Source organism: Micromonospora sp. NPDC051141 (assembly GCF_044455765.1).
Lineage (GTDB): Bacteria > Actinomycetota > Actinomycetes > Mycobacteriales > Micromonosporaceae > Micromonospora.
On record NZ_JBITFD010000020.1, the window covers coordinates 81,331 to 139,001 of the forward strand.

Annotated in this window: 30 protein-coding genes and 1 pseudogene (1 of these 31 running past the window's edge); 22 read left to right on the forward strand and 9 right to left on the reverse strand. The window is 76.3% G+C overall.

All coding sequences use genetic code 11. From position 1 onward, the window contains the following. Window positions 1-116: 116 nt before the first annotated feature. The 3 genes and pseudogenes from ACIA6B_RS29520 to ACIA6B_RS29530 all read right to left on the reverse strand — a co-directional run bounded on the left by ACIA6B_RS29520 (window position 117) and on the right by ACIA6B_RS29530 (window position 3,974). On the reverse strand, window positions 117-920 hold the full coding sequence (locus ACIA6B_RS29520; protein WP_396778327.1) for a DUF1206 domain-containing protein: 804 nt from the start codon (window positions 918-920) through the stop codon (window positions 117-119). A 136-nt stretch (window positions 921-1,056) separates the two neighbouring features. Beyond that, window positions 1,057-3,141, reverse strand: a pseudogene (locus ACIA6B_RS29525) (KGGVGR-motif variant AAA ATPase); the annotation flags it as partial. Further along, window positions 3,138-3,974, reverse strand: a complete 837-nt coding sequence (locus tag ACIA6B_RS29530) for an aminoglycoside N(3)-acetyltransferase (RefSeq protein ID WP_396778329.1) — start codon at window positions 3,972-3,974, stop codon at window positions 3,138-3,140. The pseudogene ACIA6B_RS29525 and the gene ACIA6B_RS29530, both read right to left, overlap by 4 nt. Before the next feature lie 193 nt (window positions 3,975-4,167). On the opposite strand from ACIA6B_RS29530, the gene ACIA6B_RS29535 reads away from it, so the two are divergent. Then, complete coding sequence (locus ACIA6B_RS29535) at window positions 4,168-6,441, forward strand: tetratricopeptide repeat protein (protein WP_396778331.1); 2,274 nt, start codon at window positions 4,168-4,170, stop codon at window positions 6,439-6,441. Window positions 6,442-6,560: 119 nt separating this feature from the next. Here ACIA6B_RS29535 and ACIA6B_RS29540 read toward each other — a convergent pair whose 3' ends face one another. After that, a complete protein-coding gene (locus tag ACIA6B_RS29540) occupies window positions 6,561-8,927 on the reverse strand; it encodes an FxsB family cyclophane-forming radical SAM/SPASM peptide maturase (RefSeq protein ID WP_396778392.1) in 2,367 nt (788 codons plus the stop codon). A 29-nt stretch (window positions 8,928-8,956) separates the two neighbouring features. Further along, window positions 8,957-9,175: an FXSXX-COOH protein gene (locus ACIA6B_RS29545; protein WP_396778394.1), complete on the reverse strand. Its 219-nt coding sequence runs from the start codon at window positions 9,173-9,175 to the stop codon at window positions 8,957-8,959. 112 nt (window positions 9,176-9,287) lie between these two features. On the opposite strand from ACIA6B_RS29545, the gene ACIA6B_RS29550 reads away from it, so the two are divergent. The 11 genes from ACIA6B_RS29550 (at window position 9,288) to ACIA6B_RS29600 (ending at window position 35,915) form a co-directional block, all read left to right on the forward strand. Then, window positions 9,288-10,079: a thioesterase II family protein gene (locus tag ACIA6B_RS29550; protein ID WP_396778333.1), complete on the forward strand. Its 792-nt coding sequence runs from the start codon at window positions 9,288-9,290 to the stop codon at window positions 10,077-10,079. Window positions 10,080-10,219: 140 nt separating this feature from the next. Then, window positions 10,220-11,227 (forward strand): class I SAM-dependent methyltransferase, encoded by a 1,008-nt coding sequence (locus tag ACIA6B_RS29555; RefSeq protein ID WP_396778335.1) that lies wholly within the window; start codon window positions 10,220-10,222, stop codon window positions 11,225-11,227. A 5-nt stretch (window positions 11,228-11,232) separates the two neighbouring features. Next, the gene (locus ACIA6B_RS29560; RefSeq protein ID WP_396778395.1) at window positions 11,233-13,860 is read left to right on the forward strand and encodes an amino acid adenylation domain-containing protein; all 2,628 of its coding nucleotides are present in this window, start codon (window positions 11,233-11,235) and stop codon (window positions 13,858-13,860) included. After that, a complete protein-coding gene (locus tag ACIA6B_RS29565; protein WP_396778337.1) occupies window positions 13,841-15,010 on the forward strand; it encodes a potassium transporter TrkA in 1,170 nt (389 codons plus the stop codon). The genes ACIA6B_RS29560 and ACIA6B_RS29565 overlap by 20 nt, the downstream gene beginning before the upstream one ends. Then, window positions 15,001-16,362, forward strand: coding sequence for a DUF6002 family protein (locus tag ACIA6B_RS29570; RefSeq protein WP_396778339.1), 1,362 nt, complete (start codon window positions 15,001-15,003; stop codon window positions 16,360-16,362). Before ACIA6B_RS29565 ends, ACIA6B_RS29570 begins: the two co-directional genes overlap by 10 nt. Further along, a complete protein-coding gene (locus ACIA6B_RS29575) occupies window positions 16,359-18,713 on the forward strand; it encodes an amino acid adenylation domain-containing protein (protein ID WP_396778341.1) in 2,355 nt (784 codons plus the stop codon). Before ACIA6B_RS29570 ends, ACIA6B_RS29575 begins: the two co-directional genes overlap by 4 nt. A gap of 55 nt (window positions 18,714-18,768) precedes the next feature. Beyond that, entirely contained in the window at window positions 18,769-20,427 is a 1,659-nt protein-coding gene (locus tag ACIA6B_RS29580; protein ID WP_396778343.1) for a beta-ketoacyl synthase N-terminal-like domain-containing protein, read from the forward strand. Continuing rightward, complete coding sequence (locus ACIA6B_RS29585; RefSeq protein ID WP_396778345.1) at window positions 20,424-23,927, forward strand: amino acid adenylation domain-containing protein; 3,504 nt, start codon at window positions 20,424-20,426, stop codon at window positions 23,925-23,927. Before ACIA6B_RS29580 ends, ACIA6B_RS29585 begins: the two co-directional genes overlap by 4 nt. Beyond that, a complete protein-coding gene (locus tag ACIA6B_RS29590) occupies window positions 23,924-26,227 on the forward strand; it encodes a lantibiotic dehydratase (RefSeq protein WP_396778347.1) in 2,304 nt (767 codons plus the stop codon). Before ACIA6B_RS29585 ends, ACIA6B_RS29590 begins: the two co-directional genes overlap by 4 nt. Continuing rightward, entirely contained in the window at window positions 26,224-30,585 is a 4,362-nt protein-coding gene (locus ACIA6B_RS29595) for an SDR family NAD(P)-dependent oxidoreductase (protein WP_396778349.1), read from the forward strand. The genes ACIA6B_RS29590 and ACIA6B_RS29595 overlap by 4 nt, the downstream gene beginning before the upstream one ends. Further along, complete coding sequence (locus ACIA6B_RS29600) at window positions 30,582-35,915, forward strand: amino acid adenylation domain-containing protein (RefSeq protein WP_396778351.1); 5,334 nt, start codon at window positions 30,582-30,584, stop codon at window positions 35,913-35,915. Before ACIA6B_RS29595 ends, ACIA6B_RS29600 begins: the two co-directional genes overlap by 4 nt. On the opposite strand, the gene ACIA6B_RS29605 is transcribed toward ACIA6B_RS29600, so the two are convergent. Next, window positions 35,883-38,198 carry a lantibiotic dehydratase gene (locus tag ACIA6B_RS29605; RefSeq protein ID WP_396778353.1) on the reverse strand — a complete coding sequence of 772 codons (2,316 nt, stop codon included), beginning with the start codon at window positions 38,196-38,198 and terminating at the stop codon, window positions 35,883-35,885. The genes ACIA6B_RS29600 and ACIA6B_RS29605 overlap by 33 nt on opposite strands. A gap of 46 nt (window positions 38,199-38,244) precedes the next feature. On the opposite strand from ACIA6B_RS29605, the gene ACIA6B_RS29610 reads away from it, so the two are divergent. The 6 genes from ACIA6B_RS29610 to ACIA6B_RS29635 all read left to right on the forward strand — a co-directional run bounded on the left by ACIA6B_RS29610 (window position 38,245) and on the right by ACIA6B_RS29635 (window position 46,766). Next, window positions 38,245-39,255, forward strand: coding sequence for a 3-oxoacyl-[acyl-carrier-protein] synthase III C-terminal domain-containing protein (locus tag ACIA6B_RS29610; RefSeq protein WP_396778354.1), 1,011 nt, complete (start codon window positions 38,245-38,247; stop codon window positions 39,253-39,255). Window positions 39,256-39,331: 76 nt separating this feature from the next. Continuing rightward, a complete protein-coding gene (locus ACIA6B_RS29615; RefSeq protein WP_281939165.1) occupies window positions 39,332-39,565 on the forward strand; it encodes an acyl carrier protein in 234 nt (77 codons plus the stop codon). Further along, on the forward strand, window positions 39,562-40,467 hold the full coding sequence (locus tag ACIA6B_RS29620) for a thiamine pyrophosphate-dependent dehydrogenase E1 component subunit alpha (protein ID WP_396778356.1): 906 nt from the start codon (window positions 39,562-39,564) through the stop codon (window positions 40,465-40,467). Before ACIA6B_RS29615 ends, ACIA6B_RS29620 begins: the two co-directional genes overlap by 4 nt. Then, on the forward strand, window positions 40,464-42,599 hold the full coding sequence (locus tag ACIA6B_RS29625) for a 2-oxo acid dehydrogenase subunit E2 (protein ID WP_396778358.1): 2,136 nt from the start codon (window positions 40,464-40,466) through the stop codon (window positions 42,597-42,599). Before ACIA6B_RS29620 ends, ACIA6B_RS29625 begins: the two co-directional genes overlap by 4 nt. Before the next feature lie 95 nt (window positions 42,600-42,694). Beyond that, complete coding sequence (locus ACIA6B_RS29630; RefSeq protein ID WP_396778360.1) at window positions 42,695-45,613, forward strand: AfsR/SARP family transcriptional regulator; 2,919 nt, start codon at window positions 42,695-42,697, stop codon at window positions 45,611-45,613. Window positions 45,614-45,791: 178 nt separating this feature from the next. Beyond that, window positions 45,792-46,766 (forward strand): hypothetical protein, encoded by a 975-nt coding sequence (locus ACIA6B_RS29635; protein WP_396778361.1) that lies wholly within the window; start codon window positions 45,792-45,794, stop codon window positions 46,764-46,766. 112 nt (window positions 46,767-46,878) lie between these two features. Here ACIA6B_RS29635 and ACIA6B_RS29640 read toward each other — a convergent pair whose 3' ends face one another. Beyond that, window positions 46,879-47,733: a hypothetical protein gene (locus tag ACIA6B_RS29640; protein WP_396778362.1), complete on the reverse strand. Its 855-nt coding sequence runs from the start codon at window positions 47,731-47,733 to the stop codon at window positions 46,879-46,881. A 185-nt stretch (window positions 47,734-47,918) separates the two neighbouring features. On the opposite strand from ACIA6B_RS29640, the gene ACIA6B_RS29645 reads away from it, so the two are divergent. Further along, a complete protein-coding gene (locus tag ACIA6B_RS29645) occupies window positions 47,919-50,834 on the forward strand; it encodes an AfsR/SARP family transcriptional regulator (protein ID WP_396778364.1) in 2,916 nt (971 codons plus the stop codon). Window positions 50,835-50,999: 165 nt separating this feature from the next. Here ACIA6B_RS29645 and ACIA6B_RS29650 read toward each other — a convergent pair whose 3' ends face one another. Then, window positions 51,000-52,175: a hypothetical protein gene (locus ACIA6B_RS29650; protein ID WP_396778366.1), complete on the reverse strand. Its 1,176-nt coding sequence runs from the start codon at window positions 52,173-52,175 to the stop codon at window positions 51,000-51,002. 7 nt (window positions 52,176-52,182) lie between these two features. On the opposite strand from ACIA6B_RS29650, the gene ACIA6B_RS29655 reads away from it, so the two are divergent. The 3 genes from ACIA6B_RS29655 to asd all read left to right on the forward strand — a co-directional run bounded on the left by ACIA6B_RS29655 (window position 52,183) and on the right by asd (window position 57,146). Then, entirely contained in the window at window positions 52,183-52,614 is a 432-nt protein-coding gene (locus tag ACIA6B_RS29655) for a hypothetical protein (RefSeq protein WP_396778367.1), read from the forward strand. A 525-nt stretch (window positions 52,615-53,139) separates the two neighbouring features. Further along, on the forward strand, window positions 53,140-56,196 hold the full coding sequence (locus ACIA6B_RS29660) for a BTAD domain-containing putative transcriptional regulator (RefSeq protein WP_396778369.1): 3,057 nt from the start codon (window positions 53,140-53,142) through the stop codon (window positions 56,194-56,196). Between the two features lie 86 nt (window positions 56,197-56,282). Next, window positions 56,283-57,146 carry an archaetidylserine decarboxylase gene (gene asd, locus ACIA6B_RS29665; RefSeq protein ID WP_396778371.1) on the forward strand — a complete coding sequence of 288 codons (864 nt, stop codon included), beginning with the start codon at window positions 56,283-56,285 and terminating at the stop codon, window positions 57,144-57,146. A gap of 63 nt (window positions 57,147-57,209) precedes the next feature. On the opposite strand, the gene ACIA6B_RS29670 is transcribed toward asd, so the two are convergent. Continuing rightward, window positions 57,210-57,671: the end of an ATP-binding protein gene (locus ACIA6B_RS29670; RefSeq protein WP_396778372.1), read on the reverse strand. Its footprint extends 912 nt past the window's final position; 462 of the gene's 1,374 nt are visible here — the last part of the coding sequence; its start codon lies beyond the right edge, outside the window; it ends in the stop codon at window positions 57,210-57,212.

Sequence of the window (57,671 nt, forward strand, 5' to 3'; positions counted from 1 at the left end):
ACCCCCGGGGCCCTCGTCCCGAAAAGCGCACCACCCCCCCGGGGGGGGGGCCCCGCGGCGGCGCCCCCCCGGGGGGGGGGCCGCCCCCCCCCCCGGGGGCCGCCCCCCGCCCCGGCTCACACCTTGCGGAAGCGCGCCTCGGTCACCGCGAACAGCCCGTACGCCGCGAACCCGGCCGCGACCACGAGCAGCAGCGCGGTGCCGTAGGGCTCGCCGGCCAGCGTCCGCAGCGCCGCGTCGAGCCCGCGCGCCCGGTCCGGCTCGTACCGCCACGCCGCCAGGACGAACAGCACCCCGGCGATCCCGTACGCCAGCCCCTTGGCCACGAACCCCGCCGTGCCGAGCCGGCGCACCAGCCGCCGGGTCGCCGCCGCCATCTCGCCGACCCGCAGGTGCTTCTCGAAGCGCCCGGTGACTCCGACGAACGCCAGCCATCCCCCGAGCCCGGCCAGGACCAGTCCCGCCACGAGGACGGTGAGCCGTCCGCCGCTCGACGCGAGCAGGCCCTCGGCGGTGTCCTGCTGGGTGTCGGCGCTTGACGACTTCTTGCCGCGCGCCACCTTCACCCCGCTGAACGCGAGGTAGAGGTAGAACGCGGCCCGGCCGGCCGACGCCAGCCGCTCGGTCGGCCGGCGCTCCCGGAGCATCTCCAGCACCTGCCAGACCGCCATGGCCACCAGCCCGACGACGATCGCCACGACGAGCACCAGGCCGAACGGCTCGTCGGCGATCTCCTGCATGGCGCCCGACTGGTCGCCGTCGGCGGCCGGGCCGCCCGAGGCCACCCGGACGACCACCCAGGCGAAGAGCAGGTGCAGAACGCCGTAGCCGACGAAGCCGGCCCGGGTGAGACGCTCCAGCGTGGGATTGTCGGCGGCGCGGGAAACGGTGCCGCGAGCCCGCGAGGACAGCGATGACATGCGCCGACATTCACCCGTAGCGGCCCCGGCGAAACGTGGCCGAGGCACGCGGGCCCGGGTGGGACGCCGGGCCGCCGCGCGGGGCCGAAGCCGCGAGGCGTCGTCCGTCACCGGCCGGCGGCACGCGCGTCGGCTACCACCGGCCCGGCTCCGGCGACTCCGACCGGTGCGAGAGGCGGGACATCACCGACGCCGCCGGGGCGCCGGTCTCGGCCAGCCACGCGCCGGCCATCGCCACGAGGCTCGGCACGTTCTCGACCGCGTCGGCGATCTGCTCGGCCTCGGCGGTCGACAGGCCGCTGACCCGGCCCCGCAGGTGCGCCACACTCTCGGCCCGCTCGAACGCCGCCACGTCCAGCGTCCGGCCCGGGTGCGCCCCGGCCGGGTCGCGACCGGTGATCAGCACGTGCCCGGCGCCCCGCGGCAGGTGGTCGCGGACGTGCGCGACGTCGTCGACGCCGTCGAACACCAGCAGCCACCGTTCCGGTGGCCCGCCGTCGGGCCGGCCGAGCCGCTGCCGTACCGCCCGGGTCATCTCCGGGACGGTGGGCTGCCGGGGAAGCCCCAGCGCGTCGCCGAGGTCGGCCAGCCGCACGTCGACGAACCGGGGCGGGTCCGCCGGGATCCACCAGACGACGTCGTACGCGCCGCGGAAGCGGTGCGCGTACTCGATGGCGAGCTGTGTCTTGCCGATGCCCGGGCCGCCGCGCAGCACCACCGGGAGACCGGCGCCGGCCGCGGCCCTCAGCTCCTCCCGCAGCCGGCGCAGCAGCTCCGTCCGGCCGGTGAACCGCAGGTTGCGGCTGGGCGGGTTGAACACCACGGCCGGGCTGGCCGGGTAGCGGACGGTCGACACGTCGGGACGCTCGTGCCCGGCCGGCCGGGCCACCCCGAGCAGCCACAGCAGCCGCTCGGCCGCCTCGTCGGCGGTCAGCCCGTGCAGCGAGACCCCGCTGCCGGGCGGCGCCTGCGGCGACGGCGTGCCGTCGTCCACGTGCACGGTCAACCCGACGCCGGCCGTGCGCTGGGCCCGGGAGACCAGGGTGACCTCGCGGGTCACGACATCGGACCGTACCGGCGTCGGCTCGGCCACCTCCGCGACGACCACCGGCAGGCCGACGTCGGCCAGGACGGCCCGCACCCACTCCGCCCAGGCGGTGTCCTCCGGGTCGTGCCGCAGCACGACGAGCTGGTCGGCGACGGCGGACCCCGGTGTGAACCGGGCCAGCGTGCGGCGGCGCAGCGCCTCGTCGATCGGGGGCAACGCCCTGATCCGCCCGTCGGTGAGGTAGCTGGTCAGCGTCTCGTACGCGGCCAGCAGCGTGGTTCCGCCGCCCGCACGGTCGCCGAAGGTGGCCAGCGTCTCCTCGTACGCGTAGGAGGCCCGGTAGGGGACCCCGACGGTGTGCCAGTACGTCCGCCGCTCGGCGTCGGTCATCCCGCCCGGCAGGCCGGCGAAGCGCCGCATCGCCAGCGCCCGGCGGACTTCCGTCCGGCCGGTCCCCTCCTCCACCCGCATCGGCACCGGCAGCACCCGCCGGGTCCGCCGCCCATCGAAGCCGCGGATCCGGGCGGCGACGAACGCGGCTCCGTCGATGCCTCTCTCGCTCAGGGTGAAACAGTCGACCAGCACGTCCGGCAGATGGATGGTGCAGATGTCGGCGACGTCGCTGACGCCGGTGCGGCTGTCGAGCAACGTCCAGTCGTAGTGCCGTTTCATGTCCTCGCGCAGGGCGTCGAAGAAGAGCGCCCCGCCCCGGCGGGCGTAGAAGTCGTCCCAGTCCAGACCGCTGACGCCGCTGCTGTAGTCCGGGTTGTGCCGGCCCGCGAGCAGCAGGTCCAGGCTGCCGCCGCCGGGGAACTCCCAGCCGACCGGGAAGGCGTGCTTCCGCACCCTCGCCATCTGCCGGTGCCAATTGTCGGGCCGGTAGGCCGCCGGGGAGCGCCCCGCGTGCTCGGCCTCCGTGGACCTCCTCGAACTCTCCCACTCGCATTCGAGGATCAGGTCCAGCACGCCGCCGGTGGAGGCGACCTGCTCGGCGTCGAGGAACGGGGCGTAGAACCGGTGCAGGCCCGGCGATTCCAGGTCCCAGTCGGCGACGAGCACCCGCTGGCCGTTGGCGGCGAGGATCCAGGCGGTGTTGGCCAGCGCCATCGTCCGCCCGGTGCCGCCCTGGTACGAGTAGAAGGTGACGATCTGGCCGTCGCGCTCGTCGGTCATCGGTCTTCCCCCCGTCGCTGCTCCGGTGGGTGGTCGCTCATCCGTGGGTGGTCGCCCATCCACCGTCCGGCGAAATCGACAGCCGCCCGGATTCCGAACAGCCGCCCGGTGCCGGCGCCCACCGGCGCGCGTCGGACGGCCGGCAGGGCGTCCATCGCCGCGCCGATCCGCGGGAAGTCCGCGTCGTCCAGGGCGAGGCCGTGGAAGTCGCGCCGGACCCGCCGGCCCGCGTCGTCGAGGACGTAGCAGCGGTACGGGCGCCTCGGCGGGCGCCGGGCGAGCCGGTACTCGGCGAGGTGGAACGCCGTGCAGGCCGCGTAGCCGACGCCGAGCAACAGGACCAGGGCGTCGGCGGCGTACAGGGCGCCGAGCGGGGACCGCTCGCCGAGGTGGCACTCCAGGTCGTGGACACCGGTCACCGTCGCGGCGTCCGGACCGAGTGCGGCGAACGACGTCTGAGGATGCCCGCTGCGCCGCGCGCCGGGTTGCCGGCGGACGTGCTCCGCCAACGCGCCCATGCCCTCCGACGGGCTGTGTCCGGGGCGGAACGGCGCGATGGACGCCTCGACCGCGGTCACCTCCCGCGCGCTCAGGCCGGCGGTACGGGCCCGAAAGGCCGGCGAGGTGATCGAGTTGCCGGCGGTCTGCGCCGGCACCACGACCGTTCCGGCCTCCCCGAGCGTGTCGCGCAGCGCGGCGAGCACCGTGGCCGGTCCCCCCACCACCGGTCCGATCCGGCGCAACGACGCGTGCACCAGCACGGGGCGACCCTCGGTCAGGCCGACAGCCCGCAACGCGGCAGCGAGCCCGGCGCGGTCGATCGGCTCGGTCATCCCCACCACCCTGCCGCACCACCCCGGAGCGCACGGGCGCGGCGCACCTGCCGTACACATCCGACGTGTTGCCGCGCCGTGATCACGGAGGGTAAGCTTTCGGTGTCCACAAGGACCTGCGAGTTTACCAACACCAGTCGAACGCTCCGGTGTCCGCGAAGGAGCCGTGCGGTGATCCCCCTGGGCGGCGGCCATGACCGAGGTTGAGCAGCCGGCCGCGGGTGTTCGGCTCGGCAGCGGCCAGGGCGTGCAGGTCGGCTCCGGTAACGTCCAGCACAACCACTTCCACCACCGGTCACCGGCGGTCGACTGGCCGGTCCAGGTGGGGGTGGTGCCGGCCGAAGCGGACTGTTACCAGGCCCGCCGGCTGGTCCACGGCCGCGAGGGGGCGTCGGGGACGCTCGTCCTGTCCGGGCTCGGTGGAGTGGGCAAGACGCAGGCGGCAGCCAGGGTGGCCCACGCGGCGTGGGCCGCGCGGGAGGTCGACCTCCTGCTCTGGGCGACCGCCTCGACCCGGGACGGGGTCGTCGCCGCCTACGTGCGGGCCGCCGCCGCGGTCGGCGTCGCCACGGTCGACGAGGGGGAGCGGGCGGCCGTCGCGCTGCTCGCCTGGCTCCAGCGGACGGACCGGCGATGGCTGGTCGTGCTCGACGACGTCGCCACCCCGGGCGACCTGCGAGGCTGGTGGCCCCCGACCTCGCCGGTGGGTCGGGTCCTGTTGACCACCCGACGTCGGGACGCCGCGATGACCTCACACAGTCGGGAAACCGCCATGGTCGAACTCTTCACGCCCACCGAGGCGACGCGGTACCTGCAATGCAAGCTCGGTCCGCTCGCCGCCGACGCGGAGGCGGCAGCCCGGTTGGCGGAGGATGTCGGCCACCTTCCGCTGGCGCTCGCGCAGGCAGCCGCGTTCATGATCGATCGTGGTCTCGACTGCGCCGCCTACCGGCGGCGTTTCGCCGACCGCAGGCACCGGCTGATGGATCTGACGCCGGAGAGCGACCTGCTCCCCGACGACCAGTCGATGACCATCGCCACGACCTGGTCCATGTCCGTGGAGGTGGCGAATCAGCTGCGCCCGGTGGACCTGGCCGGGCTGGTGCTCGATCTCCTCAGCGTGCTCGATCCCAACGGCGTGCCCGCGGCGGTGCTCACCACCGGCCCGGTCCTCGACCGGCTCTCCGACGCCCGGTCGTCGACCGTGGACGCCGACATGGTGCGGGACGCGCTGCACGCCCTGGACCGGCTCAGCCTGATCACCTACCGGTCGCCCCGTCCCGTCCGGGTGCACGCCCTCGTGCAGCGGGCCACCCGGGAACAGCTCGGGGAACGACTCGACGAGACGGTCCGGGTCGCGGCGGACGCCCTGTACCAGGCGTGGCCCGGCAACGAACGCGACCACGACCTCGTGGCGCTCCTGCGGGCCAACGCCGCGAGCGTGACGGCCCACGGGGTGACCCGTCGCCGACAAATCCTGCTCGACGACAGCACCGGCGGGCACCCGCTGCTGCTGCGCGTGGGGACCAGCATCGGGCGGGCCGGTCGCGTCGACGCGGCGGTCCGCTACTTCGGACACCTGCACGCGACGGCCACCGCCCAGCTCGGACCGGACCACCCGTTCCTGTCGCACACCCGCTACGAGATCGCCTACTGGCGCGGCGAATCCGGCGAGTTCGCCGAAGCCGCCCGCGCCTTCGAGGAACTCGCCCGCGAGCGGGAGGGCCGGCTCGGCGCGGATCATCCCGAGACCCTGGCCGCCCGCTTCCAGCACGCGTTGTGGCGCGGCGAGGCCGGCGACGCGCCGGGCGCCCTGGCGGCCTTCGAGCGCCTGCTGCCCGTCTACCGTCGGGTCTTCGGTCCCGAGCACGTGGACACGCTGCGGCTACGCTCGCGGCTCGCCTACGTGCGCGGGGAGAGCGGGGACGCGCCCGGGGCGGTGTCGGCGTTCCGGGACCTGCTCGCCGACCGCCTGCGTCTCCTCGGCCCCGACGACCGCGACACGCTGGTGGCCCGGCACCTGGTGGCCCGCTGGCAGGCGATCGCCGGTGACCCGCGGGGCGCCGCCGAGGCCACCCGGGGGCTGGTGGTCGACGGCATCCGGGTGTTGGGTCCCGACCATCCGGACACCTTCCACTTCCGGCACAGCCTCGCCCGGTGGCGCGGCTTCTCCGGGGACGTGGCGGGCGCCCTCGCCGACTTCGCGCAGTTGCTCGGGGACCGGACCCGGGTGCTGGGACCGGATCATCCGTACACCCTGGCGACCCGGTACCAGATCGCCCGCTGGACCGGCGCGGCCGGAGATCGTGCCGAGGCGGCGGACCTGTTCCGGCGCCTGGTGGCCGACCGGGAACGGGTGCTCGGTCCCGACCACCCGGACACCCGCAGCGCGCGCCACAACCTGGCCTACTGGCGCGGCGAGATCGACGAACTGCCCGCCGAGACCAGGCGGCGATCCGACCACTGACCGGCGGCGGCCGGCTCCGGCGGGCGTCGTGGACGGTCGCGTGGTCAGTGGACCGTGTTCTCCTGCGTGTTGCCGTCTCCCACCTGGCATCCGCGCGTGCGGCGTCGCCCGCCCGACGGTCACGACCAGCCGTGCAGCGTGGCACGCATCCCGGCGGTGAACCGCCGGCCGGCCGCGGTCAGGACCCCCAGGCCGTGCAGCGCGTCGAGCGCGTCGAGGGTCCAGTCGCGGTAGCGGCGGTGGCGTGCGGCAGCCTCCGGGCCCGGGCGTCGACGCCACACGTCCGCGACCGCCAGGTGGGCGTACGTGCCGTGCAGCACCCCTTCGACCGGGCGCGGGTCCGCCCGCCACGGCACGGTGAGCAGCCGCGTGTCGTCCCGGTCGACCAACTCGCACACGTCCAGCAACCCGGCGAGCTTGAGGTGCTGCACCTCGTGCACGAGCAGCTCGGCCAGGGCGGCGTCGTCGGGCACCGGGGTGATCGCGACCGCGCCGAAGGCGGACGCGGCGGTGGCGCTGCGGTGCCGACCTCGCCGGTCCGGCCGCAGCGGCACGACCGCCCGCAGCAGCCCCCGTACGCCCGGGGCGTACCCGCCGGCCGTGGTGTCGATCCGCCGCACCGCGGCGGTGAGCTGGGCGGCCCACCGGACGGCGGCGACCGGGCTGAGCCGGGGCGCCACCGGCAGGTCCTGGTAGCTGTCGCGGTACGGATCGAGGTCCTCGATCAGCACGGCGGGATCCTCGGTCCGGCGCGCCGGCCGCCACCCGGGCGGCGGCGCCGCGCCGCGCGGCGGCTCGCCTGACCCGGCCGGCTCCGGCCGGAGCCGAACCGGACCACCCGACGGGGCGTCGACCCCGAGCGGTTCCGGCGGGAGCGGGACGCCACCGACCGGCACGGTGACCGTCCGGCCGCCGGCGCGAGCCCGAAAGCCGCCGGCCACCGCGGTGACGGTGACCGGGCCGGTCGCGTCCGGCCAGTGGAGCGCGCCCAGGGTGGGGAGGCTGAGCACGCCGTCGCGCAGCGGCACGTCGAGGTCGCCCGGGACGCCGGCGCGGATCGCCGCCGCGGCGGCCACCGCGGCGAGCCGGCCGAGGTCGGCCAGCGCCGGCGTCCGGACGCACCGGTGCGCCCACCGGCGGACGAACGGGTGGCCCAGCACGTCGGCCACGGCCGCCGGAGCGGTGACGTCCAGCTCGACCATGCGGTCCCAGGCGGGCCCGGCGAACGGGTGCCCGGCCGTCGCCGGGCTGAGCGCGACCAGCAGCGCGCGGGTCTTGGCCAGGTGCACCTCGGTGAGCTGGCGGACGGAGGTCTCGGTGCCGTACCCGGTGCCGAGGTCGTCGAGCACCGCCGGATCCAGCACGTCCGGCTCCGCACCGGTGTCGGCCGGCGCGTCCGGGCCGCCCGACACGCCGTGGACCAGATAGAGCAGGTCGGGGCAGTACACAGACGGGTTGTCGAAGCCGCTGCCGGCGCGGAAGCGGTGGGCGAACAGCCCGCCGCCGCACCGCCGCACCACGGGACAGGCCCGACAGGTCGCGCAGAGGCCGTCCAGGCCGCTCTGCCGGACCGCGATCATCGGGTGCGCGGCGACCGCGTCCACCGGATGCCGGAAGACGTCCAGGCCGGTGGCGGGCGCGCCGTCGTACGCCGACTTCAGCGAGTCGACCTGCTCGTAGCTGCCGTCGGTCTCGATCACCGCGAGGTCGGCGGCGGCCAGCCCGACCGCCTCGGTGCGGGTCGTACCGCCGGCCGCCGTGGCGAGCAACGAGTCCAGCAGGCGGATCGGCACCGGGCGCCCGTCGGCCGTCCAGGCCCGGTGCACCGCGAGCAGCCAGTCGGCGTACGGGGTGGCGGCGCCGGACGGTCGTGGCGGTGGGCGGTCCCAGTTGGCGTGCGGCAGCAGGAAGTCGATCTGCGGCGGGTCCTCGGCGAGCAGCGCCCGGTAGACCGACACCGGTTCGTTGGCGAGGTCGACGGTGCACAACAGCCCGGCGAAGCTCGGCCGGTACTCCGGGCGGCGCAGCAACGCGAGGGCCCGGAGCACCCGCTCGTGGCTGCTCGCCCCGTTGGCGTAGCGGCGGTGCCGGTCGTTGGCCGCGCGGTCGCCGTCGAGCGAGATGCCGACCGCCACGCTGTGGGTGACCAGCACCTCGGCGATCTCCTCGGTGAGCAGCACCCCGTTGGACTGCATCCGCAGGTCCAGCCGGGTCACCGGGTCGAGTCGGCGGCGCAGCTCGTTCGCCACGGCGGCGAGCCCGGCCGCCCCGGCCAGCAGCGGCTCACCGCCGTGCAGCACGACCCGCACGACGTCGAGCCGGTGCGCGGTGGCGTGCTCCGCGATGCGCCGGCCCGCCGCCGCCACCGTCCGCGGCGACATGGTGTGCGGCTGCCGACGCCAGGACTGGTCGGCGTGCTCGTAGACGTAGCAGTGGTCGCAGGACAGGTCGCACCGACTGACGATCTTGAGAACGTACTGGCTCAGGGGCGTCGGGCGGCGCGGGCTCGGCGGCGTCAGATCGAGGAGCCGAAGGCGGCGACGTCGACGCGGGCCGGCTGGTCCGTGTCGCGGGTGTCGGACAGTGCCACGGCACGGGCCCGGGAGAGCGGGATCTGGCCGAGCGGAGTGCGTCGGAGATCGGCCAGCGGAGCGGTGGTCGTCGGGCGATCCACGTGAGTCCCCCCATCGGACTGGTCGGTCGGCTGGGCCGGCTGGACCGCAGCCGGTGACATCTGTCGATGAGTCTACGGCACGCGCCCCGGGTTGACCCCGGTCGCCGCCGTCACTTCCCGGCGTCCGCTGGGCGCGGACGCCGGCGACGCGGTCGTGTCTATGCTCGTGGTCATGTCCCTGGGGAGCGCGGGCGGCGCCGACCGCTGGTTCGAGTCGGCGACCGGGACGGCCGGCGGGGCCGAGGTGTTCGTCTTCCCGTACGCCGGTGGCATCGCCGCGTCGTTCACGCCCTGGCAGGAGGCGGCCCCGCCGGAGCTGTCGGTGCGGGTCGCGCAGTTGCCGGCCCGGGGTGCCCGGTTGCACGAACCACCCGTCGACGATCTGAGCGAGCTGGTGGCGGAGCTGACGACGGCGGTCACCGAGCGGGCGTCGGGGCCGTTCCTGCTGTTCGGGCACAGCCTGGGCGCGCTGGTGGCGTTCGAGGTGACCCGGGAGCTGCGTCGCCGGGGCGGGCCCGATCCGCTGGCGTTGCTGGTCAGCGGCGCCGAGGGGCCGCAGACCCGGCGGGTGGCGCGGCGCTGCCACGAGCTCGACGACACCGACCTGATCGAGGCGCTGCGCGACTTCGGGGTCACGTCGGCCGCGCTGCTGGCCGACCGGGAGCTGATGGAGCTGATCCTGCCCGGGATCCGGGCCGACTTCGCCCTGTCCGAGCGGTACGCCTACCGTCCCGGACCGCCGCTGGAGCTGCCGGTGCACGTGCTGCTCGGCGACCGTGACGAGCACGTCGACCCGGACCGGGCGGCCGGGTGGGCGCGGGACTGCGCGGCCCCGCCGCGGGTCCACGTGTACGCCGGAGGGCACTTCTTCCTGGCCGAGCACCGGGCGGAGATCCTGGACCTGATGCGACGCATCGTCACCTGTCACACCGCTCCGGCGCATTCCGCGACAAAGGACCGGTAAGGACCCATCGGTCCGCGGGGGCTTCCACGAAGCCGGCCGGCGGACATGGTGGACCGACGAGACGCGGTGCTAGAGTTCGCCATTCCTTCGTCGAGGAACGCCGCTGGTGAGGCGGCACACCGTAGCGCGCCGAGGTGCTGATGAGCCGGCCGTACCTGCCGTCCCTGGTCCTGCGCGACTACCTGCACGCGGTGGCGACCCTCCACCCCCACCTGCGCGGGATGCTCGACTTCGGGCGGCCGGGCGCGGCCGAGGCGCTGGCCGAGCTGGCCGCCACGGTGAGCGAGTTCGACACCGACTCCACCGGCCGGGGCGACTCGTACCGCCGGGCCCAGCGCGACACGCTGGTGCGCTGGACCGGGATGCGGCGCCTGCTGGAGCTGGCCACCCCGGCGGACGCCGAGCCGGTCACCCTGATCCTGGACGTGCTCGGCGGCGACGGCACCGTGGCCCGCGCCGCGAGCAGCCAGTCCGCCTGCTTCGAGTCCAAACTGGCGTTCGTCACCGGTGACGTGTCCGGCCACATGGTCGACCGGGCGCTCGCGCACGGCCTGCCCGCCGTCCGCCAGGCCGCGCACTTCCTCTTCCTGCGCGACGGCAGCGTGGACGCGGTGCTGCTGGCGTACGGCACCCACCACATCCCGGCGCACCGGCGGGCACCGGCGGTGGCGGAGGCGGCCCGGGTGGTCCGCCCCGGCGGCCGGATCGTGCTGCACGACTTCGACGAGTCCAGCCCGATGGCCGGGTTCTTCGCCGAGGTGGTGCATCCGCACGCCGCCGGCGGCCACGACTACCGGCACTTCACCCGCGCGGAGCTGGTCGGCCTGTTCGCCGACGCCGACCTGCCGGTGCGCGTCGTCGACCTGTACGACCCGCTGATCGTGCGCGCCGACACCGAGCAGGCCGCGTACGCCGGGATGCGCGACTACGTCGGCGACATGTACGGCGTCCGGGACTTCTTCGCGACGATCGGCGACGACGCGGTGTGGCGGTTGCTCACCGACCACTTCGACCACACCGGCTACCTGGCCGCGATCGGCGGTCGGGACGGCGTCCCGGTCCGGCCGGTGGTCCACCGGGCCGACGGGCAGTTCGTCGCCGAGGTGCCCCGGATGGCGATCGTCGCGACCGCGACCAGGACGGCGTGACCACCATGTCCGATCCGCGCTACCTGCCCGATCTGGTGCACCGGCCCACCGGCCCGGACGCCGACCGGATCGCGGTCGTCGCCCCCGACGGCGAGCTGAGCTACGCGCGACTGTGGGAGCGGGCCGACGCGACGACGGAACTGCTGCGCCGGGCCGGCGTCCGGCCGGGCGACCGGGTCGGCCTGCACCTGCACCGGTCCGCCGACTACGTGACGGCGCTGCTGGGGACGCTCCGCTCGGGCGCGGTCGCGGTCCCGGTCGATCCCGAGCTGCCCTCCGGCCGGGCCGAGCAGATGCTCGCCCTGGCCGCCCCGCGCGTCGTGCTCCACGCGGACCGGCCCGCGACGGTGGCGGTACCGGCGGGCACGCTCTGGCGCGACGTGCGTACCGCCGGGGTGGGGGCGGGCCTCGACCCGCCGGACCGCGCGGGGTGGGCGCCGCCCGCGCAACAGGCCGCGCTGGTGTTGTTCACCTCGGGTTCCACCGGCCGGCCGAAGGGGGTGGTGCTGCACCACGCCGGGCTGGTCAACCGGCTGGCCTGGGGCCACGACCGGTTCGGCTTCACCGCCGAGGACCGGGTGCTGCACAAGGCGTCGATCGGGTTCGACGCGTCGGTGCACGAGATCTTCGCCCCGCTGGTCGCGGGCGGCGTCGTGGTCCTCGCCGGTCCGGGGCTGCCGTTCGACAGCCTCGGCCTGGTCCGGCTGATCCGGCGGGAGGCGGTCACCACCGCGCACTTCGTGCCGACCATGCTGCGGCACGTGCTGGACGAGCCGGAGTTCGCCGGCTGCGGGACGCTGCGGCGGGTGCTGTGCGGCGGTGAGGCGCTCGACATGCGGCTGGTCCGGCGGCTGCGGGAGGTGCTGCCGTGCGGGCTGTTCAACGGGTACGGCCCGAGCGAGACCTCGATCAACGTGTCCTACTGGGACTGCGCGGAGCCGTACGCGGGCAGCATCGCCCCGATCGGCCGGCTCGTCGACGGCGTGGTCGCCCACGTGCGCGACGAGGCGGGCCGGCCGGTCGCCGACGGGGACACCGGTGAGCTGTGGCTCGGCGGGGTGGCGGTCGGCCTGGGCTACCTGGGCGACGACGCGCTCACCGCGGAACGTTTCCGGCCCGACCCGGAGCGGCCGGGCGGCCGGCTCTACCGCACCGGCGACCTGGTGCGGGTCGCGCCGCAGGGGTTCCTGGAGTTCCGGGGCCGGGTCGACGACCAGGTCAAGGTCCGGGGCGTGCGGGTGGAACCGGGCGAGGTCGCGGCCGTGCTGCGCGAGCATCCCGCGGTGCACGACGCGGTGGTGGTGACCGTGCCCGACGCCGACGCCGGGCCGCGCCTGGTCGGCTACGTCGTGCCCCGGCCGAGACGCGCTCCGACGGTCGGTGGGCTGCCCCGGTTCCGGCTGCCCAACGGCATGGCGGTGACCGCCGCCTCGCCCGACGAGGCGGTCTTCCTCTTCCGGCAGATCTTCGACCACGCGGAGTACTCCCGGTTCGGCGTCCGCCTCGGTGACGGCGCGGTCGTCGTGGACGTGGGCGCCAACATCGGCCTGTTCGCGCTCTGGGCGACCCGGCAGGCCCGCGACGTACGCCTGGTCGCGGTCGAACCGAATCCGGACACGCTGCCGTACCTGCGGGCCAACCTGGGCCTCTACGCCGCGTCGGCGTCCGTCGTCGAGGCGGCGGTGACCGACGTCGCCGGCACCGCCGAGCTGATCTCGTTTCCGGAGCTGAGCTACCTGTCCGGCCTCGGCGCCGACCGGACCGGCGCGGCGTCGGAGCTGGTCCGGTCGCACTACCGGCACGACGACGGCGGCGCCGCCGACGACGCCGAGCGGGCCGCGCTGCTGGCGGACGCGCGCCGCCGGCTGACCCCGGTGGCGCACGTCGTGCCGACGGTGACCCTGTCCGAGCTGCTGGACCGGTTCGCGCTCGACCGGGTCGACCTGCTGAAGGTCAACGTGGAGGGCGCCGAGCTGAGCGTGCTGCGCGGGATGCGCCCGGAGCACTGGCCCCGCGTCCGCCAGGTGTGCCTGGAGGTCGAGCGCAGCAGCGTCACCGCGCCACCGGCGCGGGAACTGCTGTCGGCGGCCGGGTTCACCGTGCACGAGATCGGCGACTGGAACGTCGGCGCCGACGCCGACGTCAGCTACCTCTACGCGGTGCGGTCGGGGGAGCAGCCGCCGGCGGGCTCGCCCTGGGCCGAGCCCGCCGACCAGCTGCTGACCACCGCCCAGCTCCAGGGCTACCTGGCGTCGGCGCTGCCGCCGGCGATGCGCCCGGACCAGATCGTCCTCGTCGACCACCTGCCCCGGCTGCCCAACGGCAAGGTGGCGCGGCGGGAGCTGCCGCCGCCACCCCGGTCGCGGGCGGGCCTCGCCGCCGAACCGGGCGGCGTGCTCACCGACCGGCTGCGCGAGGCGTGGCGGGTCACGCTCGGCGTCGACGCGGTCCACGACGACGACAACTTCCTCGCCCTCGGCGGGCACTCGCTGACCGCGCTGCGGGTGGCGGTGCGGGTGCGCGAGATGGCCGGCCTGGAGGTCAGCCCGGCGGGCTGCCTGCGCGCCGGGTCGTTCGCCGACTGGCTGACCCGGGTCACCGAGGGGGGACGCGATGTCCGCGCCGCCCGGTGACGCGTCCCGGCACGTCGTCGTGGTGGGCGGCGGCCGGCTCGCCCGCGCGCTCTGCGACTCCCTGGCCGCGATCCCCACCCCCGTCCGGCTCCGGGTGACCGTGCTGGCCCGCGACCCGGCCGCGGCGGACCGGCTGGCCCGGGCCGCGCAGGTGCGGGCCACGGTCGCCGGCGCCGCCGTCGGGTTCACCGCCCGGCCGTTCACCCCGGCCACCACCGACCCCGGGACCGGGTACGCCGCCGACGCCGCGTCGATGGCCCGGCTCCGGCCCGACGTGCTGGTCTGCGCCGCGTCGGCCCAGTCGCCGTACGAGCGGACGCACGCGCCGTCGGCCTGGACGGAACTGGTCACCGCCGCCGGGTTCGGGGTGACGCTGGCGTTGCAGGCCGAGCTGGTGTCCCGGCTGGCCGTCGCGCTGGCCGCCGGCGCGCCGGACGCGTCGCTGGTGAACGCCGCCTTCCCGGACGCGGTCAACCCGCTGCTGGCCGCGGCGGGCCGGCCGGTGCTCTGCGGCATCGGCAACGTGGCGACGCTGGCCGCCTGCCTGGACGCCGCGCTGGGCGGCCCCGGGCCCCGGCGGTTGGCCGTGCTCGGCCACCACGCCCACCTCGCGGCACCCGCCCCGGCCGCCGCCGACGACACCGCCGAGGTGCGCGCCTGGCTGGACGGCCGGGAGGTCCCGGACGTCACGACGCTGCTCGCCGGCTACCGCGCCCTGCCCCGCCCGGAGTTGAACGCGCTGGCCGGGCACGCCGGGGCCGCCGTGGTGGCGGCGCTGGCCGCCGGGGTGGACGAGGTGGTGGCGAACCTGCCCGGTCCGCTGGGCCTGCCGGGCGGCTATCCGGTCCGACTGCGCGCCGGCCGGGCCGAACTGCGCCTGCCGGCCGGCGTCGACGTGGCGCACGCGTCGGCGTGGAACACCGCCGCCGGGCGCCGCGACGGCGTCGAGGTCGACGACGGCCACGTGCGCTACCCGGAGCGGGCCCGGGCGGCGCTGGCGGCGTACCGGCCGGATCTGGCCGACGGTTGGCACGCCGAAGAGCTGCCGGAGGTCTTCGCCCGGTTCACCGCCCTGCGTGACCACCTGCGAACGGTGCCGCCGGCGCCGGCCCGTGCCCGGAGTGTGTGGGAGGAAGCCCGATGTCCGTGACCGCCCCGACCACCCGCAACCTGATCACCGACTACCAGGAGGTCATCGCCGCGGCGGTGCGGCGGTGCGGCGCGGTCCCCGGCGACGCCCCCGGCACGCCCGGCTTCGCGCCCGGCTTCGACCTGCCCGAGCTGACCCCGGCCGTGCGCGACTTCTACGCCGCCGCGACGGTGCGCTGGGCCCCGCTCGGCGAGTACGGCGGCCACCGCCTCCACCTGCTCGACCTGACCGGCAACCCGGGCACCCGGACCACCAAGACGTTCGCGTCCCTGGTGATCGTCGCCCGCGCGGTGGAGCACATCCGGCGTACCGGCGACCGACTGCGCATCGTCACCCCGACCTCCGCCAACAAGGGTGTCGCGCTGCGCGACGCGGTGGCCCGCGCCTACGCGGCCGGGCTGGTCACGCCCGAGCAACTCGCCATCGTGGTGCTCGCGCCGCGGGCGACCCGGCACAAGTTCCGCCACGACGCGCTCGCCGCCGATCCGGTCGCCCGCCGGCTCAACCCGCTGCTGCGCTACACCGGCGACGACCCGGAGGGCGTGAAGGCGCTCGGCCGCGCGTTCGTCGACGCGTACGCCGCCCGGCTGCACGACGAGCACGGCGTCACGCTCTGGTACACGCTCGACCTGAAGAACTACCTGGTGGCCGACGCGGCCCGGGCCGCGTTCGAGGCCGACGTCGCCCCGACCGGCGGGGCCCCCGCCCGCTGGCACGCCCACGCCGTCTCCAGCGCGTTCGGCCTGCTCGGCTACAACCTGGGCCGCGACGTGCTGGAGACGGCCGGCCGGGCCGACCCGGACGACCGGCCCGGTTTCCTGCTCGTGCAGCACCTCGGCACGCCCGACATGGTGCTCAGCCTGCGCCACGGCTCGTTCGCGCGGGACAACGTCCCGACCTGGACCCACGACGAGAGCCTGGACGCCTGGACGCAGGACAAGGACCCGCGCTTCCCGGCCGTCACCGACGATCCGGCCGAGGTGCTCGACCCGACCTTCTACACCCACCGCCCGGTGACCTCCCCGGCGATGAACGCGCTGATCGACCGGCACGGCGGCGACGGCATCGTGGTGTCGCGGCGCGAGTGCGTCGAGCGCTACCCGGCGGCCCGGGCACAGCTGGCCGACGCCGGGCTCGTGCTGCCGGCCGAGCCGGGACGGCTGCGGGAGTGGTCCATCGTGATGGCGTTGACCGGCGTCGGCAACGCCGTCGACCGGGGCCTGGTGCCGGCCGGACACGACATCGTGGTGCACGGCACCGGCAGCTACGCCGACGACTTCCCGGTCGCCGACGCGGACGCCGAGGTGTCCACCGTCGCCGACGTGGCGGCGGCCGTCGTGGGCCGGCGGTGAGCCCGACGCCGGCCGCCCACCCGCTCGGCCTGCCCGCCGGACCGGCCGCGCGGCTCGTCGCGCGGGCCCGGACCGCCGGGGTCGAGCCGGCCACCGTGATCCTCGCCGCGACCGCGCTGCTGGTCCGCCGGTACACCGGCGCCCAGGTGGTCACGCTGGGCCACGGCGACGAGCCGGTGACGCTGGACCTGACCGTCGACGCCCCGATCCGCCAACTGTGGCGCGCGGTGCGCCCGGCGCCACCCGGCGTCACCCCCGACGCGGTCGTCCGGATCGACCCCGACCTGCGCGCCGGCACGCTGACCGGGCTGCCCGACGACTACGCCGACGACCTGCACGCCGACCTGGTGGAGTTGCTGTCCGCGCTCGACCCGGACGCGTCGTCGGCCGACGTGCTGCGCGCGGCCCGCTACGAGCGGCGTCCGGCGCCCGACCTGGGCCGGCTGCACGGGGGCGACGGCACCGAGGCCGACGCCGTACGCGGGGAGACGATCCCCGCCGCGTTCGCCGCGGTGGTCGCCGCGCACCCGGACCGGGTGGCGGTGCTCGCCGACGACGCGACGGTGACCTACCGCGACCTCGGCGCGGCGGTGACCGCGACCGCGGCGGCGCTGACCGGGCCGGGCGACCCCGCGACGCCGCCCGCGCCGGTGGCGGTGCTGTGCCGCCACGGCGTCGCCACGATCACCGGGATCCTCGCGGCGCTGGCGTCCGGGTCGGCGTACGTGCCGCTGGACCCCGTGTTCCCGACCGTCCGGCTGGCCGGCATGATGCGCGACGCCGGGGTGCGGGCCGTCGTCACCGACGCCGCACACGCGCGGCTCGCCGCCACGCTGGCCGCCGACGCCGGGCTGCCGGCGCTGGCCGTGGTGCCGCTGCGACCGGGCGTTCCCGGGTCCGGCCCGCCGGTGCCGCCCGGCCCGGCGCGACCGGACGACCCGGCGTACGTGCTCTACACCTCCGGGTCGACCGGGCGGCCGAAGGGGGTGGTGCAGAGCCACCGCAACGTGCTGTTCGGCATCCGCAACCACGTGCGCAACTTCGCCGTCCGGCCGGACGACCGCACCAGCGTGCTCACCTCGTTCGGCTACGACATGGCGGTCACCGACACGTTCGCCGCGCTGCTGTCCGGCGCCGCCGCGGTCCCCGTCGACGTGCGGGCGCACGGCCTCGGTCACCTGGCCGGCGCGCTCGCCGACCGGGGCGTCACGGTCTACCACTCCACCCCCACCGTCTACCGCTACCTGGTGGCGAGCCTGGGCGACGGCGGGCGGCTGCCGTCGGTCCGGGCGGTGCTGCTCGGCGGCGAGGAGGTCACCCGGCACGACGTGACGCTGGCCCGGCGGTCGTTCGCGCCGGGCGTGGTGTTCGTCAACGGGTACGGCACCACCGAGATCAGCTTCGCCACGCAGCACCACCTGCCGCCCGACGCCCGACCGGAGCGGGCCGTGGTGCCGATCGGGCACCCGCTGCCGGGCGTCGAGGTGGTGCTGACCGACCCGGCCGGGCGCCCCACCTGCCGGACCGGCGAGGTCGTCGTGCGCACCCCGCACGTCGCGCTCGGTTACCTGGGGCTGCCGGAGCTGACGGCGGCCCGGTTCACCACGCTCGACGGGGTGCGGGCGTACCGGACCGGGGACGTCGCCCGGCGGCTGCCCGACGGGACGCTTGTCTTCCTCAGCCGCAGCGACCGGATGGTGAAGATCCGCGGCTACCGGGTGGAGCTGGGCGAGGTCGAGGCCCACCTGGCCGGGCTGCCCGGGGTGGGCCGGGCGGCCGTGGTGGCGCGGCGTGGCGCGGCCGGCGCCGGCGAGCAGGAGATCATCGGGTACGTCGTGCCGGCCGGCGGGGCGCACCCGCGGCCGACGGAGCTGCGGGAGCGGCTGGCGGCGGTGCTGCCGGACTTCATGGTGCCCCGGGCCGTGGTGCCGGTGCCGGACCTGCCGACCGGCCCGACCGGCAAGCTCGACCCGGCCGCCCTGCCCGACCCGGACACGGAGGTCGACGGCCCGAGCGGTGGGCCGCCGTCGGGGCCGGTCGAGGAGACCATCGCGGCGGGCTGGCGCGCGGTGCTGGGACTGCCCACCGTGGACCGGCGGGTGAACTTCTTCGCCGCGGGCGGCCACTCGCTCCAGCTCGCCCTGGTGCAGCAGCACCTGGAGGAACAGCTCGGGCGGCGGGTGCCGCTGGCCCGGCTGGTGGAGTTCCCGACGGTGGCGTCGCTGGCCGCGCACCTGGCGGCGGGCAGCGCGGTCGGCGTGCCGGAGGACGGTCGCCTGGCGGCGGTCGGCCGCCGGATGGCGCGGCGCCGGGCCGCGCGGGGCGGCGGCCCGGGGGAGGGGGAACCGTGAGCGCGAGGAACGCAGCGCAGCGGAGTCCCGCAGTCGCGAACGAAAGGCAGGCACCGTGAGTGAGGACGACCGGATCGCGGTGGTGGGGCTGGCCTGCCGGGTGCCCGGCGCGGACGACGCGGTCACCCTGTGGCGCAACCTGCTGGCCGGCACGACGTCGGTACGCCGGCTGACCGCCGCCGACGGCGCGCCCACCGACCCCGACTGGATGCCGGTGTTCGGGCGGCTCGACGACCTGGCGGGGTTCGACGCGGACCTGTTCGGCTACCCGGCCGGGGCGGCGGCGCTGCTCGACCCGCAGCACCGGCTGTTCCTGGAGGTGGCCTGGCACGCGCTGGAGGACGCCGGCATCGACCCCGACCGCGACCCGGCCCAGATCGGCGTCTTCGCCGGCTGCGGCCCCAACCGCTACCTGCGGCACCACCTGCTGGGCAGCCCGGCCCTGCGGCCCGCCGCCGGGGATCTCGCCGAGGACTGGGACGACGCGCTGACCGGCGCGGACGGCGACTACCTGCCGACCCGTGCCGCGTTCGCGCTGGGCCTGACCGGGCCGGCGGTGGCGGTCCGGACCGCCTGCTCGACCTCGCTTGTCGCGGTCTGCCAGGCCGCGCAGAGCCTGCTGGACTACCGCTGCGACGTGGTGGTCGCCGGTGGCGCGGCGGTGGTGTCGACCCGGCAGGCCGGCTACCGCCTGCGCCCGGGCGGCCTGCTGGCCACCGACGGGGTGTGCCGCCCCTACGACGCGGCGGCCACCGGGCAGGTGTTCGGCAACGGCGCGGGCGCGGTGGTGCTCAAACGGCTCGCCGACGCGCGTGCCGACGGCGACCACGTCCACGCCGTCCTGGCCGGGTGGGCGGTGAACAACGACGGCGCGGACCGGCCCGGCTTCACCGTGCCGGGCGTGGCCGGGCAGGCGGCGGTGCTGGCGGAGGCGTTGGCGTCGGTGGGCTGGGACCCGGCCGACGTGGGCTACCTGGAGGGCCACGGCACCGGCACCCCGGTCGGTGACGCGATCGAGGTCGAGGCGCTGGTCCGGGCCCGGCGGGGCAGTCGGGCCCCGCTGCTGCTCGGCTCGGTGAAGGGCAACGTCGGCAACCTGGACGCCGCCGCCGGCGTGCTCTCGCTGATCAAGGCCGCGTACGCGATCCGGACCGGGCAGGTGCCGGGCACGGCGCACTTCACCGGCGCGCACCGCGACGTCGACCTGGCCGCGGCGGGCGTCGAGGTGACCGCGCGGACCCGGTCGTGGGACGGGCCGCGGCGGGCCGGGGTCAGCTCGTTCGGCCTCGGCGGCACCAACGCGCACGTGCTGGTGGAGCAGGCCCCCGCCGCGGGCGACCGGGACGAGCCGGCCGGCGCCGACGGCGACCGGGTGGTGCTCGGCCTGTCGGCGGCCGACCCGGTCGCGCTGCGGGAGATGGCCGGCCGGTTGGCCGCGCGGCTGGCCGAGGGCGACCTCGCGGTCGCGGACGTGGCGTACACGCTGGCGGTGGGCCGGCGGCGGCTGCCCCACCGGGGCGCGGTCGGCTGCGCCGACGTGCCGGAGGCGGTCGCGCAGCTCACCGCGTTCGCCCGGGGGCGGCCGGTGGCCGAGGACGCCGCGACCCGGTCCTGGCGCGACGGGGGCGACCCGCCGGTGGCGCGGGGACGGCGGGTGCCGCTGCCCGGCTATCCGTTCCAGCGGACCCGGCACTGGGTCGAGGCGGCGCGATGACCGGCCCTCACCTGCCGTATCCCGACACGTGCCTGCCCGACCTGGTCGCCGGGCACGCCGCCCGGCGACCCGACGCGCCGGCCGTGACGCAGGGCGGCCGGACGCTGAGCTACGCCGACCTGGTCGGCCGCGCCGCCGCCCTCGCCGCGTCGCTGCGCGCGGACGGCATCGCCCCGGACGACCTGGTGGGCGTCTGCGTGGACCGCCGCCCGGACCTGGTGGTGGCGCTGCTGGGCGTGCAGGCGGCCGGCGCCGGCTACGTTCCGCTCGACCCGGCGCTGCCGGCGCCGCGACTGCGCGAGCTGGCCGCCGAGGCCCGCCTGCGCGTCGTGGTGGGCGCGCCGGCCGTCGCGCCCGGCGTCTTCGCCGACCACGCCGTGCGGGACGTGCCCGCGTCGACGGCCCGCTGGCGGCCGACGCCGGCCACGCCGGCCACCACCGCGTACGTGATGTTCACGTCGGGGTCGACCGGGCGGCCCAAGGGCGCGGTGATCGAGCACCGGGCGCTGACCGAGGCGGTCACCGGCATCGCGGAGTTCTCCGGCTTCGGTCCCTCGACCCGTTGCCTGGCCTTCGCCTCGATCGGGTTCGACGCGTCGGTGGCCGACCTGCTCGCCCCGCTCGCCGCCGGTGGCACCGTCGTGCTGGCCGGTGACGCCGAGCGGGCCGACCCGACCCGGCTGTACCGCGTCTGCGCCGAGCAGGACGTCGACGTGGTGGTGCTGCCACCGCCGGTCCTGCCGCTGCTGGACCCGGCCCGGCTGCCCGGCGTACGGCTGGTGATGACCGGCGGGGAGGCGACCGGCCCGGAGCAGGTCGGCCGGTGGACCGAGGGCGGCCGGCGGTTCGTCAGCGTCTACGGCCCGACCGAGGCGACCGTGCTGGTGACCTGGTTCGAGGGCAGCGGCGTGTGGACCCGGCCCATCCCGATCGGCCGGCCGGCCGCCAACCACCGCATCCACCTCGTCGACGACCGGTTCCGCGAGGTCGGCCCCGGCGAGATCGGTGAGGTGCTGGCCGGCGGGCCCGGCCTCGGCCGGGGCTACCTGTTCGACGCCGCGCGCACCGCCGAGCGGTTCGTCCCGGACCCGTTCACCGACCGGCCCGGGCAGCGCCTCTACCGCACCGGCGACCTGGCCCGCCGGCTGCCGGACGGGAACCTGGAGTTCCTCGGCCGGGCCGACCGGCAGGTCAAGATCCGTGGGCAGCGCATCGAGTTGGGCGAGGTGGAGGCGGTGCTGCGCCGCCACCCCGACGTCGACCTGGCCAGCGTCCAGGCGGGCGGCGGCCCCGGCGGGCCGGAACTCGTCGCGTACGTGGCGACCCGCCTGGACGTGGCCGAGCTGCGCGCCCACTGCGCGCGGCTGCTGCCGGCGGCGGCCGTGCCGGCGCGGATGCACACCATGCCCGCGCTGCCGGTCACCATCAACGGCAAGATCGACGTCGACCGGCTGGCCGCGCTCACCGCCGCCGCGCCGGAGCCGGCGCCGACCGGTGAGGCGCCGGCGACCGACACCGAACGCCTCGTCGCGCGGGCCTGGTCGGCGTTGCTGGACGCGCCGGCCGTCGACCGCGACGCCGACTTCTTCCACCACGGCGGACACTCGATCGCCGCGATGCGGCTCGTCGCCGACCTGCGGGAGCGGCTGGGCCGGGACGTCGCGGTCGAGGACGTGCTGCTCGGGCGGACGCTGCGCGGCATCGCCGCCCGCGTCGACGCCGCCGCCGGGACCGGCCCGGCCGCCGCCGTCCGGGGTCGCCCGCCGGCGCTGTCCCCGGCCCAGCGCCGGCTGTGGTTCCTCGACCGCTACTTCCCGGCCGCCGCGTCCGCCTACAACGTCGCCTTCGCCGAACGGCTCACCGGCGGACTCGACGTCGCGGCCCTCGCCACCGCGCTGACCGCCGTCGCGGACCGCCAGCAGATCCTGCGGTGGCGCATCCCCGACACCGACGGCGTCCCGTACGCCGTGGTCGACCCGCCCGCGCCGGTGCCGCTGCCGGTCCGCGACCTCCCGCCGGGCACGGACCTCGCCACCTACCTCGCGGCCGGCGCGGCGAGGCCGTTCGCACTGGCCACCGACACGCTGTGGCGGGCCGAGCTGATCCGGACCGGTGTCGACGAGCACGTGCTGGCCGTCTACGCCCACCACGCCGTGTTCGACGGCTGGTCCCAGTCGCTGTTCCACGCCGACCTGGCCACCGCCTACCGCGCCGCGCTCGGGCAGGGGCCGCCGCTGCCGCCGCTGGCCGCCACCTACGGCGACTACGTCGCGTGGCGGGAGGAGCGCTCCCGGCGTCGCGCCGCGTCCGACCTGGACTGGTGGCTGGCGCACCTGAACGGCGCGCCCGTGGTGGTGGAGCTGCCCGGGGGACGGCAGCGGCCGGCCGAGCAGACCTACGCCAGCGCGACGGTCGGCACCCGGCTGGACCGGGCCGCCACCACCGCCCTGACCGACCTCGCCGCCGGGCTCGGCGCGACCCCGGCCGCCGCCGTGCTGGCCGCGTTCGCGCTGGTCCTGGCCCGCCGCACCGGCCTGCCCGACCTGCTCGTCGGCACCCCGACCGTGGACCGGCGCGCGGCCGACTTCGCGCCGATGGTGGGGTTCTTCATCGAGATCGCGCCGCTGCGGCTGCGCCCGCCCCCGGAGGCCGGCTTCGCCGCGCACGTCCGCGCCGCCTGGGCCGAGTTGCTCGCCGCGCTCGCCCACCCGGAGGCGCCGGTGGAACGCGTCGTCGGCGGGTTCGGCCTGGGCGGCCTGCTGGACCGCAGCCCGCTGGTGCAGGTGCTGTTCAACATGTACACGTTCGACGAGCCGAAACTGGAGCTGGCCGGGCTGAGCAGCGAGCCGGTGCCGGTGGCCGCGCCCGGGTCCCCGTTCGACCTCACCCTGTACGGCGTGACCCGGGACGGGCAGCTCCGGGTGGAGATCGTGTTCAACCCCGACGTCTACGGCGGCGACCTGATGGCGGCCGTGCTGGGCGACGTGGAGCGGATGCTGCGCGCCGGGGCCGCCGATCCCGGGCGGCCGGTCGCCGAGCTGCCCGCCTGGACGGCCATTCCCGCCGGGAGCCCGGACGAGGTGCCCCGGGCCGCGCCGGTCACCCGCGCCACGAGCCGGCCGGGGGCGACCGCCGCCCGCCCGGCCACCGTCACCGAACGGCGGATCGCGTCGGTCTGGTGCGACGTGCTCGGCGTGCCCGAGGTGGCCGCCACGGACAGCTTCTTCGACGTCGGCGGCGGCTCGCTGGCCGTCGCCGTGGTGCAGCGGCAGCTCAACCGGCTGCTCGGCACCGACCTGCGGGTGGTGGACCTGTTCCACCACCCGACCGTCCGCGCGCTCGCCGCGCACCTGGACAACGGCCACGCCGCAGCCGGGTCGCCCGGCGACAGCGCCGAGGACGCGGCGGTGGAACGGGCCGCCCGCCGGGGCGCGGTGCGCCGCCAGCGGGTGCTGCGCCGGACCGCCGACGGGCCGGCCGGGGCGGGTGATCCGGCATGACGCACCTGGTGCCCCTCGGTGACACCGGCTGGTCGGTCTGGCGGGACGCGCTGCTGCGCGGCGCCGGGTTCCCGGCCGACGGCCTGGACCGCTTCGCCGCCCCGGAGTGCGCCGCCACCGCCGACCGGCACCTCGCCGGCCAGGTGGACGACGCCGCGTTCCCGGCCGCGTACGCCGACGCCACCCGGGCGGCGTCGGCGGCGGTGTGCGGGATCGCCGCCGACCCGCTGTTCCGCGAGGCCGTCACCTGGCAGAACCCGGACGTGCTGGTGGCGCTGGACGGGCTGGTCCGCGACGGCCCGGACGGGCCACGCAACGTCCGCCGCCGGGGCCGGGAGAACGTCGTCGCCGGCTACTGGCAGCGCTACGTCGCCAAGTGCGAGACCATCGGCTTCTTCGGCCCGGTGTGCTGGGGCGTCGTGGCGCCGGGACCGGCTGCCGTCACCGCCCGGCCCGGCCCCGGCCTGCTCCGCCGGCGCGTCGTCCACCTGGAACACTGGGCGCTGTCCGCGTACGCCGACCGGCTGGTGGCGGACCCGCTGCTGCGGTCGTGGCTGGCCCCCAGGCTGGCGCCGCACGCCCACCTGGACGGGCGGGTCGTGCACCGGCCCGCCCAGCGTCCCGTCCCGGTGTCGCTGACCGAGTCGATCGCGCTGGCCCGCTGCGACGGGCGCCGCCCCGCCCGGGAGATCGTCGACGACCTGGTTCGCGACGAACAGGCCGGCGTGCGCCGGCCCGAGGAGGGGTTCCTGCTCCTCACCCACCTGGCCGAGCGGGGGCTGCTGCGCTGGGACTTCGACCTGCCGCCGGGGTTCGCCGCGGAGGCGGGCCTGCGCGAGCGCATCGACGCCGTCGGCGACCCGGCGGCCCGGGAGCCGGCCCGCGCCGGACTGGACCGGCTCGCCGCCGCCCGCGACCGCGTCGCCGACGCCGCCGGTGACCCCGCCGCGCTGGCCGCCGCGCTGGCCGCCCTGGACACCGAGTTCACCGGACTGACCGGCCGGCCGCCGCGCCGCCGGGCCGGGCAGAACTACGCCGGGCGGGCGCTGTGCCACGAGGAGACCGTCCGCGACGTCGAGTTCACCGTCGGCCAGGATCTGCTCGACGCCCTCGCCCCGGCGCTGGACCTGCCGTTGCGGGCCGCGCGCTGGCTCACCGCCGAGCTGGCCACGGCGTACGGCGACGCGCTGCGTGACCTCCACGACGACCTGAGCGGGGACGGGCCGGTCCGGCTCGGGGACCTGTGGTTCGTCGCCCAGGGGCCGTTGTTCGGTCCCGGTGACCGGCCCGCCGACCGGGTCGCCCGCGAGTTCGCCGCCCGCTGGGAACGGGTGCTCCGGCTCGCCGAGCTGCCCGCCGGCACCGCGCGGCTGACGGTCGACGCGGCCGAGCTGGCGCCCCGGGTCGCCGCGGAGTTCCCGGCCGCCCGACCCGGCTGGAGCGCGGGCCGGATCCACAGCCCGGACCTCCAGCTCGTCGCGGCGTCACCCGACGCCGAGTTCGTCGCGGTGCTCGGCGAGCTGCACGCCGCGTACCCGACGTTCAACGCCGAGCTGTTCACCCACTGCCATCCCGATCTGGCGCGGCTGCGCCGGGCGTACGCGGCGGACCTGGGCCCGGCGCGGCTGCGTCCGGTCTACCCGGTCGACTTCCCCCGGGTCGGCGGCCGGCTGTCGGCGTCCCTGTTCGGCCCGGACGACCACCGGCTCGCGTTCGCCGACGCCCCCGGCGCGGGCCGGGACCGGCTGGTGCCGGCGAACGCCGCGGTGGTCTCCGAGGTGGCCGGCGTGCTGGTGGCGACCGGCCCGGACGGCACCCGCTGGCCGCTGGTCGAGGTGTTCTCCGACCTGATCGCGGTGCACGCCGGCGACGCGTTCAAACTCATCAGCGACCGCCCGCACAGCCCCCGGGTCACCGTGGACCGGCTGGTGCTGGCCCGGGAGACGTGGCGCGCCACCGTCGGGGCGACCGGCCTGACCGACGCCGTCGACCCGGCGCGCCGCTACCTCGCGGTACGCCGGTGGCGGGCCGCGCTGGGCCTGCCGGAGCGGGTCTTCGTCCGGGTGGCCACCGAGCTGAAACCCGAGTACGTCGACCTGACCAGCCCGCTCTACGCCAACCGGCTCTGCCTGATGCTGCGGGCGGCCCGACGGGCGGGCGGCGTGGACGTGCCGGTGACGGTGACCGAGTTGCTGCCCACGCCGGCGCAGGCGTGGTTGCCCGACGGCCGGGGCCGCCACTACGTCAGCGAGCTGCGCCTGCACATCCGCGATGCCGCCGAGCCGGAGGTCATGCCGTGACGAACGAGACAGTGGAGCCGATCGCGATCGTCGGGCTCAGCCTGCGCGTGCCGGGCGCGGACTCGGCGGAGCGGTTCTGGCGCAACCTGGTCGACGGCGCCGAGTCGTTCACCCGGTTCAGCCGCGCGGAACTGCTGGCCCGGGGCGTCGCCGCCGACGAACTCGACGATCCGGCGTACGTGCCGGTGGCCGCCGTGCTCGACCAGGTCGACCAGTTCGACGCCGGCCTGTTCGGGATGAGCCCGCGCGACGCGGAGCTGGCCGACCCGCAGCAGCGGCTGTTCCTGGAGCACGCGCACGCCGCGCTGACCGATGCCGGCTGCGACCCGGCCCGCTACGACGGCGAGATCGGCGTGTACGCGGGCGGCAACGCCGATCTCTACCAGTGGCTCAACGTCCGGCGGAACCCGCGCGCGCTGGCCGACGCCGGTGAGCTGCGGGTGTCGTTGGGCAACAAGCCGGACTACCTGGCCAGCACCGTGTCGTTCCGGCTCGGTCTGCGCGGCCCGGCGATGACCGTGCAGACCGCCTGCTCGTCGTCGCTGGTCGCGGTGCACCTGGCCAGCGAGGCGCTGCGCAACGGCGAGTGCGACACGGCGCTCGCGGGCGGCGTCTGCGTGGAGCTGCCGCACGCCGTCGGGTACGTCGCGGACGAGGGCTACACCTCCGCCGACGGGCACTGCCGCCCGTTCGACGCCCGCGCCGACGGCACCGTCTACGGCAGCGGTGTCGGGGTGGTCGTGCTCAAGCGGCTGTCCGACGCGCGGGCCGACGGGGACGACATCCGGGCGCTGATCATCGGCAACGCGGTCAACAACGACGGCGCGACCAAGGCCGGCTTCACCGCGCCCAGCGTCACCGGCCAGGTGGAGGTCGCCGTGCAGGCCCTCGCGGTGGCCGGGGTGGACCCGCGCTCGGTCAGCTACGTGGAGGCGCACGGCACCGGCACGGTCCTGGGCGACTCGATCGAGATCGCGGCGCTGACCGCGGCGTACGGGCGGCGCGCCGCCGAGCGGGGCTGGTGCGGGGTCGGCTCGACGAAGGCCAACATCGGTCATCTCAGCGCGGCCGGCGGCGTGGTCGGCCTGATCAAGACCGTGCTGTCGATGCGGCACCGGCTGATCCCGCCCAGCATCAACCACGACCGGCCCCACCCGGAGATCGACTTCGCGGCGAGCCCGTTCTACGTGGTGTCGACGCTGACCAAGTGGGAGCCGGCGGAGCAGCGCCCGTTGCGGGCCGGCGTCAGCTCGCTCGGCCTCGGCGGCACCAACGCGCACCTGGTGCTCCAGGAGGCCCCACCGATCGCCCCCACCGAACCGGACGACGGCGGCGGGGAGCTGCTCCAGGTGTCCGCCGCGACCCCGGCCGCGCTGGCGGCGGCGTGCGCCGGGCTGGCCGCCCACCTCACCGACCGGCCGGAGCTGGAGCTGCGGGACGTGGCGTACACGCTGCGGGAGGGTCGGCCGGCGTACCGGCACCGGGCCGCGGTGGTCGCGGTGGACCGGGCCCGGACGGCGGCTGCCCTGGCCGACAGGCGACGCCGGGGCGACGGGGACGCGGCGCACCCGCCCCGGGTGGGTCTGCTCTTCTCCGGCCAGGACTCGGCGCACCCGGGCATGGGCGCGCACCTGGCCGCGACCGAGCCGGTCTTCGCCGCCGCCGTCGAGGAGTGCGCCCGGGTCCTCGGCCGGGACCCGCACGAACTGCTCGTCGGGGCGGGCCCCGACGCCGACGAGCGACTGGCCGAGCCGGAGGTGCGGCAACCCGCGCTGTTCACGGTCGGGTACGCGCTGGCGACGCTGTGGCGGCACTGGGGCGTCACGCCCGCCGCGATGCTCGGCCACTCCATCGGCGAACTGGTGGCGGCCACCGTCGCCGGGGTCTTCGACCTGCCCGACGCGGTGCGCCTCGCCGCCGCCCGGGGCCGGCTGGTCCGGGCCGCGCCGGAGGGCCGGATGCTCGCCGTGCAGCGCGGCGCCGACGAGATCACGCCGCTGCTGCCGGCCGGCGTCGCGGTGGCGATCAGCAACGGGCCGCAGACCTGCGTGCTGGCCGGCGCGCCGGAGCCGGTGACCGCGTTCGCCGACACGCTGCGCGAGCGCGGCATCGGCTGCACGCCGCTGCGCACGCCGTACGCGATGCACGTGCCGCTGCTGGAACCGGTGCGCGACGAGTTCGCGGCGCTGGTGGCGGCGGTGCCGCGCCGGGCGCCGGAGAGTCCGGTGTGGTCGGCGGCGACCGCCGCGCCGTTCACCGCCGCGCAGCTCACCGACCCGGCGTACTGGGCGGAGCAACTGTGCCGGCCGGTGCGCTTCGGGGCCACGGTGGCGGCCCTCGCGGCGACCGGCCCGCCCGACGGGTGGCTGCTGCTGGAGTGCGGCCCCGGCCGCCAGCTCGCCGGGCTGGCCCGGCTCAGCCTGCCGGCGGGGGCCCGCGCGCCGCTGCGCACGCTGCCCGCGCCGGGGGAGCGGCTGACCGACCGGCAGACCGCCCTTGAGGCGGCCGGCCGGTTGTGGACCGCCGGCGTGCCGGTCCACCTGCCCACGCCCGGCCGGCCGCGTCGGGTGTCCCTGCCCGGCTACCCGTACCAGCGGACCCGGCACTGGATCGACCCGGCGCCGGCGGCCGTGGCGCCCGCCGCGCCGGCCGCCGACCGCCGCCACGACGACGGCGTCGTCGAGGTTCCCCTCTGGCGCGAGCTGCCCGCCGCGGCGCTCGCCGAGCCGCCGGCCGCGCTGCTGCTGTTCGCCTCGGGCCGGCGGGGCACGGCGCTGGCGGAGCGGCTGCGGGAACGCGGCGTCGACGTCACGGTGGTCCGCCCCGGGCCGGCCTTCGCGGTCCGCCCGGACGGCTACCAGGTGCGGCCGACAAGCGTCGCCGACCACCGCCGGCTGCTCGACGAGTGCGCCGACGACGAGCGCGCCGGCCGGGTCGTGCACGCCTGGCCGCTCGACGGGGACCCGGCCGACTCCGACGTGGCGGCCGTGTCGGCGGCCCAGGACCACGGCTACCTCGCCCTGCTGACGCTGCTGGAGGCGCTGCCGGACACCGACGTGGAGCTGGACGTGGTGACCGCCGGGGTGGCCGACGTGACCGGTGCCGACCTGCTGCGCCCGGAACACGCGACGGTCGCCGGGGTGGTGCGTTCGGCGCCGCTGGAACGTCCCCGGCTGCGCGCCCACTGGGTCGACGCCGACCCCGGCGAACCCGCCGTCGACCCGCTGGCCGACGAGCTGCTCGGCGTCGACCGGGCCGAGGTGGTCGCGCTGCGGCTCGGTGGGCGTCGCTGGCTGCGCGAGTTCGCGGCGGTGCCGGCCGGCGGTCGGGCCGGTTCCGGGTCGGTCGTCCGCGACGGCGGACGGTATCTGATCACGGGCGGCTCCGGCCAGGTCGGCGGCGCGTTCGCCGCCGAGCTGGCCCGGCCCGGCGTGCGGCTGGTGCTGGTGAGCCGCGCCACGGCACCGCCGGCCGACCGGATCGCGGCGCTGGAGCGGGCGGGCGCCCGGGTGCGGCACCTCACCGCCGACGTGGCCGACCCGGACGCGATGCGGGCGGTCCGCGCCGAGGTGCTGCGCGACCTCGGCGGTCTCGACGGCATCGTCCACGCCGCGCGGCGGCCGGACACCGGCCCGGCCGCCGGATCCCGGCTGGCGGAGGCCACCGCGGAGCTACGGCCGAAGCTCACCGGCGCGCTGGTGCTGCGCGAGGTCTTCGGTGACCTGCCGTTGGACTTCGTGGTGCTCAGCGCCTCGGTGACCGCGCTCGCCGGTGGCCTGGGCCGGGTCGACGACACGGCGGCCAACGCGTTCCTCGACGCGTACGCCCGCGCCCCGCACGGCTGGCCGGCCCGGGTGGTGGCGCTGGCCTGGGGCGCGTGGCGGGAGGAGGGCGTGCCCGACCACGACGGGCTGCCCGCCGCGGCGGCGACGGCGGCGGCGCGGCGGGTCCTCGCCGGGGGCCGCGCCGGTTCGGTCGCGATCGGCGCGTACACCGTGGCCGCGGTCGCCGGCCACGAGCGGCGGCTCGCCTCGGTCACCGCCGCGACCACCGCCACCGCGACCGCCGTCGACGGCGACCTGACCGCCACCGTCGCCGGGATCTTCCGCGACGTCCTGGGCGTCGCCGAGGTCGGTCCGTACGACGACTTCTTCCGACTCGGCGGCACCTCGTTGGTGGCGGCGCACCTGGTGCTGCGCATCCGTCAGGCCGTCGGCGCCCGGCTGTCCATGCGGGTGCTGTTCGACGCGCCGACGGTCGCCGCGATGGCCGCCCGGATCGAGGCGCTGCGCGCCACGCCGCCGGCGGCGGCGGAGGCACCGATCCCGCGCCTGCGCCGGCCGGGACGGCCGGCGTGACCGAGTCGCCGCCGGACCTCGCCCCGGTCGACGGCGTGTACCGCGCCGCCGCCTCGTACGCCCAGGAGCGGGTCTGGTTCACCGCTCAGCTCAGCCCGGGGCAGCCGCTGTTCACGATGACCGACGCGGTCACCCTGCCGGCCGGGGCGGGCCCGGAGCAGGCGCTCGCCGCGCTGCGGACGGTCACCGAACGGCACGAGGCGCTGCGCACCACGCTGTGCCTGGTGGACGGCGAACTCCGGCAGGACATCCACCCGACCGTGCCGGTGGAGCTGCCGGTGACCGACCTGTCCGGGCTGCCGCCGTCGGAGCGGGAGCGGGCCCGCGTCGGGATCGTCGCCGAGTACGCCCGCCTCGACCTGCCGATGGACGGCCTGCCGCTGTGGCGGGCGCGGCTGCTGCGGCTCGACGCGGACACCTGGTGGCTGCTCTTCGCCGGCCACCACGTGATCCTCGACGGCACGTCGCTGCTCAACCTGCGCGCGGAGCTGACCGAACTGTGCGCCGCCGCGGTGGCGGGCCGCGCGCCGGACCTGCCCGATCTGCCCGTCCAGTACGCCGACTACGCGGCCTGGGAACGCGACCGGCTCGACGGCCCCCGCCGGGGCGAGCTGCGCGCGTACTGGCGGGAGACGTTGGCCGGCCTGCCCGCCGTGCACGGGTTGACCACCGACCGCCCGCGCCCGTCGACGCGTGCGTTCCACGGCGCCGACGTGCGCCGCGCCCTGCCCGACGGCGTGGCGGAGGCGTTGCCCGAGCTGTCCCGGCAGACCGCCGCCACCCCGTTCATGGTGCAGCTCGCCGCGTTCGTGGCGCTGCTGCACCGGCTGTCGGGCAGCGACGACGTCGTGGTCGGCATGCCGGTGGCCGGCCGGGACCGCGCCGAGCTGGAACCGCTGCTCGGCATGTTCATGAACATGCTGGTGCTGCGCGTCGACGTCTCCGGCGATCCGCCGTTCCGGACGCTGGTCCGCCGGGTCCGCCGGGTGGTGCTCGACGCGTGGGACCACCAGGACATGCCGTTCCAGAAGCTGGTCGAGGACCTGGCGGTGCGCCGCGACCCCGGCCTGCCGCCGCTCTACCAGGTGACGTTCCACCACCTGCCGACCGGGCGCGGCGCGGCGTTCGGCGGCGCGATGGACGACCTGTCGCTGGAGATCGCCGGCGACGAGCTGCGGCTGGAGTACGACACCGCGCTGTTCGAGCCGGCCGGCATGGCCGCGTTCGCGGACCGCTACCTGCTGCTGCTCGCCGCCGCCGTCGCGTCGCCGCAGACCCGGGTGGGCGCGCTGCCGATCATGCCGGACGCCGAACGGGACCGCGTGGTGACCGGCTGGAACGACACCGGCGCCCCGGTGCGCCGGAGCACCCTGGCCGAGTTGTTCGACGCCCAGGTCCGGCGCACGCCGGACGCGGTGGCGCTGGTCGACGGCGACACCCGGCTGACCTACGCCGAGTTGTCCGCCGCCGCCGACCGGGTGGCCCGGCGGCTGACCGCCCACGGGGTGGGGCCCGAGTCGGTCGTCGCCGTCCACGAGCCCCGCTCCGGCCGGCTCGTCGCCGGGCTGCTCGGCGTCCACCGGGCCGGCGCGGCGTACCTGCCGCTGGACCCGGACCATCCCCCGGAGCGGCTGGCGTTCATGCTGGCCGACGCCGGCGCGGAGGTGCTGCTCGCCGACGAGGTGCCGACCGGCCTCGCCGGCGCGGGCGTGGTGCTGCCGTTGACCGGTCCGGACCGGCCGGTGCCGGTGGGCGGTCCGGACCGGCCGGGACCGGTGCCGGGCCGGGCCGGGCCGGGTAACGCGGCCTACGTGATCTACACCTCCGGGTCCACCGGGCGGCCGAAGGGCGTGGTCAACGCGCACGCCGGCGTGGTCAACCGGCTGGACTGGATGCAGGACGCCTTCGCGTTGGGGCCGGACGACGCGGTGCTGCACAAGACGCCGATCGGGTTCGACGTGTCGGTGTGGGAGGTGTTCTGGCCGCTCGTGGTGGGCGCGCGGCTGGTGCTGGCCGCGCCGGGCGGGCACCGCGACCCGGCGTACCTGCGGGAGCTGATCGCCCGCGAGCGGATCACCACCGTCCACTTCGTGCCGTCGATGCTGGACGCGTTCCTGGCCACCGCCGACGCCGCCGACCTGGCCCGGTGCGGCTCGCTGCGGCGGATCGTGTGCAGCGGCGAGGAACTGCCACTGGACCTTGCCCGCCGGGCCGTGGCCGCGCTCCCGACGGCGGCGCTGCACAACCTCTACGGGCCCACCGAGGCGGCGATCGACGTGACCGCCTGGGCGGCCACGCCCGCCGCGCTGGCCGCCGTCACCCGGGTGCCGATCGGCGCGCCGATCCGCAACGTGCGCGCCCACGTGCTCGACCGGGCCATGCGGCCGGTGCCGGTCGGGGTGGCCGGGCAGCTCCACCTCGGCGGGGTGCAGGTGGCCCGGGGCTACCTGCGCCGGCCCGGGCTCACCGCCGACGCGTTCCGCCCCGACCCGTTCGGCCCGGCCGGCGGGCGGCTCTACGCCACCGGCGACCGGGCCCGCTGGCGGGCCGACGGGACGCTGGAGTACCTCGGTCGCCTCGACGACCAGGTGAAGCTGCGGGGGCTGCGGATCGAGCCGGGGGAGATCGCCGCGGTGCTGCGCGAGCAGCCGGGCGTCGGCGCCGCCGCCGTCGCGGTCCGCGGCGCCACCCCCGCCGGTCAGCGCCTGGTCGCGTACGTGACACCGGCGGCGGGCGCCGGGGCGGTGGACCCGGCGGCGCTGCGGGAGGCGCTGCGGCGGCGGTTGCCGGACTACATGGTGCCGTCGGCGTTCGTGCCGCTTGACGCGCTGCCGTTGTCCGCCAACGGGAAACTGGACACCGCCGCGCTGCCCGACCCGGTGCCCGACGGCGGCGACGCGGCGCACCGCCCACCGGTCACCCCTGTCGAACGGGCCGTCGCCGCCGCCTGGCAGGACGCGCTCGGGGTCGCCGACGTCGGCCTCGACGACGACTTCTTCGCCCTCGGCGGGCACTCGCTGCTGGCGATCCGGATGCTGGCCACGCTGCGCGCGGCGTACGGGCCGGTCGACGTCGGCGTGATGGACCTGTTCCAGCACCCCACCGTGGCGGGGCTGGCCGCGCTGATCGACGGCCCGGCCGACGACCGCCGCCGTCCGCTGCTCTACGAGCTGACCCGGCCGGTGCCGGCGGAGCGGCGGGTGCGGTCCTACGTGTGCGTGCCCTACGGCGGCGGGCTGGCCAGCATCTACCAGCCGCTCGCCGACGAGCTGCCGGCCGGGCACACGCTCTACTCGCTGGCCGTCCCCGGGCACGACGTCGGGGTCGACGACACCGAGCTGCCCTTCGACGAGCTGGTCGAGCGGTGCGTGGCCGAGATCGAGGACCGGGTGGACGGCCCGCTGGTCCTCTACGGCCACTGCGTCGGCGGCGCGCTGCTGACCGGCATCGCCCGGCGGCTGCACGAGCGGGGCCGGCCGATCGAGGCGATCTACGCCGGTGGCGTGTTCCCCACCGCCCGGCCGGACAACATGCTCGGCCGGCTGGTCGACTGGGTCGACTCGCGGGGCGCGGACCGGCGCTACGAGACGTTCCTGCGGTCGATCGGCGCCGAGCTGGCCGACCTGGACCCGGCCCAGGTCGACCGGTTCGTCCACCACGTGCGGCGCGAGGCGGCCGAGGCGCAGGAGCGGTTCACCGCCTGGCTGGACGCCGAGCCGGTCCGGGTCCCCGCGCCGGTGATCTCCGTCGTGGGCACCCACGACGTGCTCACCGAGTACTACGAGGAGCGCTACCGCGAGTGGGACTTCCTCGGCGGTTCCACCGCGCTTGTGGTGCTCGACCAGGCCGGGCACTACTTCGTCAAACAGCGGGCCCGGGCGCTCGCCGAGGTGCTCACCCACCCGGGCCTGGCCGCGCCGGGCACCGCGACCGCTCCGGTCGCCGGTGACGGCTGGGAACTCGCCGCGACCAGCGCCGACCCGGCCGCCGTCGAGGCCGGGGTGCAACCCGGCGTACGCCGGTTCCTGGCGCTCACCGCGAGCCAGCTCGTCTCGGCCACCGGCTCGGCGTTGACCCAGTGGGCGGTGCCGGTCTGGGTCTACCTGAGCACCGGGTCGATGCTGTGGTTCGGCCTGTCCGGGGTGATCGCCTACCTGCCGGCGCTGGTGGCGCTGCCGGTCGCCGGCACCGTCGCGGACCGGTTCGACAGACGCCGGGTGCTGATCGCCGCCTGCGCGGTCGCGGTGACGGCGGAGGCGCTGCTGGCCACGCTGCTGTGGACCGACCGGCTGGGGCTGGCCGCCGTCTACATACTGGTCTGCGTGCTCGGCGCGGCGTCGGTGTTCCAACGCATCACCTACCTGGCCGCGATCCCGCAGGTCGTGCCGAAGCGCTACCTGGGCCACGCCAACGGCATCGCCCAGCTCGCCGTCGGGCTCAGCTCGCTGGCGGTGCCGCTGCTGGCGGCGGGCCTGCTCGCGGCCGTCGGCCTGACCGGGGTGCTGGTGATCGACATGGTGAGTTACACGGTCGCCATCGGCGTGCTCGCGGTGGTGCGCTTCCCCCGGCTGCTCGGCCGCCGCCGCAAGGAGCCGTTCCTGGCCGAACTGGTCGGCGGGGCGCGGATGGCGTGGGCGGAGCCGGGCTTCCGGGCCATGCTCGGCTTCTTCTCGCTCTACAACCTCTGCCTGGCCAGCCTGCTGCTGGTGCCGCCGATGGTGCTGGCGTTCGGCACCATGGGCCAGGTCGGCACCGTGGCGTTCGCCGAGGCGCTGGGCGCGGTCCTGGGCGGGCTGGCGGTCGCGGTCTGGGGTGGACCGAGCCGACGCCGGATGCCCGCGCTGATCGCCATCGCGTTCGGGGTCGCGATCAGCCTGGTGCTCAGCGGCGTACGCCCGAACCTGCCGCTGATCGCGCTCGGCAGCTTCGGCGTGGGCCTCGGTCTGGGCCTGCACAACGGCATCTACCTGTCGCTCATCCAGGTGAAGGTGCCGCAGCGGTTCCACGGCCGGGTGCTGGCGATCATCCAGACGCTGACCTGGGCGACGTTGCCGCTGGGCTTCGCGGTGCTGGTGCCGCTGAGCGGCGCCGTGCTCGAACCGATGTTCGCCCCGGGCGGCGCCCTGGCCGGCAGCGTCGGCGCGCTGATCGGGACCGGTCCCGGTCGGGGGCTCGGATTCGCGTTCGTGGTGTCCGGCCTGGCGTTGGCCGTGGTGGCGCTGGGCGCCTACGGGCTGCGCCGGCTGCGCCACTTCGACACCGAGACCCCGGACGCCCCGGCGGACGCGACCGAGTGGCTACCGCGGCTGCGCCGGGTCGACGATCTGTAGCCGCAGCTCCGAGGCGTACGCCCGGCCGGCCGCGTCGGTCAGCCAGGCGTCGCCGGGACCGGGCAGCAGCTCCGTGACGGTCAGCCCGACCCGGTCCCCGCCCCGCTCGTGCGCGCCGCGCAGCAGCGTGCACAGCAGCCGGGTGTAGACGCCGCTGGTCAGGTCCACGAAGGTGGGCTTGAGTTCGGTGTCGACCCGGACGAAGACCTGCTCGGGCAGGCCGAGCGCGCGCCGCCAGCGCCGCACCGCGAGGTAGCGCGCCCGCTCGCCCTTCACCGTGTGCAGCCCGGTCGCGCCGACCGTGGTGCGCCAGGTCTCCCGCACCAGCACCAGATCGTCGACGGTGACCCGGGGCGTGTGCCCGGCGTTCCCGGCCAGCTTCCACGTGTCGAACACCTGGTGGTCGACGAGCGGCGCGAACACCTCCAGCAGCGGCCACTGCCGCCCGTCCCCGGCGTACGCCCGCAGGCCGCCGTCTTCACCGGGGCGGACCGTGAGGTCGGTGATCGGCACGAGACGGGCCGGGTCGGCGCCGGGGGCGCCGGTGAAGCCGAGCTGCGCGTCGGCCGGCCCGTGCAGCCACTCCGCGATGCGGGCGGTGTGCCGGGGCCAGTCCACCGGGGCCAGCAGCCGCACCCGGCCCCCGGGCAGGTCGGCGCGCATGGCGTCGCGCAGCCGCTGCGGATCCGGGTGGCCGTGGGCGAAGAAGTGCGTGTCGAACGCGGCCAGGGCCACGTGCAGCTCGCCGAGCACGACGGTGACGTCGCCGCGCCGCAGCGCCGCCTCGTCCGGGGCGCACAGGTGCACGTCCGGGCTGTGGATCCGGGCGGCGGCCCAGCCGGGCGCGGAGGCGGGGAACGCGGCGGCGACCCGCGCGGTCAGCTCGGCGGCGTCGAAGCGCAACTCGCGGGCGTCGGGGTCGGCGTCGGCCAGCCCGAGCACGGTCGCCCAGCGGGCCAGGAAGTCGGCGGTGACGGCGGCGCTGGGCGGGTCCGCCCCGAACACCACCGCCTGGGCGTGGAACCACAGGTCGGCCAGGGGCACGTCCGGGCTTCCCGCGTCGGCCGACAGGTCGCGGTGCAGGGCGGCCAGCGCGTCGGCGTACGCGTCGCCGATCGCCGCCGTCAGCCACCGCGCCGACAGCAGCAGCGGCTCCAGCGGGGCGAGCCGGCGCAGCAGCGCGTCGCCGAAACGGATGTCGAGGTCGCGTACGGTCTCCAGGTGGCACAGGGTGCGCCCGGCGTACACCTCCCCGGGCTGGTGCCGCGCGGGCCGGCCGGTCAGCTCGACGAACCGGCGCTCCAGCGTGGACATCGCCGTGGCCAGCGCGTCGGGGTCGTCGGCGGCGGCCACCGCGTCGCGCAGCGCGCCGATGTCGGCCAGCTCGCCGAGCAGCCGGGCGCGCAGCGCGTCGTCGCCGATCGCGGCGAGCTGGTCGCGCAGCGCGTCCTCGGCGGTGAGGTCGACCGGCAGGTCGAAGCCGATCCGCAGCACGCCGCTGCCGGCGAGCGCGTCGAGCTGCGCGTGCACGTCGGCGGCACGCCGGAAACCGCTGGCCGGGTCCGCGAGGAGCCCGGCGACGAGGTCCCCGACCCGTGGTCGCCGCCGGGCCAGCGCCAGCAGCGCGGCCGTCCCCGCCGGCAGCGCCTGCGGCGCGCGGTGCGGGTGCCGCAGCACCCGCTCGCGCAGCGTCAACTCCGGCGACAGGCGCACCGGCAGCCAGTCGCGGGCGCCGGCCGCGCGGGCGAACGCCGCGCCGAGCGCGTCCAGTCCCCACCGTTCCAGGAAGACCCGGCGGTCGCGGGTCAGGGCCGGACCCGGCCGTACGGTGGCGACCGGACCCGGGCCGCCCAGCTCGGTCCAGCAGATCGGGCCGAAGAAGCCGACCGTGTCGTTCTTGAGGCAGTAGCGCTGCCAGTACTTCGCCACCACCTCCTCGCGGTGGCGCCGGCGCAGGTTGCGCGGGGCGTGCGGGCCGTCCCGCCGGATCGCGTCGACGGCCACCAGCACCGCCGGGTTCTGCCAGGTGAGCGCCGTGCGGAACGCGTCGTCCCCGGCGACGTCGTGGACCGCCCGGCCCAGCTCGGCGGCGGCGTCGTCGAACGCGGCGTCGAACGTGGCCTCGTCGCAGGCCCCGGCGAGGTGGGCGTCGGCGACGGCGGCGAGCGCGGGCGCGGCGAACCGGCGCATCCCGGCGACCGGGAAGCCGGCCGAGCGCAGCAGCGCGGACCGCCAGACGTGCCACGGGGTTCCGGTCAGGGGCGTGAGATGCTCTCGGGGCACCCGGCAATGGTAGGCATCGACGGGATCCACGGCGGGACGGGCGAACATGAGCTTCGGGCTGGTGTCCTTCGGGGAGGCGCTCGGCGATCCGGCGCCGGTGGCGGACGTGGTGGGGGAGTACACCGACGACGTGCAACGGGTCCTCGGCTACGGCTACCGGCAGGTGCACCGCGCCGCCCCGGGGGTCGGCGTGACCGACCTCGCCGAACGGGCCGCCCGCCGGGCGCTCGACGCCGCCGCGCTGGCCGCCGCCGAGGTGGACCTGCTGGTGCTGGCCGTCACCGACGTCACCGAACACCTCTACTGGGACGCCGCCGCCGACCTGGCGCACCGGCTCGGCCTGGTGGACGCCGAGGCGGTGCTGCTCACCCAGGCGTGCACCACCGGTGTGCTCAGCCTCGACACCGTCGCGGGCCGGTTCGCCACCCACCCGGGGTACGCGGTCGCGCTGGTGGTGGCCGCGAACCGGACCTGTGAGGCGTACTGGAACCGGATGGACACCCAGCCGATGGTGTTCTCCGACGGCGCGGTCGCCACGGTGGCCCGGCGCGGGCACCCGCGGCTGCGCTGGCTGGCCACCGAGGCGGTGACCGACGGTCGCTACGCCGGGTTCCACCGGCTCGACAGCGGCGGCGCGGCGACGCCCTTCCGGCCCGGCGGCGAACCGCCCGCCGCCCTCGACGGGTGGCACGTGATGGAGTTCTTCGACTACGACGCCGAGCAGTTCGCGCAGTTCGCCCGCGAACTCGACGAACGGGCCGTGCGGGTCACCGAGCGGGCCTGCGCCCGGGCCGGTGTCGCGGTCGCCGACCTGGCGCGGCTGATCCTGGTCGGCGACAACCAGCGGGCCATGGCGTCGCTGGCCGGGGCGCACGGCGTGCCGCTGGCCCGGACCAACCGCGAGCTGGCCGCCGAGCACGGGCATCTCGGGGCCGCGGACCAGCTCTTCGGGCTGAGTCGCCTGCTGGCCGCCGGGGAGCTGGTCGAGGGCGACCGGGTCGCGTTGATCTCGCTGGGCCGGGGCATGCACTGGGCCTGTACCATCGTCGCGGTATAGGCATCGATCATCCGGTCGGTCTGCCAGCGCGCCGCCGCCGCTGCCGCCGGAGGACCCGTTCCGGAAGGGACACGGCATGTCCAGTCGGCTGGTGCGGCTCGTCGCCGACGTGCTGGAGCTGCCGGTCGACGAGGTCGACGCGCAGACCGGGCCGGCCACCACGGCCGCCTGGGTGAGCCTGCGTCACCTCCAGATCGTCGCGGCGGTCGAGGACGCCTACCGGGTCACCATCACCCCGCGCGAGATCCGGGCCGTGCGGTCGGTGGCGGACCTGCGCGCGCTGCTGGCGCGGCGGGGCGTCGAGGAATGACGGCCGTCGCGCCGTCCCCGCTCGGCGACGCCGACCTCGACGCCGGGCTGCTCATCCGCCGCTTCGAGGAGGAGCTGCTCCGCCTGTACGCCGACGGCCACCTCGCCGGCACCACCCACACCTGCCTGGGCCAGGAGCACATCCCGGTCGCGCTGGCCCCGTTGCTGACCGGGGACTACGTGTTCAGCAACCACCGGGGGCACGGGCACTACCTGGCCCACCGCGCCGACCCGCACGGCCTGCTGGCGGAACTGCTCGGCCGGGACGGCGGGGTGTGCCACGGGCACGGCGGCAGCCAGCACCTGCGCCGGGACGGGTTCCTGTCCACCGGGGTGCAGGGGGAGAGCCTGCCCGCCGCGGTCGGCGTCGGGCTGCACCTCAACCGCACCGGGCAGGACCGGATCGTGGCGGCCTACGTCGGCGACGGCACCTGGGGCGAGGGCGCGGTCTACGAGGCGCTCAACATGGCGCAGCTCTGGCGGGTGCCGCTGCTGGTGGTGGTGGAGCACAACCGGATCGCCCAGTCCACCCCGACCACCGCGCAGTTGGCCGGCACCATCGCCGGCCGGGTGGCCGGGTTCGGGATCACCGTCAGCGAGTCGGACTCACTCGACCTCAACGAGGTGCGGGCCGCCGCCGCACCGCACGTCGCGCGGGTCCGCGCCCTCCGGCAACCGCACGTGCTGGTGCAGCACACGGTCCGGCTCGGCCCGCACAGCAAGGGTGACGACTCCCGCGCCGCCGACGAGCTGCGCGAGCTGCGCCGGCTCGACTGGCTGGAGCGCTACGCCGCCGCGTACCCGGAGCAGTTCTCGGCGGCGGACGCGCGGGCCCGGCGGCGGGTCGCGGACGTCTCGGCCGAGGTGCTGTCCCGGCCGTTGGTGAACGGCGGCGTGGCGTGACCCGCGCCGAACGGGTGAGCGAGAACCTCAACCGCGCCCTGCACGAGCTGTTCGCCGCCGACGACCGGGTCTGGCTGCTGGGTGAGGACGTCGCCGACCCGTACGGCGGCGCGTTCAAGGTCACCCGGGGGCTGTCCACCGCCTACCCGGACCGGGTGCTCTCGACGCCGCTGAGCGAGAACGGCATCACCGGCGTCGCGGGCGGCCTGGCGCTCTGCGGCGACACCGTGATCGTCGAGATCATGTTCGGCGACTTCGCCGGTCTCGCGTTCGACCCGATCCTCAACCTCCTCACCAAGTCCGTCAGCATGTACGGCGAGCGCACCCCGATGCGGGTGGTGATCCGCTGCCCGGTGGGCGGCGGTCGGGGCTACGGCGCGACGCACAGCCAGAGCGTGCAGAAGCACTTCATCGGCATCCCGCATCTCGCGCTCTTCGAACTGTCGCCGCTGCACGACGCGGCCGACGTGCTCGCCGCCGCGCTGTCCCGGGGCGAGCCGGCGATGCTGTTCGAGGACAAGATCCTCTACACCCGCCGCCGGTACGTCGACGGCCGCGTCGACGACCGCCTCGTCGTCGAGATGCGGGGCGATGACCGCAACTGGGCCCGCGTGCACGACCCGGCCACCGACACCGCGCCGACGCTCGTCATCGCGCCCGGCGGGGTCGCCGACCGGGCCATCGCCGCCGCGCGGGACGCCGCCGCCCGGGGCCGCGCCGTCGAGGTGCTGGTGCCGGCCCGGCTCTACCCGGTCGACGTGGACGGGTTGCGCGGCCTGCTCGACGGCGCGGCCGGGGTGATCGTCGCCGAGGAGAGCACGGCCGGCGGCACCTGGGGCGGCGAGGTCGCCGCCCGGCTGCACGCCGAGGCGTGGCCGCTGCTGCGCCGGCCGGTCGAGCTGGTCAGCTCCGCCGACCGGGTCATCCCGTCCGCCCCGCACCTGGAACGCGCGGTCCTGCTCGGCGCGGACACCATCCTGGAGCGGATCATGCGGGTTCCGGCCGGCGGGCCGGCCGCGCCGCGGGCGGCCGGCGTCGACCCGCCGCCGGCCGGGTCGCGTCCGGTGGGGACCGCCGAGCCGGGCGTCCCGGTGCGGGTGCCCACGCTCAATCCGACCGACGAGAGCTACCTGCTGCTGGAGTGGCTGGCGCCGGCCGGCGCCACCGTCGGCGTCGGGGAGCCGATCGCGGCGGTGGAGACCGCCAAGGCGATCGAGGAGCTGGCCGCGACGCACGCCGGTGTGCTGCGGCACGACGTGGCCGCCGGGGCGGACTGCGTCCCCGGCGGCGTCATCGGCCGCGTCCTGCCGGTCGGGGCCGCGCCCGCCCCGACCGCGCCGTCCCCGGAGCCGCCGCCGTCCCCGGAGCCGCCGTACCCGGCACCACCGCCGTACCCGGAACCACCGCCGTACCCGGAACCGCCGCCGTACCCGGGCCCGGCCGCCGCGGCCCGGCCGCCGGTGGCGTCGCCGGCCGGACGGCCGTTGTCCCCGGCGCAACGCCGCGTCGCCGAGGTGGTGGCGACCTCGCACCGGGAGATCCCGGCCGCGTTCACCGTGGCGCGCGTCGACGTGACGGCCGCCCTCGGGTACGCCCGCCGGACCGCCGAGGAGACCGGCGCCGACGTCGGCCTCACCGAGCTCGTCATCGCCGCCGTGGCCGCGCTGCACGACCGGTTCCCCGACCTGTACGCCACACTCACCGGCGACGGCCGGGTGCGCGACGCGGCGCAGCCGGCGGTCGGGCTGACCGTGGACGTCGGCACCGGGCTGTTCCTGCCGGTGATCCGGGACGCCGCGGAGCTGGGCCTGGGCGACCTCGCCGACACCGTGGTCGCGCTGCGCATGCGGGCGCTGCGCAACCGGCTGTCCGAGGAGGACCTGATCGGCATGAACTTCCTGGTCGCGCTCAACGACACCCCGGGTGTGCTCCACGCCCGCCCGATCATCCCGCCCGGTGTCACCTGCGCGCTGTCGGTGCCCGACGTGCACCGCGAGGTCGTGCTCGACGCCGACGGCGGGCTACGCGAGCGGACCACCGCCGACCTCGGCCTGGCCTACGACCACCGGCTGGTCAACGGGGCGCGGGCCGGCGCGTACCTGGCCGCGCTCGCCGCCGCACTGCGCCGGTGACCGGGCGGACCCGGACGCATCGTCGACAGGCGATCTAAACTGCGTCGCGGAGCACCGTGAGTGGTCGGTGACCGCCTCCGACGGGGGTGATCAGCATGCTTGTCCGCGTCCTCGGCCCCTGCACCGCCGAGACCGACCGGGGCGACGCGGTGCCGCTCGGCCCGCCCAAGCAGCGGGCGCTGCTGGCCGCGCTGGTGCTGCGCGCCGGGCGGGCGGCGACCGTCACCGAACTCGTCGACACGCTCTGGCCGGACGACCCGCCACGGTCGGCGGTCAAGAACCTCCAGCTCTACGTGCACCAGCTCCGCAAGCTGCTCGGGCCGGCGCTCAGTCACCGCAACGGCGGCTACCGGCTCGACCGGGCGGCCTACCGGCTGGACGCCGCCGAGTTCGACGACCTGGTGGACGCCGCCCGGCGGGCCGCCGCGGCCGACGACCTGCCGGCGGCCCACGACGCCTACCGACGAGGGCTGTCGACGTGGCGGGGGCGCGCGCTGGCCGACCTGGTCGACCGGGGCCTGCTGCGGGAGGAGGCGACCCTGCTGGAGCGCCGGCACCTCGTCACGCTCGACGAGTCCCTGGCGGTGGAGGCCCGCCTGCACGGGCCGGTCGCCGTGCTGCCCCGGGCCCGGCGGCTGATCGTCGACCATCCGTTGCACGAGCCGTTGCGGGAGCACGAGCTGCGCGGGCTGCTCGCCGCCGGCCGCCACGCCGACGCGGCGACCGCGTACCGGGAGTTCCGTCGGCTGCTCGCGGCCGAGGTCGGGGTCGCGCCGGGTCCGACGCTGCGGGCGCTCGGGGCCCGGCTGCCCTGGCACCGCGCGGCCGAGCCGGGCCCGGCCCAGCTCCCCGCCGACCTGGCCGACTTCACCGGGCGGGCCGCGCAGGTGGCGGAGCTGACCCACCACCTCAGCGGTACGGCGGGCGCGCTACGCATCCACGCCGTGTCCGGCACCGGCGGGGTGGGCAAGAGCAGCCTGGCGGTGCACGCCGCGCACCTGCTCCGACCGCACTACCCGGACGGGCAGCTCCACGTGCGGCTGCACGGCCACGGGGAACGGCCCGTCGATCCGGCCGACGTGCTGGCGCAGTTCCTGCGCGCCCTGGGCCGGCCGGCCCCGCCGCCGGGCGGCGACCTCGACGAGCGCGTCCACCTCTACCGCAGCGCGCTGGCCGACCGCCGGGTGCTCGTGCTGCTCGACGACGCGGCCGGGGAGGGACAGGTCCGTCCGCTGCTGCCCAGCGGCGCCGGCTGCGCGGCGCTGGTGACCAGCCGCACGCCGCTGGCCGGTCTGGTCGGCGCCCGACACCTGCCGCTGGACGTGCTGGACGCGGAGGCGGCGGTGACGCTGCTGCTGGCCGCCGCCGGTCGGGACCGCGCCCGGGTCGATCCGGCCGACGCCGCGGAGGTGGTGCGACTCTGCGGTCGACTGCCGCTGGCCGTGCGGGTGGCGGGCGCCCGACTGGCCACCCGTCCGCACTGGACGCTTGCCGCGTTCGCCGGGCGCCTGGCCGACAGCCGCCGGCGGCTCGACGAGCTGCGCGCCGGGGACCTCGACGTCCGGGCCAGCTTCCAGCTCAGCTACGACGGCCTGGACCCGGACACCCGCCGCGCGTTCCGGCTGCTGGCCCTGCTGGACCAGCCGACCGTCACCGCGTGGCTGGCCGCCGCCCTGCTCGGCACCACGCCGACCGAAGCGGAACGGCTGCTGGAGTCGCTTGTCGACGCCCAGCTCCTGGAGTCGTCCGCCGGTGACCGGTACCGCCTGCACGACCTGCTCCGGGTCTACGCCGCGGAGACGGCCGCCGCCGAGCCCGAACCGGCGCGGCGGTCAGCCGTCGTCTCGGCGCTGCGGGCCTGGTTGACGCCGGCGGAACGCGCCGCCGCGGCGCTGACCGGCCCGGACGCCGAGCAGGCGCGGTGCTGGTTCACCGCCGAGCAGGCCGATCTGGTGGCCGCCGTCCGCCAGGCGCACCGGGCCGGCGCCTGGTCGGTCACCTGGCGGCTGGCCCGGTCGTTGACCCGGTTCCTGGAGGAACGCTCCCAGTGGGAGGCCTGGCGGACCACCCACGAGCTGGCGCAGGACGCGGCCCGCCGCGCCGGGGACGTCGCCGTCGAGGTCGCGCTCACCCAGCGCCTCGGTGACCTCTACCGGGACCGGGGCCGCTTCGTCGAGGCCGCCGACCACTTCGGCCGCTGCCTGGACCTGGCCGGACGGACCGGCGACGACCTCCAGCGCGCCGCGGCGCTGCGCGGGCTCGGCGACGCCGGCTGGGGACGCGGCGACGCGCGGACCGCGATCACCCGTTACCGTGCCGCGCTGCCGCTGTTCGTCGCCGGTGACGACCGGCGCGGCACGGCGGAGACGCTGCGGGGGCTGTCCGTGGCGTACCGGGGCCTGGGCCGGCTGTCCGACGCGGCGGCGGCGGCCCAGCGGTGCCTGAGCGCGTTCGCCGCGCTCGGGGACCGCGACAGCGAGGCGTACGCCCGGCGCACGCTGGGCAGCATCCGGCTGGACCAGGAACGCTACGACGAGGCCACCGAGTGCTTCCTGCGCTGCCGGGCGGACTTCGCCGCGCTGGGGGACCGGCTGGGCGAGGCGGCAGCGCTGCTCGGTCTCGGGATGACCCAGGTCGACCAGGAGCGCTTCGCCCGGGCCGTGCCCACCTACCGGGACTGCCGCGCGGCGTTCGCCGACGTCGCGGACGCGCTCGGCGAGGCGTACGCCCGACGGGGTCTCGGCGACGCGCTGACCGGGCTCGGGCGGCACGAGGAGGCCGCCGGGGAGTTGACGGCCGCGCTGGCGGTCTTCCGCGCCGGCGGGGACGTCCGCTGGGAGGGCTACGCGCTGTTCAGCATCGGCCGGCTGGAGCTGGCGCGGGGCCGGCCCGACGAGGCCCGCGCCGCCCTGAGCGGGGCGTTGCTGATCTTCGAGCGGATGGCAGCCGCGCTCTGGATCGACCGGACCCGGGGGCTGCTGGCCGCCCCGCCCCCGCACGCGGGCGGCGTCTGAGTCGCGCCGGTCCGCCCGTACGCCCTGCTCAGCTCGCCCGTATACCACCGCTATACCGGCCCGGCCGGATGGTGGTGGGGCCCGGCGTCGACCGGGATCGGTACGGGACCGCGGACGTGGCCCGGTCGGCGGTGCGACCGCCCGGACCACGTCCGCATCGATGCGTGAGGAGACACCAGTGGACGAGGACGAGAACAGCCGGCCGGGTCGGGGGCTCTCCCGGCGGTCGCTCATCCGGCTGACCGGCGGCGCGGCGGCGGTCGGCGTGGGCGCGTACCTGGGGGCGGGGCAGCCGGCCTCGGCGGCGCCGTTCTACCGGGCGCACGGCCCGGTGCTGACCGACGGCTACCAGACCTGGCTGACCGCGATCTCCAACCAGTCGGCCAACCTCGCCAAGGTCGTCACCGGGTGGGGGTTGGCGGGTGGCTGGGCGGCCAACCCGGACTACGTCTGGACCGCGTGCGGCGCCACGGACTACCTGATCGTGCGGACCGTCACCGGGGACACGAACACCATGATCGACGCGAACAACGCGGTGAACGAGATCCGGAACTCGCGGTTCTTCGAGTACAAGCGGATCCGGTCCGGCGCCGGCAAGTGCATCATCGAGCTCGGTAACGAGCCGAACATCGGGGTGAGCGACATCTGGGGTTACGGCTGGTGCCTCAGCGCCACCATCGACCGCATCCGGGCGGAGTTCCCCGGCGCGTTGATCTGCGGCACCGCCCTGTCGCCGAACAAGGGCGTGCGGCCCGACGACTGGTACGGCAACCAGAACTACCGGGACGCGATCGCCAAGTGCGACTTCGTCGGTGTCCACTTCTACAGCAACCCGAGCAACGGAAGCTTCACCGAACAGGGCAACGTCAACGAGCTGACCTACGCCGAGACGTTGCAGCGGGCCGGGTCGATCTGGCCCGGCAAGCGGGTGATCGGCACCGAGTACTCGATCCGCACCACCGCCATCTCCCAGTACGACAAGGGCTACAAGTACGCCAACCTGATCCACTTCGACAACTCGGTCGCCAGCAACCTGTGGGGCGCCACGTACTACCACGTGCAGACCAACCCGGGCGGCGTGGACGTCAACGAGAACGTCGGCTCCGAGGGCGCCCGCGGCTACCGTCGGCGGCTCAGCGAGGGCGGGCTCTGACCCGTTCGGGTGGGACCGGCCCGTGGGCCGGTCCCACCCGGGGACGCCGTCGATCAGGGGCACGGGTGCCGGGGTGGCCCGATCCGGGGACCGTGCCGCCCCGACCGCCGGGTCAGCTTCCGCAGATGCCGTACGCGTGCAGGCTCCACGAGCCGGCGAAGCCGTCGGCGTCCTCGTCCGCCCGCGTCCGCACGGTGTTCCCCCCGGTGATGTTGACCGCGGTGAGCAGCACCTGGCCGTTGCCGGCGTTGATGTCCGCGCCCGCGCTGTAGAGGCCCTTGCCGGCCGGGCACGCCGCGATGCTGTTGTCGGACGGGTTGCTCGCGCTCGTCCCGATCAGGGAGATGCGCTCCAGCCCGGCGGGCGCGGTGGCGCAGACGGCGATCGCGGTGGCGCTCCAGCCGGCCGGCGAGGTGCCCTGCACCGCGACCGCCCGGACGGTCACCGACGTCAGGTCGAACGACGGCACCACCTGGTCGAGCACCACGTCGCCCAGGCCGCTGTTGATCCGCCCGCCCATCCCGATGACCTTCTTCGTCCCGCAGCTCGCCGTGACGAGCGCCGTCCCGACCGCCCCGGTCGTGGCCACGACCTGGTAGCCGGCCGGCGCGGTGGCGCACTGGGCGAGGCTCTGGAGTCCCCAGTCGCCGACGAAGTTGACCGGGCCCACCTCCCGCATCGTCGCGACGAACCCGGTGCCGTTCGCCAGCGGCTCCAGCCGGTCCAGCCCGACCCGTCCGGCGGCCGACGAGCCGGCGGTGAGGAAGCCACCGCCTCCGGTGACCACCTTGCCGGCCGGGCAGGACGCGAGCGCGGACTTGTCCGCGCTGCTCTCGGCCACCGACTGGGTGACCGTCTCCAACCCCGCCGGCGTCGCCGAGGCCGGCGCCGCCCAGCCCAGGCCGGCCACCACGGCCGCCGTCGACATGGCAACCGTCAGCGCGCCCCGTCCCTTGGTTACCCGCATCTCGCTCTCCCTGTCCGTTTCGGCCGGCGTCGCGCCGGCCCGCCTCCCGCCGGACCCGTGGCCCGGCGGCTGGGGAAAGCCTGGGCGGGGCCGCTTGTCGTCCGCTATCCGACCGCTTGTCGTCGGCCACGTCGGCCACGCGGTCCATAGACTGGGTCGTCCGACCACGACTGACGGGGAAAGCCATGCGGTGGTCCCTCCTCGGTCCCGTCCAGGTGACCGCCGGTGGGCGGGTCCTTCCCATCGACCGCCCGCAGCAGCGTGCGGTGCTGGCGCTGCTGCTTCTCAACGCCGGCCGGCTGGTGCCCCTCGGGCAGCTCGTGTCGGCGCTCTGGGGCGCCGACCCGCCGGCCAGCGCCCGGACCCAGGTGCAGGTCTGCGTCTCCCGGATCCGGGCGGCCCTGCGGGACGCGGGCGCGGCCGACCTGCTGGCGACCCAGGGCGGCGGCTACCGGCTCACCGTGCGCGGGACCGAACTGGACCTCGCCGAGTTCACCGTGGCGGTCGAACGGGCCCGCGCCGAGGAGACGGCCGGCCGGCGGGCGGAGGCGGCGCGGCTGCTGCGCGACGGGCTGGCGCTGTGGCGCGGGCCGGCGTTGGCCGGTGCGGCCGGGGCCTTCGTCGACGACGCCGTCGCCGGCCTGGACGAGCAGCGGCTGCTCGCGTACGAGCGGCTCGCCGCCGTGGAACTCGGCCTCGGCCGGTTCGCCGCGACCGCGCGTGCGTTGCGTCCCCTGGTGGTCGAGCATCCGCTGCGGGAGCCACTGGTGGCCGGCTACCTGCTCGCCCTGGCCGGCTGCGGCCAGCGGGCCGCCGCGCTGCGCGTCTTCGCCGAGACCCGCCGCCACCTGGTCGACGAGTTGGGTGTGGAGCCCGGCCCCGAGTTGAGCGGGGCGCACCTGCGGGTGCTGCGGGGAGAGACCCCGGCCGGGCCGGCACCGGCACCCGCACCGGCACCCGCACCGGCACCCGCACCGGCACCCGCACCGGCACCCGCGCCCGCGCCGCCCGCCGGCCCGCCCCCGGCGCAGCTTCCGGGCGACCCCGCCTGGTTCACCGGCCGGACGGCGGCGCTGCGCCGACTGGACGCGCTGCTGCCCGCCGAACCGGCGGGGGCGACCGCGGACGGCGGTGAGCGTGCTCCGGGGCGGGCGGTGGTCATCTCCGCGATCGCCGGCACCGCCGGGGTCGGCAAGACCACCCTCGCGGTGCACTGGGCCCACCGGGTCGCGCACCGCTACCCGGACGGGCAGCTCTACGTCAACCTGCGCGGGTTCGACCTGGACGGGCGGGCCGTGCCGCCGGGCGAGGCGCTGCGCGGCTTCCTGGAGGCGCTGCACGTGCCGCCCCAGCGGGTGCCCACCGACCTGCCCGGGCAGGCCGCGCTGTTCCGGACCCTGCTCGCCGACCGCCGGGTCCTGGTGCTGCTCGACAACGCCCGCGACGACGAGCAGGTGCGACCGCTGCTGCCGGGATCGAGGGGCAGCCTGGTGGTGGTGACCAGCCGCAACCGGCTCACCGGGCTGGTGGTCAGCGACGGGGCCCATCCGGTGACGCTGGACCTGCTCCCGCCGGCCGAGGCCCGGGAGCTGCTGTCCGGTCGGCTCGGTCGTGGCCGGGCCGGGCGCGACCCGACCGCGCTGGACGAGATCGTGGGCCGCTGCGCCGGCCTGCCACTGGCCCTCGCCGTCGTCGCGGCCCGCGCCGTCGGGCAGCCCGACGTGCCGCTGGCGGCGCTCGCCACCGAGCTGCGCAACACCGACCCGGACCGGCTCACCGCGCTGGCCACCGGCGACCCCGCGACCGATGTGCGGGCGGTCTTCTCCTGGTCGTACCGCGCGTTGGACGCCGACTCGGCCCGGTTGTTCCGGCTGCTCGGGCTGCATCCCGGCCCGGACGCCGGTCGGGCGGCGGTGGCCAGCCTCGCCGGGTTGCCACCGGCCCGGGTGGGCCCGCTGCTGGCCGGGCTCACCCGCGCGAACCTGCTCACCGAACGCGCCACCGGCCGGTACGCGATGCACGACCTGCTCCGCGCGTACGCCTCGGAGTTGTGTCACGACACCGACCCGGCGGCCGAGCGGGAGGCGGCCCGGCGTCGCCTGTTCGACCACTACCTGCACGCCTCGCACGCGGCCGACCACCTGCTCGACCCGTACCGGCTGGCGCGGCCGGCCGCACTGCCGCCGCCCGAACCGGGGGTGACGGTGGGCGACCGGCCGGAGCACGCGTGGGCGACCGCGTGGTTCGCCGCCGAGCACCACGTCCTGCTGGCGTGCGTGGAGCAGGCGGCGGGCATCGGCCTGGACCGGCACGCGTGGACGCTGGCGGCGGCCCTCACCACCTATCTCGACCGCAGCGGGCACTGGCCCGAACTGGCCGCCGCGCAGCGGACCGCTCTGGCGGCGGCGGTGCGCCGGGACGACCTGGCCGGTCAGGCCCTGGCGCACCGGGGACTCGCCATCGCCTGCACCTGGTCGGGTGAGCACGAGGCGGCGCACCGGCACTACCGACGCGACCTCGAGCTGTACCGCGAGTTGGGCGACGACACCGGCCGGGCGCACACGCACCTCGGGGTGAGCTGGGTGCTCGCCCGGCAGGGCCGGCTGCGGGCGGCCCTCGACGAGACCCGGCTGGCCCTCGACCTGTACCGGGCCGCCGACTACCGGGTCGGCCAGGCGAAGGCGCTCAACAACCTGGGCTGGATGCACGCCCGGCTCGACGAGCCGGGGCCGGCGCTGCGCTGCTGCCGGGCCGCCCTGCGGCTGCACGAGGAGAACGGCGACCGGCACGGCGCGGCGCTCACCTGGGACAGCCTCGGCTACGTCCGGCACGGCCTGGGCGACCACGACCGGGCCGCGGACTGCTACCGGCGGGCGTTGGCGCTGCACCGGGAGCTCGGTGACCGGTACGACGAGGCGGAGGTGTTGGACAACCTGGGCGACAGTCTGCGGGCCGCCGGTGACGTCGACGCCGCCCGTCGGGCGTGGCGGGAGGCGCTGACAATCTTCGACGAGCTGCGCCATCCGGACGCCGGCCGCCCTCGGGCGAAGCTGGCCGCGCCGGCCGTCCCGGTGGCGTCGGCGGGCGTCGGCGAACTCTAGCGTCGCGGCGTCGTCACCGCGTCCGGTGGCGCCGGGGCCCGTCCAGGTGTGCGGCACCGGTTCGGGAGCGTCCCGTGGCGCCAGGCCCGCGCCTTTCGTCGGGTCACCTCCCGGTCGGGGCCCGCCACCGGGTGGTGACGGGCCCCGACCGGGTCGGCACAGCGGTCAGTTGAAGGTCGCGTCCAGCGCCGCGGCCAGCTTGTCGTGACCCGACTCGTTGGGGTGGGGGGATCCGCCGAAGGCGGTCTTCTGGAGGTCGTTGACCCCGAGGGCCGGAGCCGGGGCGAACCGCACCCTCGGGTTGTCCGCCGGCAGCCCGGTGCGGATCACCAGGTTGAGCTGGTTGGTCCACTGCGCGACGGTCGCCTTCCAGCCCGGGTCGTCGATCAGGTCCCGTTCCTGGGAGGGGATCTGACCCGGCAGGTAGCCGTGCAGCTCCTGGGCGAGGTTCACCCGGTACTGCTCGGCGAGCCGGCCGACGTCGAACCGGGCCGGGCTGATGTCGTAGTAGCCCATCCACACCACCTTGTCGGCGCCGGCGCCGAGCACCTCGTCGACGATCTCCTCGACGTCCGTCTTGATCTGCTGGTAGAGGGCCGGGCCGTCCCAGGTGGGCACCTCGACCCGGTGGTGGATGTACCTGATCCCGGTGACGTCACCGACGATCTTGCCGTGACACGCGCCGCCGTCGATGACCCTGGCCTTCGCGGTGAAGTTGCCCGCCCGGTCGAACCAGTCCATCTGCGCCTGCAACGGCAGCTTGTGCTCGGTGAAGTACCGCTGCATCAGTTCGCGGTAGTGGTCCATCAGCCCGCAACTGGCCAGGGCCTTGAGCAGCCCCGTCCAGGTGGTGTTGTTCACCCCGCCGGTGCTGACGAAGTAGGCGGCCTTCCGGTCGGCCTTGGCCTGCTGGATGGCCCGGGTGGCCAGGTCGACGGGGGGCCAGTTCCGGGCCCAGGGGTTCTGGCAGGCGTCCTGGTGTCCCGGGGCCGCGCCGAGGATCTGCTGGGTGCCGTAGCCGGTGCGGGCGAAGTTGTAGTACTCGACGACCCGTTGGTTGCGATTGACGGCGTACTTGCCGGCGTAGCTGAACAGCATGTCGTTGCCGGGCATGCCGCGGAAGTCGGCTCTCGTGTTGCCCACGCAGGCGCCCATCGGGAAAGCGTTCATGAACTGGAGGTGGGCGGAGGTGACCGAGTCTCCGGTGGCCACGAGCACCACCGGCTGGGCGGGGTTGCGGTTCGGCGGGCAGTAGCGGTCCTTGCGTGCCTCGCCCAGCCTCTCGTCGGCCGCGTTGCCCGGACACGGCGGGCCGGGCGTCGGGCTGGGCGGCGGGTCCACCGGGCCGGTGGGCGGATCGGTGGGCGGGTCGGTGGGCGGCGGGCCGTCCGTCGGTGACCCGCTGGGGCTGGTCGACGGGGAGGCGCTGGGGCTGGTCGATCCGCTGGGGCTGGTCGAGGGGGATCCGCTGGGGCTGGCCGATCCGCTGGGGCTGGTCGACGGGGATCCGCTGGGGCTCGCCGATCCGCTGGGGCTGGTCGACGGGGAGGCGCTCGGGCTGGCCGATCCGCTGGGGCTGGTCGACGGGGATCCGCTCGGGCTGGCCGATCCGCTCGGGCTGGTCGACGGCGAACCGCTGGGGCTGCCCGACGGGGAACCGCTCGGACTGCCGCTCGGTCCCGGCGACGAGCTGGCGCACGGCGACGAGCTGCTGCTCGGGCTCGGGCTCGCGCTGGTGCTCGTCGGCGCGCTCGGGCTGCCGGTGGGACCGCTCGGGTAGGCCGACGTCGTCGTCCCGGCGAGGGCCGGCTCCGCGGCCACGGTCCGCCGCACCGGGGTCGCCGTCGTGGTCGCGGTCCCCGTCGTGGTCGGGGTCGCCGACGGGCAGCCGTTCGCCTCCTGCCAGTCCTGCACCAACGCCTGGTGCACGTCGGCGGGCAGCGGTTCCCCGTCCGGGACGCAGGGGTCGAAGGTCCAGCGGGTGAGCACTCCCCGGTAGGTGATGTCGCGGGTGCAGATCCCCGGGTCGGCGCCGGCCTGGGCCGCCACCGGCCTGACGGTCACTGGCTCGGGAGGGGTGACGTGGACACCGATCCCCAGGGTGAGGCCGAGGACGGCCACCGTCGCCAGGGCGGCGGTGACAGCGCCCGATGCCCTCGCCCTTCGGTGCAACGCGGATGTCATGAGCTGGCGTCTCCTCTCGTGCGGTCGGCCGGCGCGGGCGCACGACGCCGGTCGGTGCTCCTACGCCTCGCGTGGAACGTAGCCACGGGTGATAATTCGTCGATGAATCCGCGGTGAGGCGGTGGGACTGATCGTGCGGATACGAGCGCTGGGACCGGTGCGGATCTGGGACGGCGCGCAGTGGGCGCCGGTCACGGCGCCGCACCACCGCGTCGTGCTGGCCGTGCTGCTGGCCGAGGCCGGGCGACCGGTGAGCAGGGATCGACTGGTCGACGAGATCTGGGGTGACCGTCCCACCCGGACGGCGGCCAGCGCCGTCAACGGGTACGTCATGCGTCTGCGCCGGTTGCTGCGGGCCGGCGGGGCCGGCGACGTGGTCAGCCGGGCGGCCGGCTACGAGTTGGTGACCGGCGAGGACACGATCGACGTCCAGGTGTTCGAGCGGATGGCGCGCGCCGGGAAGCGGGAGGTCGCCGAGGGCCGCGTCGCCGACGGGGTACGCCAGTTGTCCGGCGGCCTGGCGCTGTGGCGCGGCCCGGCGCTGGCCGACGTGCCCGAGACGCTCACCGTCTCGGCGGCGGCGGCCCGCCTGGAGCAGCTCCGACTGGCGGCGTACGAGGAACGCTTCGCCGCGCAACTGGAGCTGGGCCAGCACGCGGAGATCGTCGAGGAGCTGGCCGCGCTCGCGGACGCGCATCCGATGCGCGAGCGGCTCTGCCGACACCTGATGGTCTCCCTGTACCGCTGCGGGCGGCGGGCCGAGGCGCTGGAGGCGTACCGCCGGGTCCGTGACGTGCTCGTCAACGAGACCGGGATCGAGCCCGGCCCGGAGCTGCGGGACGTGGAACGCGCCGTGCTCACCGACGACCGGAGCCTCGCCGCGCCCGCCGTCCGGCCGGTGACCCCGGCGCAGTTGCCGGCCGTGGTCACGCACTTCGCCGGCCGCCGCGATCCGCTGGCGGCCCTGGACGCCCTCGCCGGCCAGCGGCCCGCGCCGCCGGTGGTCGTCACGGGGCTGGCCGGGGTCGGCAAGACGGCGCTGGCCGTCCGCTGGGGGCACGCGGAGCGGGACCGGTTCCCCGACGGTCAGCTCTACGTCGACCTGCGCGGCAGCTCACCACGGCCGCCGGTGACACCGATGGCCGCGCTCGTCCACTTCCTCCAGGCGCTGGGCGTACCGGCGGAGCAGATCCCGGCGGAGCCGGACGAGGCGGTCGGGCTCTACCGCAGCGTGACCGCGCTGCGGCGGATCCTCGTCGTGCTCGACAACGCCGCCGACGCCGACCAGGTCCGTCCGTTGCTGCCCGGGGGAGCCGGCTGCGTGGTGCTGGTGACCAGCCGCGAGCAACTGCGTGGCCTGACCGCCCGGGAGGGCGCGGTCCGGCTCCGGTTGGACGTGCTCTCCCCGGTCGAGGCCGACGACCTGCTGGCCATGCTGCTGCCCGGGGCGGCCGGGCGGGACACGGCGGAACTCGCCCGACTGTGCGGCTACCTTCCCCTGGCCATGCGCATCGCCGCCGCGAACCTGCGGGCCGAGCTGACCCCGATCGGCCGGTACAACCAGCGGCTCGCCGCCGGCGACCGGCTGGCGGCGCTCGGGGTTCCCGGCGACACCACGACCGCCACCGTGGCCGCCTTCGACCTGTCGTACGAGGCGCAGCCGGCGGCTGCCCGCCGGGTGTTCCGGCTGCTCGGTGTCGCTCCGGGGGATGTCGTCACCCCGCCGGCCGCCGCGGCCCTGGCCGACGTGCCGGTGGCCGAGGTGGAGCCGCTGCTCGACGCGCTCGCCCGGGCCCACCTGTTGGAGCAGTCCGCTCCCGCCCGCTACCGCTGGCACGACCTGGTGCGCCTCTACGCCCGGCGACGCGGCTCGATCGAGGACACCGATCGGGAGGCGGCGCTCGACCGCCTGTACGACCATTACCTGTCCACCATGGACCTCGCCGCCGGCCTGCTCTATCCGAGTGTCGTGCGGCTGCCACTGCCGTCCGGCGTGAGCGCGCGGCACCGGGTCGGGTTCTCCACCGCGGCCGAGGCACGGAGTTGGGTGGAGGCCGAGCGGGACAACATGATCGCCGCCGTCATGGCCGCCGGGCCGGAGCACCGGACGGCCGCCTGGCGGCTCACCGACCACCTGCGCTGGCACCTCGACTTCACCTCGCCGTCGGCGGAGTGGCTGCCGGTCACCGAGGCCGCTCTGGCGTACGCCCGGGAGGACGACCATCCGTTGGGGCAGGCCGCCGCCCACCTGAGCCGGGCCACCGTCCTGCTGGCCACCAGCCGGTACGCCGAAGCGCTCGACGACTTCCGGCGGGCGCTCGGGTTCGCCCGGCGCGGTGGTTGGGCCGAGGGCGAGGGCAGCGCCCTGAACAATCTCGCCCACGTGTCGTTCGAGACCGGCCGGCTGGACCTGGCCGCCAGCTACAGCATCGAGGCGTTGGAGATCGACACCCGGATCGGCCGGTTCGCCGGCCGGTTGGCGCGGTTGGCCAATCTCGGCAACATCCGTCTCCAACAGGGCCGGCTGGCCGACGCCGTCACCTACTGCGAGCAGGTCATCGAGTTGGAGAGCCGGGTCGGCGAGTGGCACGGGCAGGGCACCGCGCACGGCTGCCTGGGTGAGGCCCACCTGCTGCTCGGCCGCTACGACGAGGCGTCGGTCCAGCTCGGCCGGGCGTTGGCCACGCACCGGCGGGCCGGCGCCCGCAGCTGCGAGGCCGACACCCTGCGGCTGCTGGCGGCGGTCCACGGGGCCACCGGTGACCTCGACCGGGCGCGACGCGACGCGACCGAGGCGCTGCGGATCGCCCGCGAGGTCGGTGACCGTTGGGTCGAGGCGCACGCCCTGCTCGCCCGCGCCGACCTCGACCTGCGGGCCGGCGACGCCGATCCGGCGATCGACCGCCTGGGGCAGGTTCTCGCCCTGGCCCGGGGCGACGGGGCCCGGCACGCCGAGGCGCAGGCGTTGATCGGTCTGGCCCGCGCCCACCGGTTGCGCGGCGGGACCGGGGAGGACGAGGCGCGGGCGTACGCGTCGCGGGCCCTGGCCATCTCCCGCGAGTACGGCTACGAGCTGTTGGCGAAGGCCGCGTCGACGGTGCTCGGTCCGGAGCCCGCACGCGTCGGGCGGTCGGCCGTCGATCCGGCGACGGAGAGCCGGTCGGCGTCGGACGGCTGAATACGCACAATGATTCCGAGCGCGTCGACACCATTCCCGGTCGACGCACCCCATCTCGACAATTGGAGTCGTGTTAGGGTTCCGCGATGCTCGGCCGAATGCTCATTCTTGCCCTCTCGGTCATCCCGAAGCACGCGATCAGTCGCGGCGCCGGATGGCTCGCCACCCGCACCGTTCCGGTCCGGTGGCGCGGCCCGGCGTACCGCACCTACAGCCGGATCTTCGGCGCTCGGCCGGAGGAGGCGGCTCTCCCCCTTGAGCAGTACCCGTCCGTCAACGCGTTCTTCACCCGTACGCTCAGGCCGGGATCACGTCCACTCGCGGCCGACGCCATTGTCTCCCCGGTCGACGCCACCGTCGGCGCATACGGCGTCATCGAGTCCGACACGCTCGTGCAGGCCAAGGGACGCAATTATTCCCTCACCGCGCTGCTCGGTGACCGCGAGTTGGCGGACAGATTCGACGGAGGCACGTACGCTACGTTCTACCTTTCGCCGAAGGACTACCACCGCATTCATTTCCCGTTGTCCGGAAAGGTCACCGCGGCCACCTACATCCCCGGTGAACTCTGGCCGGTCAACGTCGCCGCCGTGGCCAACGTGGCGAACCTCTTCGCGGTGAACGAGCGCATCGTCATCGAGGTCGACGGCGAGCGCGGCGGGCGGGTGGCGATCGTCGCCGTCGGCGCCACCATGGTGGGGATGACCCGTCTCGCCTTCGACGACCTGCACACCAACGCCCGACGGCGCGAGGTGCTCCGTCGTCGCTACGATCCGGCGCTTCCCGCGTCGGCCGGCACCGAGCTGGGGCACTTCGAGTTCGGGTCCACGGTCGTCCTGGCCTGCTCACGAGACGCCGGAACCATCGAGCCGCTGCCGGTCGGGGCGACCGTACGGATGGGCGAGCGACTCGGTGCGCCGCCCGCCGCCCCGCCCACCGACGGGTCGTGACGGCCGGCCCGGCGCGAAGAACGCCGCGAAGACCTCGGCCGGAGGCGGGAGCTGTGGCGGCGGTCAGCCGCCGGCCCGGGGGGCGCCGGTAGCCGGCGGAGGCGGTCCGGCCGGGAGGCGTAGCCGGAAGACGTTGCCGCCGCCGGGCCGGGGCGCCACCTCCACGCTGCCCTCGTGGTCGGCGACGGTCTGGGCCACGATCGCCAGGCCCAGCCCCGACCCGGGCACCGCGCGGGCGGTGGCCAGCCGGTGGAACCGGCCGAAGATCCGGTCCCGCTCGGCGGCCGGGATCGTGGCCGCCCGGTCCGCCACGCTCAGCTCCACCGCACCGCCGGGCGCACCCGTCACGGTGACCTCGACGGTCTGGGTGGGGGGTCCGAACTTCACCGCGTTGTCGAGCAGGTTCACCACCGCGCGCTCCAGCGCCGTGGGGCGTCCGACCAGCGGCGCCGGTCGGGACACGAGGGCGATGCGGGCGTACGGCGTACGGGCCCGCGCCCGGTCCACCGCCGTCTGGGCCACCTC

Bases quoted from the DNA above. Each gene is read 5' to 3' on its own strand.
- ACIA6B_RS29520 (WP_396778327.1), bottom strand. From the start codon at position 920: ATGTCATCGCTGTCCTCGCGGGCTCGCGGCACCGTTTCCCGCGCCGCC.
- ACIA6B_RS29530 (WP_396778329.1), bottom strand. From the start codon at position 3,974: ATGACCGAGCCGATCGACCGCGCCGGGCTCGCTGCCGCGTTGCGGGCT.
- ACIA6B_RS29535 (WP_396778331.1), top strand. From the start codon at position 4,168: ATGACCGAGGTTGAGCAGCCGGCCGCGGGTGTTCGGCTCGGCAGCGGC.
- ACIA6B_RS29545 (WP_396778394.1), bottom strand. From the start codon at position 9,175: ATGTCACCGGCTGCGGTCCAGCCGGCCCAGCCGACCGACCAGTCCGAT.
- ACIA6B_RS29550 (WP_396778333.1), top strand. From the start codon at position 9,288: ATGTCCCTGGGGAGCGCGGGCGGCGCCGACCGCTGGTTCGAGTCGGCG.
- ACIA6B_RS29555 (WP_396778335.1), top strand. From the start codon at position 10,220: ATGAGCCGGCCGTACCTGCCGTCCCTGGTCCTGCGCGACTACCTGCAC.
- ACIA6B_RS29560 (WP_396778395.1), top strand. From the start codon at position 11,233: ATGTCCGATCCGCGCTACCTGCCCGATCTGGTGCACCGGCCCACCGGC.
- ACIA6B_RS29565 (WP_396778337.1), top strand. From the start codon at position 13,841: ATGTCCGCGCCGCCCGGTGACGCGTCCCGGCACGTCGTCGTGGTGGGC.
- ACIA6B_RS29570 (WP_396778339.1), top strand. From the start codon at position 15,001: ATGTCCGTGACCGCCCCGACCACCCGCAACCTGATCACCGACTACCAG.
- ACIA6B_RS29585 (WP_396778345.1), top strand. From the start codon at position 20,424: ATGACCGGCCCTCACCTGCCGTATCCCGACACGTGCCTGCCCGACCTG.
- ACIA6B_RS29590 (WP_396778347.1), top strand. From the start codon at position 23,924: ATGACGCACCTGGTGCCCCTCGGTGACACCGGCTGGTCGGTCTGGCGG.
- ACIA6B_RS29610 (WP_396778354.1), top strand. From the start codon at position 38,245: ATGAGCTTCGGGCTGGTGTCCTTCGGGGAGGCGCTCGGCGATCCGGCG.
- ACIA6B_RS29615 (WP_281939165.1), top strand. From the start codon at position 39,332: ATGTCCAGTCGGCTGGTGCGGCTCGTCGCCGACGTGCTGGAGCTGCCG.
- ACIA6B_RS29620 (WP_396778356.1), top strand. From the start codon at position 39,562: ATGACGGCCGTCGCGCCGTCCCCGCTCGGCGACGCCGACCTCGACGCC.
- ACIA6B_RS29630 (WP_396778360.1), top strand. From the start codon at position 42,695: ATGCTTGTCCGCGTCCTCGGCCCCTGCACCGCCGAGACCGACCGGGGC.
- ACIA6B_RS29640 (WP_396778362.1), bottom strand. From the start codon at position 47,733: ATGCGGGTAACCAAGGGACGGGGCGCGCTGACGGTTGCCATGTCGACG.
- ACIA6B_RS29645 (WP_396778364.1), top strand. From the start codon at position 47,919: ATGCGGTGGTCCCTCCTCGGTCCCGTCCAGGTGACCGCCGGTGGGCGG.
- asd (WP_396778371.1), top strand. From the start codon at position 56,283: ATGCTCGGCCGAATGCTCATTCTTGCCCTCTCGGTCATCCCGAAGCAC.